The organism is Vibrio crassostreae 9ZC13 (assembly GCF_000272045.2).
In the GTDB taxonomy this organism is placed as follows: domain Bacteria; phylum Pseudomonadota; class Gammaproteobacteria; order Enterobacterales; family Vibrionaceae; genus Vibrio; species Vibrio crassostreae_C.
This window is the reverse complement of sequence record NZ_AJYZ02000019.1, coordinates 596943-650973: the sequence shown is the minus strand read 5'-3', so window position 1 is coordinate 650973 and position 54031 is coordinate 596943. Positions and strand designations below refer to the sequence as shown.

Annotated in this window: 43 protein-coding genes and 2 pseudogenes (1 of these 45 running past the window's edge); 21 read left to right on the top strand and 24 right to left on the bottom strand. The window is 43.2% G+C overall.

What is annotated here, in order from left to right:
• Window positions 1–1170 (bottom strand): annotated as a pseudogene (locus A136_RS04255) (VolA/Pla-1 family phospholipase); the annotation flags it as partial.
• A 13-nt stretch (window positions 1171–1183) separates the two neighbouring features.
• Entirely contained in the window at window positions 1184–2443 is a 1260-nt protein-coding gene (locus A136_RS04250) for an outer membrane protein transport protein (protein ID WP_017064607.1), read from the bottom strand.
• A 358-nt stretch (window positions 2444–2801) separates the two neighbouring features.
• Between A136_RS04250 and A136_RS04245 the strand changes: the two genes are divergently transcribed.
• Window positions 2802–3884, top strand: coding sequence for a site-2 protease family protein (locus tag A136_RS04245; RefSeq protein WP_017060065.1), 1083 nt, complete (start codon window positions 2802–2804; stop codon window positions 3882–3884).
• Window positions 3885–4020: 136 nt separating this feature from the next.
• Here the strand turns inward: A136_RS04245 and A136_RS04240 are convergent, their stop codons facing one another.
• A complete protein-coding gene (locus A136_RS04240; protein ID WP_017060066.1) occupies window positions 4021–4809 on the bottom strand; it encodes a M48 family metallopeptidase in 789 nt (262 codons plus the stop codon).
• A gap of 139 nt (window positions 4810–4948) precedes the next feature.
• Between A136_RS04240 and A136_RS04235 the strand changes: the two genes are divergently transcribed.
• From A136_RS04235 to A136_RS04215, 5 genes are all read left to right on the top strand, one after another.
• On the top strand, window positions 4949–5374 hold the full coding sequence (locus tag A136_RS04235) for a hotdog fold thioesterase (RefSeq protein ID WP_017060067.1): 426 nt from the start codon (window positions 4949–4951) through the stop codon (window positions 5372–5374).
• Between the two features lie 95 nt (window positions 5375–5469).
• Window positions 5470–5703, top strand: a complete 234-nt coding sequence (locus tag A136_RS04230) for a DUF3389 domain-containing protein (protein WP_017064605.1) — start codon at window positions 5470–5472, stop codon at window positions 5701–5703.
• Window positions 5704–5856: 153 nt separating this feature from the next.
• Window positions 5857–7548: an SgrR family transcriptional regulator gene (locus A136_RS04225; RefSeq protein ID WP_017064604.1), complete on the top strand. Its 1692-nt coding sequence runs from the start codon at window positions 5857–5859 to the stop codon at window positions 7546–7548.
• 48 nt (window positions 7549–7596) lie between these two features.
• Window positions 7597–8502, top strand: a complete 906-nt coding sequence (locus A136_RS04220; protein WP_017064603.1) for a DMT family transporter — start codon at window positions 7597–7599, stop codon at window positions 8500–8502.
• A gap of 21 nt (window positions 8503–8523) precedes the next feature.
• Window positions 8524–8775 (top strand): hypothetical protein, encoded by a 252-nt coding sequence (locus A136_RS04215; RefSeq protein WP_017060071.1) that lies wholly within the window; start codon window positions 8524–8526, stop codon window positions 8773–8775.
• Window positions 8776–8900: 125 nt separating this feature from the next.
• Here A136_RS04215 and A136_RS04210 read toward each other — a convergent pair whose 3' ends face one another.
• Window positions 8901–9509, bottom strand: a complete 609-nt coding sequence (locus tag A136_RS04210) for a DUF2238 domain-containing protein (protein WP_017064602.1) — start codon at window positions 9507–9509, stop codon at window positions 8901–8903.
• A gap of 201 nt (window positions 9510–9710) precedes the next feature.
• On the opposite strand from A136_RS04210, the gene A136_RS04205 reads away from it, so the two are divergent.
• Window positions 9711–10550, top strand: a complete 840-nt coding sequence (locus tag A136_RS04205) for an isopenicillin N synthase family dioxygenase (RefSeq protein ID WP_017060073.1) — start codon at window positions 9711–9713, stop codon at window positions 10548–10550.
• A gap of 309 nt (window positions 10551–10859) precedes the next feature.
• Window positions 10860–11480 (top strand): DNA-J related domain-containing protein, encoded by a 621-nt coding sequence (locus A136_RS04200; RefSeq protein ID WP_029235236.1) that lies wholly within the window; start codon window positions 10860–10862, stop codon window positions 11478–11480.
• Window positions 11481–11625: 145 nt separating this feature from the next.
• Here the strand turns inward: A136_RS04200 and mrdA are convergent, their stop codons facing one another.
• The 5 genes from mrdA to A136_RS04175 all read right to left on the bottom strand — a co-directional run bounded on the left by mrdA (window position 11626) and on the right by A136_RS04175 (window position 19661).
• Entirely contained in the window at window positions 11626–13524 is a 1899-nt protein-coding gene (gene mrdA / locus A136_RS04195) for a penicillin-binding protein 2 (RefSeq protein WP_017064600.1), read from the bottom strand.
• A 376-nt stretch (window positions 13525–13900) separates the two neighbouring features.
• Window positions 13901–15556: an ABC-ATPase domain-containing protein gene (locus tag A136_RS04190; RefSeq protein ID WP_017064599.1), complete on the bottom strand. Its 1656-nt coding sequence runs from the start codon at window positions 15554–15556 to the stop codon at window positions 13901–13903.
• Window positions 15557–15675: 119 nt separating this feature from the next.
• Complete coding sequence (locus A136_RS04185) at window positions 15676–17583, bottom strand: sensor domain-containing phosphodiesterase (RefSeq protein ID WP_017064598.1); 1908 nt, start codon at window positions 17581–17583, stop codon at window positions 15676–15678.
• A 179-nt stretch (window positions 17584–17762) separates the two neighbouring features.
• On the bottom strand, window positions 17763–18962 hold the full coding sequence (gene fabV, locus A136_RS04180) for an enoyl-ACP reductase FabV (protein WP_017064597.1): 1200 nt from the start codon (window positions 18960–18962) through the stop codon (window positions 17763–17765).
• A gap of 81 nt (window positions 18963–19043) precedes the next feature.
• Window positions 19044–19661, bottom strand: coding sequence for an arylesterase (locus A136_RS04175; RefSeq protein ID WP_017060079.1), 618 nt, complete (start codon window positions 19659–19661; stop codon window positions 19044–19046).
• On the opposite strand from A136_RS04175, the gene A136_RS04170 reads away from it, so the two are divergent.
• The 3 genes from A136_RS04170 (at window position 19660) to A136_RS04160 (ending at window position 24761) form a co-directional block, all read left to right on the top strand.
• Entirely contained in the window at window positions 19660–20334 is a 675-nt protein-coding gene (locus A136_RS04170) for an ABC transporter ATP-binding protein (protein WP_017064596.1), read from the top strand. The two genes, A136_RS04175 and A136_RS04170, sit on opposite strands and share 2 nt — an antisense overlap.
• A gap of 1 nt (window position 20335) precedes the next feature.
• Entirely contained in the window at window positions 20336–22774 is a 2439-nt protein-coding gene (locus A136_RS04165) for an ABC transporter permease (RefSeq protein ID WP_017064595.1), read from the top strand.
• Between the two features lie 532 nt (window positions 22775–23306).
• Window positions 23307–24761 (top strand): FAD-dependent oxidoreductase, encoded by a 1455-nt coding sequence (locus A136_RS04160; protein ID WP_017064594.1) that lies wholly within the window; start codon window positions 23307–23309, stop codon window positions 24759–24761.
• 180 nt (window positions 24762–24941) lie between these two features.
• Here A136_RS04160 and A136_RS04155 read toward each other — a convergent pair whose 3' ends face one another.
• The 3 genes from A136_RS04155 to A136_RS04145 all read right to left on the bottom strand — a co-directional run bounded on the left by A136_RS04155 (window position 24942) and on the right by A136_RS04145 (window position 27573).
• Window positions 24942–25892 carry a biotin-dependent carboxyltransferase family protein gene (locus A136_RS04155; protein WP_029235235.1) on the bottom strand — a complete coding sequence of 317 codons (951 nt, stop codon included), beginning with the start codon at window positions 25890–25892 and terminating at the stop codon, window positions 24942–24944.
• Window positions 25885–26652 carry a 5-oxoprolinase subunit B family protein gene (locus tag A136_RS04150; protein WP_017064592.1) on the bottom strand — a complete coding sequence of 256 codons (768 nt, stop codon included), beginning with the start codon at window positions 26650–26652 and terminating at the stop codon, window positions 25885–25887. The genes A136_RS04155 and A136_RS04150 overlap by 8 nt, the downstream gene beginning before the upstream one ends.
• 177 nt (window positions 26653–26829) lie before the next feature.
• Window positions 26830–27573, bottom strand: coding sequence for a 5-oxoprolinase subunit PxpA (locus tag A136_RS04145; protein WP_017064591.1), 744 nt, complete (start codon window positions 27571–27573; stop codon window positions 26830–26832).
• 375 nt (window positions 27574–27948) lie between these two features.
• Between A136_RS04145 and A136_RS04135 the strand changes: the two genes are divergently transcribed.
• The 3 genes from A136_RS04135 to galE all read left to right on the top strand — a co-directional run bounded on the left by A136_RS04135 (window position 27949) and on the right by galE (window position 31557).
• Complete coding sequence (locus A136_RS04135; protein WP_017064589.1) at window positions 27949–28485, top strand: YfiR family protein; 537 nt, start codon at window positions 27949–27951, stop codon at window positions 28483–28485.
• Complete coding sequence (locus tag A136_RS04130; RefSeq protein ID WP_017064588.1) at window positions 28485–30458, top strand: diguanylate cyclase domain-containing protein; 1974 nt, start codon at window positions 28485–28487, stop codon at window positions 30456–30458. The genes A136_RS04135 and A136_RS04130 overlap by 1 nt, the downstream gene beginning before the upstream one ends.
• Window positions 30459–30543: 85 nt before the next feature.
• On the top strand, window positions 30544–31557 hold the full coding sequence (galE, locus tag A136_RS04125) for a UDP-glucose 4-epimerase GalE (protein WP_017060088.1): 1014 nt from the start codon (window positions 30544–30546) through the stop codon (window positions 31555–31557).
• Window positions 31558–31897: 340 nt separating this feature from the next.
• Here the strand turns inward: galE and A136_RS04120 are convergent, their stop codons facing one another.
• Complete coding sequence (locus A136_RS04120; protein WP_017060089.1) at window positions 31898–34030, bottom strand: TonB-dependent hemoglobin/transferrin/lactoferrin family receptor; 2133 nt, start codon at window positions 34028–34030, stop codon at window positions 31898–31900.
• Between the two features lie 224 nt (window positions 34031–34254).
• Here A136_RS04120 and A136_RS04115 point away from each other — a divergent pair, with 224 nt between their 5' ends.
• Entirely contained in the window at window positions 34255–35142 is an 888-nt protein-coding gene (locus tag A136_RS04115; RefSeq protein WP_017064587.1) for a LysR family transcriptional regulator, read from the top strand.
• Here A136_RS04115 and A136_RS04110 read toward each other — a convergent pair.
• Entirely contained in the window at window positions 35134–37815 is a 2682-nt protein-coding gene (locus A136_RS04110; RefSeq protein WP_017064586.1) for a bifunctional acetate--CoA ligase family protein/GNAT family N-acetyltransferase, read from the bottom strand. The genes A136_RS04115 and A136_RS04110 overlap by 9 nt on opposite strands.
• 216 nt (window positions 37816–38031) lie before the next feature.
• On the opposite strand from A136_RS04110, the gene A136_RS04105 reads away from it, so the two are divergent.
• Both A136_RS04105 and A136_RS04100 read left to right on the top strand, forming a co-directional pair.
• Window positions 38032–38595 carry an SPOR domain-containing protein gene (locus A136_RS04105; protein ID WP_017064585.1) on the top strand — a complete coding sequence of 188 codons (564 nt, stop codon included), beginning with the start codon at window positions 38032–38034 and terminating at the stop codon, window positions 38593–38595.
• Window positions 38596–38774: 179 nt separating this feature from the next.
• Window positions 38775–39770 carry a D-alanine--D-alanine ligase gene (locus tag A136_RS04100; RefSeq protein WP_017064584.1) on the top strand — a complete coding sequence of 332 codons (996 nt, stop codon included), beginning with the start codon at window positions 38775–38777 and terminating at the stop codon, window positions 39768–39770.
• 155 nt (window positions 39771–39925) lie between these two features.
• On the opposite strand, the gene A136_RS04095 is transcribed toward A136_RS04100, so the two are convergent.
• Window positions 39926–40894 (bottom strand): tyrosine-type recombinase/integrase, encoded by a 969-nt coding sequence (locus tag A136_RS04095; protein WP_017060094.1) that lies wholly within the window; start codon window positions 40892–40894, stop codon window positions 39926–39928.
• A 100-nt stretch (window positions 40895–40994) separates the two neighbouring features.
• Here A136_RS04095 and A136_RS04090 point away from each other — a divergent pair, with 100 nt between their 5' ends.
• The 3 genes and pseudogenes from A136_RS04090 to A136_RS22960 form a co-directional block, all read left to right on the top strand.
• Window positions 40995–41363 (top strand): DUF3319 domain-containing protein, encoded by a 369-nt coding sequence (locus A136_RS04090; RefSeq protein ID WP_017060095.1) that lies wholly within the window; start codon window positions 40995–40997, stop codon window positions 41361–41363.
• Window positions 41364–41366: 3 nt separating this feature from the next.
• Window positions 41367–41678, top strand: a complete 312-nt coding sequence (gene yciH, locus A136_RS04085; protein WP_008221404.1) for a stress response translation initiation inhibitor YciH — start codon at window positions 41367–41369, stop codon at window positions 41676–41678.
• Window positions 41679–42709: 1031 nt separating this feature from the next.
• Window positions 42710–43195 (top strand): annotated as a pseudogene (locus A136_RS22960) (GGDEF domain-containing protein); the annotation flags it as partial.
• Window positions 43196–43749: 554 nt separating this feature from the next.
• Here A136_RS22960 and A136_RS22110 read toward each other — a convergent pair.
• The 9 genes from A136_RS22110 to A136_RS04045 all read right to left on the bottom strand — a co-directional run bounded on the left by A136_RS22110 (window position 43750) and on the right by A136_RS04045 (window position 52372).
• Window positions 43750–43902, bottom strand: coding sequence for a YoaH family protein (locus A136_RS22110; protein WP_004731009.1), 153 nt, complete (start codon window positions 43900–43902; stop codon window positions 43750–43752).
• A gap of 41 nt (window positions 43903–43943) precedes the next feature.
• The gene (locus A136_RS04080) at window positions 43944–45092 is read right to left on the bottom strand and encodes a conjugal transfer protein TraF (RefSeq protein WP_017064582.1); all 1149 of its coding nucleotides are present in this window, start codon (window positions 45090–45092) and stop codon (window positions 43944–43946) included.
• Between the two features lie 50 nt (window positions 45093–45142).
• On the bottom strand, window positions 45143–46030 hold the full coding sequence (locus A136_RS04075) for a DUF2861 family protein (RefSeq protein WP_029235234.1): 888 nt from the start codon (window positions 46028–46030) through the stop codon (window positions 45143–45145).
• On the bottom strand, window positions 46030–46689 hold the full coding sequence (gene vxrB, locus A136_RS04070; protein WP_017060099.1) for a response regulator transcription factor VxrB: 660 nt from the start codon (window positions 46687–46689) through the stop codon (window positions 46030–46032). The genes A136_RS04075 and vxrB overlap by 1 nt, the downstream gene beginning before the upstream one ends.
• Entirely contained in the window at window positions 46664–48136 is a 1473-nt protein-coding gene (gene vxrA, locus A136_RS04065) for a sensor histidine kinase VxrA (RefSeq protein ID WP_017064581.1), read from the bottom strand. The genes vxrB and vxrA overlap by 26 nt, the downstream gene beginning before the upstream one ends.
• Before the next feature lie 289 nt (window positions 48137–48425).
• Complete coding sequence (pntB, locus tag A136_RS04060; RefSeq protein ID WP_017064580.1) at window positions 48426–49823, bottom strand: Re/Si-specific NAD(P)(+) transhydrogenase subunit beta; 1398 nt, start codon at window positions 49821–49823, stop codon at window positions 48426–48428.
• 10 nt (window positions 49824–49833) lie between these two features.
• On the bottom strand, window positions 49834–51381 hold the full coding sequence (pntA, locus tag A136_RS04055; protein ID WP_017060103.1) for a Re/Si-specific NAD(P)(+) transhydrogenase subunit alpha: 1548 nt from the start codon (window positions 51379–51381) through the stop codon (window positions 49834–49836).
• A 300-nt stretch (window positions 51382–51681) separates the two neighbouring features.
• Window positions 51682–51963: an HlyU family transcriptional regulator gene (locus tag A136_RS04050; RefSeq protein WP_004731023.1), complete on the bottom strand. Its 282-nt coding sequence runs from the start codon at window positions 51961–51963 to the stop codon at window positions 51682–51684.
• A 40-nt stretch (window positions 51964–52003) separates the two neighbouring features.
• The gene (locus tag A136_RS04045; RefSeq protein ID WP_017060104.1) at window positions 52004–52372 is read right to left on the bottom strand and encodes a late competence development ComFB family protein; all 369 of its coding nucleotides are present in this window, start codon (window positions 52370–52372) and stop codon (window positions 52004–52006) included.
• A gap of 476 nt (window positions 52373–52848) precedes the next feature.
• Between A136_RS04045 and A136_RS04040 the strand changes: the two genes are divergently transcribed.
• Window positions 52849–54031, top strand: the 5' portion of a protein-coding gene (locus tag A136_RS04040) for a GGDEF domain-containing protein (RefSeq protein WP_032546850.1). It continues 59 nt past the right edge of the window; the window shows 1183 of its 1242 coding nt (coding positions 1–1183); it begins with the start codon at window positions 52849–52851; its stop codon lies off the right edge, out of view.

The following is a 54031-nucleotide window of genomic DNA, read 5'->3' as shown; positions in this document are numbered from 1 at the left end:
CCCAGCCATATTGGCTTGTTCTGCGCTATCGCTTAAAGCCTTTGAAACTTTGGCAAGGCTCGGCATGCCCGATTCAAAAGGTTGAGAGTTCCATTCATTACTGCCTTTCTCTAAGTAATGAGGAAGTTGAACGAACCCTTGGCTAACATTGACGTTAGCACCTGAAGCATCATACATCGTCTCGATGGCTACTTTTGCTTTTGTAATCTTAGTCGCGTCGCCACCACCAATATACTTATCAAAATCAGTGTCACCGCTAAGTGCATCTTTGAAAGGTTCTGACGTTCCAAACTGCATCGCATAAGCTGTCGACAAGTCAACAGAGTTAGGGTTTGCGCTACCTGCCCAAACGCTATTGAGGTTTGCTGCAGCCAACCCTGTAGCTGTTGCCGCTTTGGTAGCGAAAAGGGAATCACCTATAGACTCAGTCGTAAACCACGTCGAATAAATGATGTTTTCAGTATCAAGGTTAATAGCACCTGCAGCCGTCGCTCCAGCAAAGATCTTTTCAACACCTTGAGTGACTTGTTGTGCTTGAGCTAGGCTACCTTCGGTGTACGTTACCGCACTAGATTTCAGTGCAGCATAACTTGCCGACATGCCAACAGGATCACCATTAATATCCGTGAGTTCATTTGACAGCGCCAACACGTATTCACTTGAAGCATCTAAGGAATCATTGAACACAATTGTGAAGGTGTCAGTTGAGGCACTAGAAAGAACGTTGAAATCAACGCCTAAAGTCAATATTCCAGCGACACTAGGTGCAGTTTCAGATGTGAGTGAGCCGCTAAGTTTTAATAGGTAAACCCCACCAGTAGCTACACCGTCAGCTAAGCCAGTACCTTCAAAGTCCATGATAATTGGCATTGAAGTTGACCAGCCATCCATTGTATTCATTGCTGCGATAGGGTTGGTTAATGAGTCATCACCGCCAGTCGGCAAGCCAAGTGTACCGTCGCTAGCATCCATCAACGCGAAACTAGGAAGAGGAACTGCAATATCAGCACCCGTTAATTGAAACTTGATGCTCGTCGCTTGTCCGAGTGAATCTTGAATGTATTGCTCATATTGAATCGCTGTTGACGCACCTGAACTCGAAGAGTCATCACCACAACCAGCAAGAAACATTGCTGAAGCGAGCAGCGAAACATTAAATAACTTTTTCATGTTTTAATTCCGTTTAGTTGAAGGTGTAGTTCATTTGAATTGCAGATAGGTAAGCGACTGCATCACCAGAGAATTCAAGTTCTTGCCCTAGTTCATTGGTTTCTTTGAAGTCACCATCTTTACTTTGTACAAGGGCAAAACCAGCATCGAAGGAAAGGTTAGGGCTGTACTGGTAAGTTAAACCTGCGCTGTACCAGAAACGGTCGCTATCAGGAATACTCAACGTCGCTTCACCAGCTTGCTCGTCATAAGCTAAACCAGCTCTTAAGGTCCATTCTTGGTTTAACTGATAAGTTGCACCCAGTGAGTAACGGTTATTGTCGTCGTAGTCTTCGGTCTTTTTAAAACACTCGCCACTTACACAATCTGAACTTGTCGCTTTAAGCTCTTTGAAGCTACTCCACCCAGTTTGTTGCCACCCGTAGTGAATTGCCCATTGGTCGGTCAATTGGTGGAAAGCTGAAATTTCAATAATCGAAGGCAACGTGATTTTTAGACGTCCTGTTGTTGTCGTAGCACTGCCTTCCACGATGCTGCCCGTGTAATCAGTAAAGTCACCGTCATCAAAGTCGAGGTCTACCTCTGAACGATAAGCGATAGAGAATCGGTTGTTTTCATTCAGTTCATATAACGCGCCCACGTTCCAACCAAATGCAAATGTTTCACCTGTCATACTGATCAGTTTTGTTGAGGCAGGATCTCCAGTGATGTTCGAAATAGAGCCTTGATGACGATTTAGTTCAGCCTCGGCGTAAACAAGGTTCGCACCCGCACCAACACTAAACTGGTCGTTAACTCGATACGCCACATTGGGGTTTAAGTTCACTGACACTAGTGAAGTATCACCTGCAAGATCACCCGCATAAATATCGTCTGGGTAATCGGTAGCAACGCCGTAGTTAGAAAACATACCAATGCCCCAAGCCCATTTATCGTTAATAGGGCTGATGTAGTATGCGGCAGGGACGACTTGCAATGGCGCTACGTCTTTAGATACTTGGCTTTGTCCGCCAGAACCTGGAACATTGTTTTGAGTAATATCCACTTCTGGATCAACGATAGAAACCGCGCCTGAAAATTGGGCTGTATCAAATAGGGTCATTGCGGCGGGGTTTCTCGCTAGTACACTCGCGTTATCAGCTACTGCACCTTCACCTGAAAAGGCACGACCAAGACCTGAGGCAGAATGCTCAGCAACTTGGAAACCAGCCGCAAGTGAGTTACATGCAAATAGTACTGAAAGTGAAACGAGAGAGCGTTGTATTGTTTTCATCCTTGACCCTCCTAGGGCATCGAATTTCGTTATTATGGTTTGAAAACACACTGAGCATTTTTGGTGTTGAAGCTCCAATGTAAATGGCATGTTAAATTCATGTTTTATATAAAGTCAAAGAAAGAGTTGTTATTTTGTGAGGTTATGTTTTAAAGGGGCGGCACTTTAACATCGATAATATAAGTATAATCAATAATTTATTCGTGGTTGGAGGTGTGACCAGAGTGTTTATGCATCGTTGCGGTATAAATAGTGTTCAATAGCTCAATATGTAACAACTTTGTTTCTGTTTACCACCATTCGCTAAATCGGCATAATATCGACACTCGTTAGAAGTCATTAAATTGGAATTTTAAGTTTGGAATTACTCGCGATAGAGTTTCTTGGAAAACCGCTTCGTTTAGAAGGATCAATGGCAGGGTGGCAACAGTTGTATTGGGATAACACTTTGGTATCTCAATTAGATGCGACCACAGACCAAGAAGACGCCCGAAAACACGAATTTACACTACGCGCTGGCGAAGAAACGTTGCAGTGTCACGTTGAATCGACCGTTCAGTGGCAACCGTTTGAGATGACGTATAAAGCGTCGGTGAATGGGCAAACCATTACCGAAGGCAATCGAAACACCAAAGATATTGAACAACAAACTCCTGTTGTCGCTCCTAAACCAGAGAAGCGTTTTAGCTTAATTGGGTTGGTGTCGCTTGGTATGAAAGCGCTTAAAAGCGCCAAGCTAATCAAGGTCGTACTTGCTTCTGCGAGTTTAGCGGCCTATTCATGGTTGTTTTCAATTCAGTTCGCTTTGGCCTTAATCGCCTGTTTAATGTTCCATGAGTACGGTCATATTAGAGCGATGAAATACTTCGGCATGAAAACCAAAGGGATCTATTTGATACCATTTCTTGGTGGCTTGGCGTTATCCGATGAAAAGATTAATACGCGTTGGCAAGATGTGGTTATCTCAATCATGGGGCCATTGTTCGGCCTGATATTGTCGTTAGTATTTATGGTGCTGTATTGGGCGACTGGCGAAATGTTCTTTGCCGGCCTTGCAGTATTTAATGCTCTATTAAACCTGTTCAATCTATTGCCGATTTTGCCTCTCGATGGCGGACATGTTCTTAAAAGTATCAGTTTCTCGATGAACAGTGTGCTTGGCATTGTACTTTGTGTCGCGGCTGCCGTTGCTGGTGTGGTATTGAGTTATCAGTTGAATTTAACCCTGTTTGGTTTCTTATTGATCATGGGCAGTGTTGAAATACTGTTTGAATGGAAAGGACGTCATCACAGTCACTTGTTACCGTTAGACAAATACGGGCAAGTCGTGTCGTTCGTTTGGTATGTAGGTTTAGTGAGCAGTTTGATTGGTGTTATCTGGTATTTTGCATCTACTGGTGATCAGCTATTAAGCCTACCATTACAAATTCTTGGTACTTAACGAGTGAGTTTCTGTTGTTGGAATTATCCAGCTGCTTAGTGCACTTGAACTGTTAGCAAGCAAGAAACTGAAAATGCCCTAACCAATATGGATAGGGCATTTTGTATTTACACCAGCTAGGCGATTCTTACTTAGATTACGCTTTGCAATTTGGTCTTGGTGAACCTGATTGAGGAAGCGTTTTTATCGTTGCTTGTAGATCTTTAATACGCGTACTGTGGGAAGGGTGCGTAGAAAGCAACTCTGGCGGTTGATTACCCCCTGATGCTTTCGCCATGTTTTGCCACAAGTTGACACTTTGGTTTGGATCGAAACCTGCTTGAGCCATATACTCTAAACCAACAACATCGGCTTCAGACTCTTGAGTTCGCCCATACGGTAGAATAACGCCATATTGAACGCCTAACCCTAACGCGGCCATCGTCATACCTTGATACTGTTTGTATTCTGATGCACCTAACGCAACGTTAGTAATAGATAAGCCCGTATTAGCGATTTGAGACTGAGAAAGGCGCTCATTACTGTGGTCCGCTAAAACGTGTGCCACTTCGTGACCGATAACCGTCGCGAGTTGGTCTTGATTGACTGCAACCTTGAGTAACCCTGTGTATACACCGATTTTTCCGCCAGGTAGGGCGAATGCGTTCACTTGATCACTATCAAACACAACAACTTCCCATTCACTAAAACCTTGTTTAGGAATATATTGAGTGATGCTGTTCGCTACGCACTGTACATAAGCGTTAGTTTTGGCATCTTTGCTGATGGGTTGTTCTTTTTTCATTTGTTCAAAAGACTGTGCTCCAAGCTGAGACATGTCTTTATCTGAAAAAAGCAGCAATTGGTTTCTGCCTGTCGGAGAAGCGCTACACGCGGTTAGGCCTGCAAGTGTGAGAAGCGAGGCAAACTTCATCCATGACGTCATACAATATCCTCTGTGTATTCGGTTTTTATGCATGTTAACATCAACTTGCGTAATAGCTAAGGGCTGTAAGATAACTAACAGCGGTAATATAGAAAAAAGCTATGCACGCGATAACAAGATCAATAATTAGGGAACCTATATGAGTATTTGGAAAAAGCCCGTTGACCTAGATACCTTCAACGCGACCTCAAAAAATACCTTAATTGAACACCTCAACATTGTTTACACCGAAGTAAATGACAATTCTTTGGTAGCAACCATGCCGGTTTGTCACTTTACGCACCAACCACTGGGTATGCTTCATGGCGGCGCATCGGTTGTGCTAGCAGAAACGCTTGGCTCATTGGCTGCAAACTTCTGCGTACCAGAAGGCTATTATTGCGTTGGGCTCGATATCAATGCGAACCACGTAAGGTCAATGCGTGAAGGGCATGTCATTGGTACTGCTGAGCCTATTCACTTGGGCGTCTCTACTCAAGTATGGCAGATCAATATCACTGATGATCGTCAACGCTTAGTTTGTACCAGCCGTTTAACCATTGCCGTTAAGAAACATAAGCGATAACAGACTAGGCAGTCGTACGCTGGTTTTGTCTTTAGAAGAAGTAATCAGTACTTAGAACAAGCAATCAGTATTTAAAGAAGTAACCCGAGAAGCCCATGGTCATAACGTTTAAAAGTGGAAAAGTCATCGCAACCGCACATGAATTGGTTGTTCGTTTAGATGGGGAGCATAGAGTCACGCTGCAAGCCCAAGTTGATGCAATTCAATTGATCGGAAAAGGGGCAAATGTTATTTCAGCTAACGGTTCTGAGTGTAAATGGTCGATAAAATTAGACGATGAACAGCAGCTCCGTGAAATCGCTAATGAAATTGGCTGCGATGTAATGTAATCCTTTACGGTAAAGGCACTTAACCCTTAAGATTGAATAACATCTTAGGATGTCGTACTCATAATTCACAATAAAATTGTGTCAGTAATATTGATTTTACGCCATAAAATAGGGAAACTGAATTCAATGTCCTTTGAATAAGTTTTCCTCTTTATGAGCAGCCCAAGACTTCGCGTTCAATTTGAAACCCTGTTTGAATACTTCGATGGTAAAGATTCTGATGTTCAACTCGACGACATCACGGATGTGCTTTGTTGTACCCGTCGTAATGCCCGAATGGTACTCAACAAGCTTGAAGAAGAAGGGTGGGTAGAATGGTTACCTGCAGCAGGTCGAGGAAAGTTATCTCAACTTATCTTTAAACAGAATCGTTGTGATGTCAGCGAGAACTTAGCAAGACGCTACTTGCAGGAAGGAAAAATTGGACAGGCGCTGTCAGTGCTTGATCACAATGCTGCCAAACTCACGCAAGTTATTCAAAACTACTTGGGCGTACAGTATCAAGAAGGCGAACAAGTTATTCGTTTGCCTTATTACCGTCCGCTATCCATGCTTAATCCGACAAAGTCTATGCGTCGTTCAGAGCAACACATCGCCTGCCAAGTCTTCAGTGGTCTAACGCGTTTGGATGAAAACGATCAGCTCCAGCCTGATCTTGCGCACTCGTGGCAGCAGATTAGCGATTACCAATGGCGATTCTTCTTGAGACCCGGTGTTCGTTTCCATAACGGGGAACCTCTGTTAACCAATCATGTTGTGGATACACTGCTTGCACTCGAACCTCTCAACATGTTTTCGCATATCAAAGATGTCTCTTCACCTGCAAATTGTGTAGTAGATGTTTTTCTCACACGTCCAGACAAGTATTTTCCCCTCGCACTAACGGAATCGGTCGCTAAAGTCACATTACCGATCACTTTACGTGGTGAAGACTACGATATTCGACCGATTGGAACGGGACCTTATCGCATTGAAAAGAACGACGAGAAACAACTCGTGTTAACCGCTTTTAATGGGTACTTTGGTTTTAGACCGTTAATTGATCGCGTTGAAGTTTGGGTGGTGGATGAGGCTTATTCTTCAATGGTTTACCCAAGCCTATCTAAGCCTGTTATGGCCGACCGTGGCGATAGCGATGAAGTAGAACTCGATCCTGGCTGCACGTATTTACTGCTCAATAGAAAGAAAGGTATTGCACAAGATCCCGCATGGGCACAGTTTTTATCTAACGCGTTGAATGCGGCGGATCTGTTTGTTCATATTCCAAAAGAGACTGTTATCGATTTGGGCGTGTTACACGCTTATGGGATAAAACCCGGTTGGTATGACATAAAGTTAAAAGTGCCCGTTTGTCCACCAGCAAATTCCAAACCAACGATAAGATTGGCGTATCAATGCCAACACCCAATGTTCCCAACGCTTGCAAAGGCGATTGTCACGGTGCTGAAGCAATACAACGTCGATGTTGATCTTTACGGTTACGAAACCGATCCTCCGCACGCCGATGATGTTGATGTTTGGATTAACCCTATGGGCATCGCCAATAACAGAGACGACGCCTTGGCTGGCTGGTTAATGGACTACAGTTTTCTTGATGAATCTAGCCCGGCAGAAGACTTCGACCAATGGTGTCACATGATTGACCGTTGGCGTTCTGGTGAATTCGAGCAATTCCCAGCAAGACAGTTAGGTAAACAACTAGTCCAAAGCAATCAATTGATCCCGATGTTCCATTGCTGGTTAGGCGTCAATAAAGATCAATGTGGTACGTTGCAAAACGCGAAATGTAATGCATTAGGTTGGTTCGACTTTAGCCAAGTTTGGGTGAAGCCTGACGTTGATTGAAATCCAAGAAAACTCAATTAGGACCAAATAACTCATTTAGGAAAAACGATGCAAACTCTGATGGTTACATTTATTACGCTGGTGGCATTTGCTGCTAATTCAGTTCTGTGTCGCTGGGCCTTAATGGATCAAACGATCGATCCTTTGAGCTTTTCGATCGTTCGCATCTTATCTGGTGCGCTTACGCTTTTGATTTTATTAGCTTTATCTTCCCAATCTAAAGCTAAAAGTGAGTTAGCAAGTAACACATCGCTATACACAAAGCTCAAATCACAGTTTCAACTCACATCAATATTGTCACTGCTCGTGTATATGTTTGGTTTTTCGTTTGCTTACTTAGAGCTTGGCGCAGGTCTTGGTGCTCTGGTGTTGTTTGTCGCGGTGCAATTTACGATGATTGCCGCGCACTTGTTTTCTGGCAACAGAATGTCATTGATTGAATGGGGCGGATGTTTGTTATCGGTAGCAGGGCTTGTTTATTTATTAATGCCAACGGAATCGACACAGGCACCTGATTTAGTTTCTATTATCTTGATGTCTCTGGCCGGAGTTGGGTGGGGCATTTACACATTGGCAGGAAAGACATCGTCAAACGCACTGCAATCGACCACCGCTAACTTTGGATTCAGTTCGCTAGTTATCCTTTTGGCATTAAGCTTGTTAGTTTTGATTCCTAATGCGTTAACGCAAGTGTCTATCACTGAACAAGGTTTGATTTACGCGGTTATATCGGGCTCTGTGGCTTCTGGTGTGGGTTATAGTTTGTGGTATTACGTGGTGAAAAAGCTGAATACCGTGGTGGCGTCTATTGCACAGCTTTCTGTTCCAGTTATCGCGACACTTGGTGGTGTATTACTTTTATCTGAACCTGTCACCATGCAATTTATAGTCTCATCAACCGTTATACTTCTAGGGATAAGCTTGGTTCTTGTCGCCCCTAAACTTAAGAAATAAAGAGTTCAATCATTAACTTCTATGGCTAAACCAAACAAGAAACAACCGACCAAGACGGTTCAGATTTTCTGTGCCAAATGTAAAACGCAGCTTTTTAAGTATCGGAAAGGTGGCAAAGGTGCACTCGTGAAATGTTTTAAGGAGCGTATCGTTGAAGATTTCACGACAAAACCATGTGTGTGCCCTGAATGCGGGATTGAATTTGCGCGAGACACTTTGGTTCGAGGTACGCCAGCCTACAAGTTTGTTGGTGGCAAGGTAACGATGAAATAACCTGTCACGATGAAACGACCAGTCATATTAAAACGAGCAAACAATGCTGAAACTAAAAATGCCACAGCACGGTTTGTGTGTGGCATTTCAACGTTGCTTTTGATACTCAGTGTAAATAATTGAGCTTAGTAAGCATTGACACGCCCTTGAAGCTTAAGAAGTAATAGCGAGACAATTGCGCCCGTGGTGTCACACAGCATATCTTTCTGTGCATCCCAAATATCGCCTTGTGAACCAAGGAATGCGATACCTTCATCACCACCTGCGATCTCCGCGTACCACCACTCGATAATTTCATAACCTGCAGCAACACTCATAATCGCAAATAGCGCAAAGAAACATGCCAGCACCGGTTGAGCCAGTTTTTTACGAATCAAGTACTCAGCGAGTGGGTAAGCATAAAGGCCAATAGAGAAATGCGCGACACGGTCAAAGTTATTCCGTTCTGAACCTATCATGTTATTGAACCAATCAAATGGCACTTCCGCGAAGGTATATTTTGCGCCTATCGTATGCAAAATCAGCCAGATAAACATCAAAACGTAAGCTGTCTTAGTGAAGGTGAGCTTTGTTGATAACCACCAAATACCGACCAATATCGCGAGCGCTGGGACAATTTCGGCAATCCATACCGCTCTTGAAGAGGGAGCAAACGCTGAAAATAGAAACACAATCAGATACAGCGTCGTCAATGACAGTAATGGTCTATTTTGAGCAAGTGGCGTGATTGTCATATCAAGATCTCTCGTCGAAGTTTTTAATAGTGTTACACAATAATGAACAGTGTTCAATTGGCTCTTAATCACCAGATTTGTTGAAAAGTGGTGTTATCGCCCAGTATCTAGACAAACGGTTGCTAGAGTTTCACAAAAGTTTGATTTACAACAAAGCGATCCTTAAAATCGCTCTATTACTACATAACAAGAAAGAAAGTCATGAAACTGGAAACTGTCGATTACCTTGCTGACGACGCAGCAGAACAATTTGTTCGCTCTCTACGTGAAACTGGTTTTGGTGTTCTTAAGAACCACCCAATCCCGAAAGAGCTTGTTGAGTCAATTTACGAAAACTGGTACCAATTCTTCATCTCTGAAGAGAAAGAGAACTTCCACTTTAATGTTGAAACACAAGATGGATATTTTCCACCTTCAGTGTCTGAAGTTGCTAAAGGCCACACTGTAAAAGACATCAAAGAGTACTTTCACGTATACCCTTGGGGCCAAATCCCTGAACAGCTGAAAGAACAGATTCTAGATTACTACCAACGTGCGAATGCTTTTGCTCAAGAGCTGCTAGGTTGGGTTGAAGCTCATGCTCCTAAAGAAGTACAAGAGAAATTCTCTATTGCGTTATCAGAAATGATCAACGGCAGTGAACAGACTCTGCTTCGTGTTCTTCACTACCCACCAATGCAAGGTGATGAAGAGCCAGGTGCAATCCGCGCTGCGGCACACGAAGACATCAACTTACTGACGGTTCTTCCTGCTGCAAGCGAGCCGGGCCTTCAAGTTAAAGCTCAAAATGACGAGTGGCTAGATGTTCCATGTGACTTCGGTAACATGATCATCAACATCGGTGACATGCTTCAAGAAGCATCTGGTGGTTACTTCCCATCGACAACTCACCGTGTAATCAACCCATCAGGTGAACGCCAAGAGAAGTCTCGTATCTCTTTGCCTCTATTCCTTCACCCGAAACCAGAAGTAGTGCTATCTGAAAAGTACACAGCAAACGAATACCTAATGGAACGTCTAAGAGAGCTTGGCGTTATCTAGTCAGTTCAATGCTTCGTCCCTAAAATTGGGATAGATGTGAAAGGTCAGCTAAGTCGCTGACCTTTTTTGTATCCGTACCAAAGAATTGCGGCTTTATTACTAACGGTTATATTCAACGAAATGGTACTCAGTTTTGACGATAAAAGGTGCCTTTAAGCCAAACGTTAGAAAGTTGTTTGTCCTTAAGCTCGACAAATCTTAGAAAATCGCTTTCAATTAAAGAAGATACGCAACGGATGCGAAACAGGTTACTTATAGTATCCACAGTTCTAGAAATCCATTAATTCAGAGAAGCTAACTGAGTCAACTATGTCGAATTATCAAGATGTGAGAGCAAACTTTCATTGCCATATGGAAAACCCATTGCTTTGGCCGATAATGGAAGTGCTTAAGCAAAAGCCAAGCGGATGGAAAGTACACACATTGGCAGCTCATCTGAACGATCTTGGGTTTGTGCCAGTGTTGGATGCTGTGCCTGAGAAAGAGTTGTTTAAAAAGAACTTCCTTATCATGAATGCGCTTTATCAGCTTCAAGAAACCTTACACCCAGATGGTTGGCTCCAAGTCCAAGCGATGGACATCGAATTGATGAATGGTCGTTATCACGGAAGCAGTCACAGCATCGATCATCAAGACCCACTTCGAGAATACTACATTAATTGGGTTAACTATGAAGCGGATGAAGGTGAAGTCAAAAGGCTGTTGAACGAATTTTGGACTCGGTATAGAAAGTATGTGGGTGGTGATGAACTCGATATGGATCGAAGTCGAGCATTGAACCTGTTTGAGTTACCTTTAGGCGCGACACACCATGAAATTAGAAAACGTTGGCGACAACTGGCATTGAGATGGCATCCGGACAGAGACGAAGGCAACACCGCAAAATTTCAGACGCTCTGTGAAGCATGGCATGTATTAAGAAGCTCATAATCGAGAGGCATTTCTAGCTGTCTAATTGCTCAGAACCCTAAAACGGAAAGCCCCACATTGTGAGTGATACAAGTGGGGCTTTGTCGAAATTACGTTATGTTTTGGGTAAATACGTTATGTGTTGTAGCGACTTAAGTTGTTGGTGCTAGGAGTGATCTTTGCTCTCACCACTTTTATGCTCAAAGGCATAGTCGAGTACTTTACGGATATAAGGTGCGCCGACTTTCGAGCCGCCGTTACCGTGTTCAATGACCACAGTCGCGACATATTCAGGGTGTTCATAAGGTGCGAAAGCTGTGTAAAGCGCGTGGTCAAGTAGATGCCTAGCGAGTTTCTTCGAGTTGTAGACCTGATCTTTCGCAAGATCAAACACTTGTGCAGTTCCTGATTTACCGCCGCTCGTGTATTTAGTTCCCTTAAATGCACGCCTGCCGCTGCCTCGACTTCCGTGGTTCACGAGTCGCATCGCGTTGATGGGCACATCCCAAATTCTATCCGGTACTTCAGTGATTGAGGGCATTGGCTCCGGTTCGACAAGTTTTTGGGTACTGAAATCTTCACCGTGGTCTAAGGTAGCTCGTAAGATATGCGGTGGCATCACCTTACCATGATTAACCAATACTGAAGTTGCTTTAGCAAGTTGCATCGGTGTCGAAGTCCAATAACCTTGGCCAATACCAATCGGTACTGTGTCGCCCTGATACCAAGGGGTGCGATAACGCATCATTTTCCATTCTCGAGTCGGCATGTTGGCGGTACTTTCTTCATAGATGTCGATACCTGTCGGTTCACCAAATCCAAATCGGTTCATCCAACTTGAGATTCGGTCAATACCCAAATCAAAAGCGGTTTGATAAAAGAATGAATCCACTGACTCTTCAATCGCTTGGGTGACATCAACAGGCCCGTGCCCCCAACGTTTCCAGTCACGCCACGATTTGGAGTTTCGTTTTGAACCGGGAATTCTCCATACCCCATGGTCGTTACGAATTGTATCTTCAGAGATAACATGCTCTTGCAGTCCTGCCACAGCCATAAATGGTTTAACAGTTGATGCAGGAGGATAAACACCTAGAGTCGTACGGTTTACCAACGGGTGAGCAGGGTCATTCAATAAGCGTTGATAGTTCTTACTCGAAATGCCGTCGACAAAAAGGTTAGGGTCGTAACTCGGGCTTGATGCCATCGCTAACACGCTGTTGTCTTTTGGATCGAGAATAACTGCGCTGCCAGTTCTATGGTCAAGTTGCTCAAAAACGTATTTTTGCAGTTCAAGGTCGATATTTAGCACGATATCTTTGCCGGCTACTGGAGGCACGTATTCAATCGTTCGAACAACTCGTCCGCGGCTATTTACTTCTACTTCCTGATAGCCCTTGGTTCCATGTAGGATATCTTCGTAATAACGCTCAACGCCGAGTTTACCTATAATTGTTGTAGCTTGATAATTCGCATCTATCCCTTGTTCTTCAAGTTTTCTTAGATCGCTATCGTTGATATGCGCCACGTAACCAAGAACGTGGGTAAGAACCTCACCATTCGGGTAAAAACGCTTTAAGCTGGTATCTATAGATAAGCCGGGGAACTGGTACTGGTGCACGGAGAACTTGGCGATCTCTTCCTCCGTTAAGTTCTCTAGAATAGTCACAGATTTAAAACGGCGGGTGTTGTGATAGCGTTTTTTGAAACGAGCGATCTGCTCTGCATCACGGGGGACATATTTGTCTAGCTTGGTGAGCATTGCATCGACATCATCGGTTTGCTCAGGAATCATGGTTAGATCAAAGACAAGCTTGTTCTCTGCAAGCAACACGCCGTTACGGTCGTAAATAAGTCCACGAGTAGGGGCGATAGGTAATACTTTGATTCTGTTGCCATCGGCACGAGTTTGATAGCTTTTAAAATTTTCAACTTGAAGTCGGTATAAATTGCCGACTAAGACAAGAGTGAACATCAAGATCCCACAAAACGCGACGATTACGCGGTTTTTGAATAGGTTCACTTCGATTTTATGGTCACGCATCTTAACGCGTTTATGATTCATTGAAGCCTCAAGGGTCTGTTACATTTGGTTACACTTGTCGAATCGGGACTTTATCTGAATATCACTAGGGTTTTGTAAAAGCTGTGTCATGTTTTGAGGGATCGACAGCATTAGATGGCGGTAAACAGTGCCTTTAATTTTCTCATTACAAAAGATGATAAGTAATTGATGTAAAGATTGGTTTTATGAATTTATAAAGTTCAAGAGTTTTGACGACACTAGAGGTTAGGTCAAAAGAGGTTAGATAAATTTACGGCCCTCAGAATGAGAGCCGTAGAAGGTTAATTTGCTTATTTAGTGGCTTAGAAGCTTTAGTAAATTAGAAGATTAAAACTTCAAAAACCTAGAAGCACAATAAATCCGATATTTAACGAAATCAGTTCGAAGGCTTGAACTGAGATTTACGCATACGGTTCAGAGCAGCCATCACATCTAACGTTCTTGGTTTCGCTAGGTCACCGTAGTTAGGCATGTTAGCGTGCCATTCGTTTTCTAAAATAGCGTTAAACTCTTTAGCAGGGTTGTTTGACCAACCTGGAGTTTGTGCGAATTGGAACCAAGCCCAACCGATCGCATTCACTTCAGACGGTGATTCTAATTGCTCAAGCGCAGAAAGGTCTGCAAACTCTTTACCAAAACGCAGTGACTCTTTGCCTTTAGCATTAACACGGAATTTACCGTCAGTCAGAATGTTCATCAGTGAAGCACGGTTCAATGAACGCGGTACAAACGTTTCTAAAGCAGTTTCACATTCGTTAGTACGCTGAGTAGGGTGCTGAGCAATCACGTCTTTTGCTTTTTCAGTCACATCTACCGCTTGGTAGTCGTGCATTTGAATCACAGTGTTCGCGACATCTAGGTAATCACCAGAGCCACCCATTACAACAATGGTAGAGATATCCATCTCTTCACGAAGCTGACCAATGCGGTCGACAAGTGGTGTGATTGGCTCATCGCCTTTTGACACTAGCGCTTGCATACGCTCGTCACGAATCATGAAGTTAGTCGCTGACGTATCTTCATCGATAAGTAGAGTTTGAACGCCGGCTTCAATCGATTCTTGTAACCAAGCCGCTTGAGACGTAGAACCTGACGCATCTTGTGTGCTGAAGTCAGATGTGTCTTTCTGCATTGGTAAATGGTTGATGTAGTTTGACAGGTTCAAGCTGTGCACACATCGACCATCTTCAGCGCGGATCTTCATCGTATCAATCGCAGTTACAATGCCTTCGCGACCGTCACCAGGAATATGGTTGTAGATAGAACGTTCAACGGCGTTCAACAGTGTCGATTTACCATGGAAACCACCACCAACGATCAGCGTAATGCCTTTTGGAATGCCTAGGCCGGTCACGTCACCTTGGTTTGGAGTATTTAACGTAACACTCAATGATTCTGGAGCCGCGAAAGGTACCGCGTCTTTCATTGGAAGGTCGCAGTTACCCGCGATACGAGGTAACACACTGCCGTTTGCAACGAAAGCGGCTAGGTTGTTTTCATCCAATTGAGCACGCAGCGCTTCTTGGTCTTCAACGGCTTCACAATGTTTGATCATTGCATCGATGTTTAACTCACGCTCAAGCGTCGCGCGACGAATAAACTTCGGTAAGTAGAAAGTGATGATGTTGTTCGCTTTCTTAGCAAGAATGCTACGACCATCAGCTGGTAAATTAATACGGAAACGAATTTCGATGCCGTGGTCTGTGAATACAACAGCTGTGTTGTCTAATACGGTTTGACCCGTCAGCGCGATAGAAACGGTCGACTCTTGTTTCGCGAACTCAGAGAAGCTACGTGCGATAAAGTCACGAGCGGCTACTTGGTATTCGTAAGATTTTTCTTTCAGCCAATCTAACCCGGTCAAAGACCACGCGCGCGTTGCACGAAAACGAGAAGCTGACGCGTATGGGTCACCTTGGATGTGGTCGATGTGTAATTCAAAATCAGCAAAGTCGTATTGACCTTTAATTTGTTGATATGCACGGTAGTTTTGTTTTTCGAGCTTTTTAAGCTTTGCAGTCAACTGATCCATAACGAGGAATGCCTATATAAGGGGAAAGATAAAAACGAAAGGCGGCGATTATAAAAATCACCACCTTTAGAGTAAAGAGAAAGTAGGCCTAAATCCAAAACTAACTGCTCTTTTTCGCTTTAAGCGTAACGAGTTGTCCCCAAATAGTTTTGATTGATTAAGCTGTGTTCGAATTCTTGGCTCGGCATTGGTCTTCCGTAAAGGTAACCTTGGCCCACATCGCAGCCTTCGTTAATAATAAATTGCTCCTGAACCTCCGTTTCTATGCCTTCAATCGTCACTTTTAAGTCGAGCTTTTTGGCAATTTGGACAATAGAACGAACAATTTCCGAGTCTTCGTGTGAGTTGAGCATTTGGTCGATAAAGCTCTTATCAATCTTAATGGTGTCGAATGGGAACTTCTTCAGATAACTGAAGGAGGCGTAGCCCGTACCGAAGTCATCTAGTGACAATGTAACGCCAATATCGTGCAAAGATCCCAAGGTATTCTTGGCAACCACTTCATCTGCTATCAGTCCACTCTCCGTAACTTCAAGTTCTAAGAAACGAGGCTCTAAATGATAGGTTTCGAGTAGGTGAACCACTTGTTCCGCAAAGTGTACGTTCTTGAGTTGAATTGCAGACACATTCACAGCCATCTTGAAATCTTCAACGTATTCGGACCACTCTTTGGCTTTTTCAATCGCATTGCGTAAAACAAAGCTGCCCACTTCGAAAATCAAACCGTTTTGTTCAGCCATGTGGATCAGGGTTTCGTTAGAGATATCACCCAAAACAGGATGTCGCCAACGAAGCAAAGCTTCAGCACCGATCCAGCGATGCGTCAACGGGCTAACTTTGGGTTGAAAGTAGAGCATAAGGTCATCATTACGAACGGCTTGAAGCAAATAGCCTTCGATCTTATTAATGTGAGTTTGTTCTTCGGTATGGGATTGAGAGTAGTAAGCGAACTTTTGTCCTGAATCTTTGCAGGCTAACATCGCTTCAGAAGATTTCTGCAGAATGCTTTCCGCGTCATCTTCGTCGTTCGTAATTGCAATCCCAATAAACGCGTGCAAATGCACTTTGTCACTTTCGATGTCGAATTCTGAATGACCAACTTTAACGAGCGTCTGGCAAAGTTCTTCAAGGCGATGGTGTAAATCTTTAACGCTAAATGCCAATACGAGGTCAACCGAAGTAGGGCGTGCAGTTAATACATCGATATCAGAAATACAGTCGATGCGTTTTCGGTATTCAACAAGCACTTGGTCTAACGCGTTATAGCCGTAGCGTGCTTGTATGCGTCTACCGTTGGTAAAACCAATATGAACGACTGCAAATGAGCTGTCTGTCAGCCTTCTCTGTGACAGTAGCTTGTGGTTTAAGCGAGATTCAAATGCGTTTCGGTTTAAAAAGCCGGTGCCGAGGTCGTGATTCTTTTGGAAGTTAATCTTCTGTTCAGCCGCTTTTCGTTTATCAATTTCTTGATTCAACGAGTAATTAAGGCTCGCGAGATCTTTAGTGCGATTGTAAACACGGTTTTTTAGGTCGCGATTCATTTGGGTAAGCTTGGCGTGTTGGAATAGGGTTTTAAGCTGAGATTCAATCGAAGTCCGAAAGCTCTCTAACAGTTTGATATAAGTAGGGGTGTAGTGATTCTCTTTCGAGTCCAAGATACAAATGGTGCCAAACAGTTCACCGTTAGGCCAAAGTAATGGAATACCACAATAGGAGACTAAGCCGAGTTTGATGTCTGGGTTGTTGTCCCACTTAGGATCGGCAAGCGCGTTAGGCACAAGAAGCTGTCGTTGAGTTTCCATCACTGTTTCGCAGTACAGCCCATTCCCCAGCGTTTCAGAATCACCTTTGTTGTATGGGTTGTTCTCGCTACGACTGGTTGAAAAAACTTCAATGTAATTGGCGTGAACGCGCATGATTAGTGCTGCGGGCACTTGAGTAATTTGAGCTAAGAGGTCGACAATATTCTGCCAACCGTGCTCCATATCGTCTGGGATATCTAAATCGAGAGTTTTTATTTTCTTCATATGACTCCGAGTCAATTATGCTAAATGCATCAACACATCCTGTGTTAATTATGATGAACCAAAGAAAACTGTGAATCTTACGTTAACTAAGTATAAGAAATGTTGCACGAAAAAACCTCGGCAATTATGCAGAGGTTTTCAAATGTGAATCCGGGTCTCAGTAATGAGATAATTTTAGATTAAGGCTTTAACTTTATAAAATCTTCTGTATTAAGTTTCTGGCTATAATCTACCGATGGTTGAGCAAACCCATTTAATTGTAGAAATTCTTCTTTAAACCCTTGGTAATCCCCTAAGGTTTGGAAGTTATTTTCGTCCATCTTTTCTAGCAGTTCAGTTACGTGCGCTTGGGTTTCTGGGTCTAATTCCCAATCATCCATACGGATCAATCGCTCACCATCAAGTGGTACTTTGGCTTGACCATAAAGTTTACTGCCAAACAGACGCTGCATTTGTTGGATACAACCTTCGTGGGTCTCTTTCTCTTTCATCACCTTATACAAAGCAAGTAAGTAAGGGCTTAATCCAGGGATGAAAACGCTCGCTTTAGTGACTAGGGCTTTACATACCGCCGCGTAAGCGTTGCCGTCGAAGTTAGCTAGTTCGAGGTTTAATGCATGACTGGTTTGATGAAGGTCGATCTTAGCGCGACCTAAAGTACCGTCTAAGTAGATAGGGTGCGTCACTTCAGGGCCAACATAGGAGAAGGCGATCGTCTTACAACCCGGAGCAATAGACTCAGCGTTGATCAGTTCATCTATCCATTGTTCCCAATCTTCGCCTCCCATCACTTTGAGTGTGCTTTCGGCTTCTTCTTCCGTCGCGGCTTCAAGCGTGTTGGTGACCCAGTTGTCGTGTTCCAGAGAAATGGTTGCACCAGTTACGCTTTCACCAATAGGTTTGATGGCAGAGCGCCAAAACTCATCGGAATCTGGTTTAGGACGAACGCCTGCAGCTAAGCTATAGATAATCAGATCCACTTCACCTTCGAAGTAGGTTTCAATGGCTTCGACAACTTGTGAGCGTGTTTCTTGCGAAAATGCGTCGCCAACGATGTTGATAGCAGTGCGTTGCTCTCGTTCGGCTTCTTTTTTGAAGTAGATGTTGTTGTACCAACCAGCACTACCTAGGGATTTTTCGTTTGGACCGCGCTCGAATGAGACGCCGATAGTGTCAGCTTTTGCGCCGCCAAAGGTAAGGGCAATACGAGCGGCAAGGCCAAAGCCTGAGGAAGCGCCGATAATCAGTACTCGTTTAGAGCCATCTTTGATTTGCGGCGCACTCTTAACAAACTTGATTTGTTGCTTTACGGCTTCTTGACAGCCAAGAGGGTGAGCGCTTTTGGCTACCACATCCTTGATAACAGGTTCGATCAGCATAAATAACCTTACAGTTAACGGTGATATGCACTCAGGCTAACGTAAAGCTGTGTAAAATTTATTGAGCTAGACCATTAAAACTTAAAGATACTGATATAATTCTTCGGCGACGAATTCAGCAATCCAAGGTTGAGCTTCTGGTTTTGGATGCAGTCCATCGTTCATCATCCACTCAGGTTTGAGGATGATATGCTCTAGGAAAAACGGCAAAAGTGGCACGTTTTGTTGATCAGCAAGCGCTGCAAAAACGTATTCAAACTGCTGGTTGTAACGCTTTCCGTAATTTGGTGGGATTTTAATCTGCATCATTATAGGTTTGGCGCCCGCAGCTTTTATCTGCTCAATGATCTGCTCAAGATTTGCAGACATCAGCTTAGGTGGGAAACCACGAAGTCCATCATTCGCACCAAGTTCGATAAGAACGGTGTCTGGAGCATGTTCTTCAAGCAATTGTGGTAGGCGGGCTAAACCATTGCCCGTTGTATCACCAGAAATACTCCCGTTAACCACGGTTACCGTTTTGTCATGCTTTGCTAACGCGTCTGGTAACAGGCTTGGCCAACTCTGTTTGATGTCCATGTTGTAACCAGCACTCAGGCTATCACCAAGGACCAGTAACTTAGAATCTAAGCGGGTATCTTGAGCCAAAGAAGCGGTTGAAAATAAAATAAAGAATAAAAAGGAAATTAGTCGAGTCATGCATACATCCATCATTAAAGCAGAAGCTGTTTCGAAGACAGTGTCTACTAATCAAGAACATTTAACAATCCTAGAGCACGTCGATATCGATATTCGTGAAGGCGAAACTGTCGCGATTGTCGGCACGTCTGGCGCGGGTAAATCGACCTTAATGACGCTGCTTGCTGGTCTTGATGTACCAACGAAAGGCGAAATCAGTTTATTAGGACAGCCACTTTCACAGCTTGATGACGAGGCAAGAGCGAAGATCCGCAGTGAATCGGTAGGGTTTGTATTTCAAAGCTTCTTGTTAATTCCAAGTCTTTCAGCGCTACAAAATGTCACGTTACCTTGTTTGTTAAAGGGAGAAGACGAAGACATCGAACGCGCGACTGCTCTGCTTGAATCAGTAGGCTTGAAAGACAGGCTTGATCACTTACCGTCGCAGCTATCGGGTGGTGAACAACAAAGGGTCGCGTTGGCGCGCGCATTTATGATTAAGCCAAAAATTCTTTTTGCCGATGAACCCACAGGCAACCTAGACCAACAAACTGCTGCCAAAATTGTCGAGTTGTTGTTTGAATTGAACTCATCCCACGGCACAACGTTAGTGTTGGTGACACACGATCCTAAGCTTGCACAACGTTGCCAAAGAACACTCAAGATGCATGTCGGTCAGATAAAGGAAGTCTAAATTGAATTCATCAAACGGACTGAATAAACGCCTGTTTTCATGGAGTATCGAAGAGATTCGACACGGTCAGCTTTGGCCAGTTTCAATCGCTTTAACGCTTATTATTGCTTGTGTATTTGCATTGTCGGCGTTGGCCGAACGTATGGAGCAGGTAATTGTTAAGCAGGGCAAAGATGCGCTTACTGCCGATATCGTGTTTATCTCAGCAAACCCAATTCCGCAATCCTTGTTAGACCTCACTCAAGTTGAACAATTAGAAAGATCTCAGTTGACTCGTTTTTCAACCATGGCATTCAGTGATAACTCAATGCAGTTAGTGACGGTAAAAGCAGTTGAAAGTAATTACCCATTACGCGGTGAAATGATCTTAGAGGGCGCTGATAAAGCATCAAGTAACCATGTTGAGCCGGGTGAACTTTGGCTAGACGAGCGTATATTTGCACAGTTAGAGGTTGAAATTGGTGACAATGTCACTATTGGTGATGCCGATTTAGCGATAACTGGACGAATCACTCAAGAACCAGGCTTAAGCTTTAACCCATTCCAACAAATGCCAGCTGTGCTGATTCATACAAGTGATATCGATGCCACGGGAGCGATTCAACCGGGCAGTCGCGTTAGCTTTAGATTGTTTTTAAATGGTGATGAATCGAAACTCAAAGCCGCACAAGACAGTATCGAACTGACACCAAGTGACCGCTGGCGTACACAAGACTCAGCCAGTCGTACCAACGACATGTTCGAAAGCACCACTCAATACTTATCACTAACGGTAGCTATCGTAGTGATCATGGCTGCGACCACTTTGGTACTCACTTGCCAACATTATGTTGCGAGTCGTCGTAAAACCATCGCGATGCTTAAGAGTTTAGGTGCAAGCAAGCAGTGGATCGTTAAATGGTTGTCTGTACAGGTATCTTTGTTAGTGGTTATCGGTGCAGTACTGGGAATAACCATCGGTATCGGCTTGGAGTTTTTGCTTCGTATACCTCTGGGCGACTTATTACCAACGCCACTTCCTAGCTATGGTATTGAACCTGCAATCTTGGCGATTTTATCAAGCATCCTAATTGGTGTTCCTGCTCTTGGTATCCCGTTAATTGGCTTGGTCAACACCTCGGCAATCAGCGTTATCCAATCAAGTCACCAGTCCAATGAAAGCTACAAGAAATATTTGTTGTTACTGGTACCGATTATTCCAATGATGCTGATGTATGGCGACAATCTATTGGTATGGATAGTTTTAGCGGGTATCGCTTGCCTGTTCTTAGTGCTTGCGGTCGTCAGTACGCTTGTTCTGCGTTTAGTTAGTAAGTTGCCGACATCGACATCGATGCGTTTGGCATTGAGTCGAATTAATCGCACACCTTTAGCAACTGGGATTCAATTTGGCTCTTTAGCGCTTTCACTGATGTTGCTGTCTATCATCTGGTTGGTAAGAAGTGATTTACTGTCAGATTGGCAACAAACCTTACCCGAGAACGCACCAAATGCGTTTGCACTTAACATTGCAAGCTATGAAAAAGACAGTTATCTCGAGACGATTGATGCAAACGAAGTAGAGCGTACTCAAGCGTTTCCAATTATCCGAGGACGACTGACGACGATAAACGGTGTCGAAGCATCGGAATACAGTGATACCTCTGGAGAAACAGACGCACTAAGCCGTGAGATCAACTTCACTTGGGGAGATAGCTTACCTAAGTACAATGAAGTATTAGAAGGCAGCTGGACACAAGAGCATGGCGTATCTGTGGAATCGGATGTCGCGGAGCAACTGGATCTAAAGATTGGCGATGAGCTGTCATTCACAATCAACAGCCAGAATGTTTCTGCCAAGGTGAATAGCATCCGCAAAGTCGAGTGGCGAGAAATGAAGCCGAACTTCTACTTCATTTTTACTCCAGATGTCTTGAGTTCAATCCCTTCTACTTGGCTAGTGAGCTTCAGATTAGAAGAACAACACAATCAGATGCTCAACGAACTCTCTCGAAATCATCCAACCGTGAGTTTGATGGATATTCGTAAGATGGGTAGCAAGATCCAAGAGTTGCTTAAGCAGATTGTTTGGTCGATTACCGTACTTGCGGCGATAGGTGTGGTGGCGGGGCTGTTGCTTATCTTCACTCTATTGCGATTGAGCTTATCTCAAAGACAACAAGAGATACGCTTGTATCGAACATTAGGCGCGAGTAAGAAGCGAATTCTCAATACTATTTGGTGTGAGTACGGTTTAATGGCGTTAGTCGCAGGCTCAATTGCAGCCCTTGGTTCTGAGCTCAGCGTGGCAGGAGTGATGAACTTTGGTTTTGAGTTACAACCTTCACTTCACCCGATGTTGTGGATAGCGCTACCGGTGCTAACGTTCATCACATTAGCCGCGGTAGTGAATAGCTTAATCAAACGTTTGTTGGCACCAGTAAACAAGGATTTTGGCTAGTCGTTAGCGAGATCTAGCCAAGCGCTTAAAACGGTCTAAAAGTGAGATTATTTATACTTAGTCATGCACTATTTATAATACGTCGCTTTAGACCGTTTTTTATTTAACCAACCGGTAGCATAAGTAAAAAATATCGCACCTTAGATTCCACTGTTTTTAGCATTTTTTAAAACTAATTACCCAATAATGCCGATTTAATGAACAGCGGTTAGTCCCTGTAAACAAAGGGTTTGCGCAACTTAGCAAGAACGTTATCAACAGTTATCCACAAAAACGGTGGATAACTTTAGGGATAAGTTAACCGCTATGTTTTAAGAGTACTGAGGCAGCCTTTATGTGGCGTCACTTAGGACAAATTTGACTGTTAGAATAACCTTTAAAACCCTATCTGGAGTTATTGAGTCAAGAGATTATTTATGTTTTTTACATAGATATTAAATCCCGCCTATCTAAGACCTTGATAAAAATGTGTTTTAATTCATCGCAGAACAAAAGTAGAATAGAGGCAGTTAATCTTATTCTACAGAACACGATGAACCACAACAAAACGGATACAAATCAACCTTCTATTGCCATTGTTGGTGGTGGTATTGCCGGAACAACGAGCGCGATTCACTTTAGTGAGTTGGGTTTTAAGGTCACTATCTTAGAAAAAGGGCCGAGTTTGGTTAATGGTCCACCAATTTGCCACCTGCACGCTGGCGGCAATTTGTATCGAGATATTTCTGTAGAGCAGTGTCTTCAGTTGCTCACGCAGTCAATTGATACCGTCCGCTTATTTCCTCATACGATCAATATTCGTCCGACAATCATCGCCGTTCCGCACAGTGATGGTGGAGAGCCGTTGGATCTGCTTCCTCGTCTCAAGATAATCAAAAGCGCTTATGCCGATCTTGTTAAACAAGATAAAAGCAACCAAGTGCTCGGTGATCCGGAAGAGTATTATAAGCTGTACAGCAAAGAAGATTTATTAGCACTTTCTGCGAAAACACAGCCTCTGAAACCAACATCGCTTGATGATTGGTGTATTCCTTTCGCCAAGCATACGGATTTAGAGACCCTAAAGTATCCTGTTGCGATGGTCCAAGAGTATGGCTGGAGCGTATTCCGACTTTCTGCGACCGCTCAACTCTCTTTGGGGCAACAAGCTAACTGTACTGTGTTAACCAACAGCCGATTACAATCTGTTGAGTCGACAGGTCAAGGTTGGTCTTTGACTTATACCGATGCCGAAAACCAAAGCTGCCAACTAACGACCGATTACTTGATTAATGCGAGTGGGTTTGAAACGGGTATCGTAGATGACTTTGTTGGCTCTAAGCAGCAAAGACTTGTTGAGTTTAAAGCTGCATACGTTACAGAGTGGCCATATTCGCAAGAATGTAAGGAAGAGTGGCCAGAAGTTATCTTCCATGGCCCGAGAGGCACACCGCAAGGCATGGCGCAATTAACGCCGTATGCTGATGGTGTGTTCCAACTTCACGGCATGACAGAAGGGATTACTCTGTTTGAGGGTGGGCTTGTTTCATCGTCAACAGACTCGTCACAGCCACAGTTGCCTTCGAAGCTGCTTAAGAAAATCGTATCGGGTTGGAGTGAAGATCAGCTTGAATTAAGAACTCGCGCGGCAATAACGCATATGTCTCAGTTCATCCCAAGTTTCAGTTCTGCATTGGTCGGTGGTAAACCTTTGTTTGGTGCACAACAGATTCCGGGAACCGATCCAAGCTTAAGAGCTTCAGACGTTTCATTCTGTGGGGATCGCTATGCTCGACTTGAAGTAGTAAAAGCTTCTTCAACATTAGAAGCGGCACAAAAGGTCGCTGAGCAATGGTTTGATGTATCAGAGGCGGCATCTATTGAAGACACACACTCAGTGACAATGTCACTTAGTCTAAATGATATTGAAAACAGAGCGATAGATTTGACACAAGAACGTGGATACCCAGAAGCGCTTGCCAAGGTGTCAGGTCAAGATCACGCTTAATAGCCTATAATTAGTCTATCATCATCGACTGCGTTTAATTTCTTCAATTCGGCTTACTGTAATAGGTAAGCCGAATCTTCATTTCAACATCTGCTTAGATACCGAACCTCATCTAAATGACATCTTCCTAGTTGATTATTCTCAGCTACATAGCATTTAGCACATAACACATCGCAAAAACTAATAGCCGAAAAACTGAGCCCATTGGCACCAAACATCTTGTAAGCCCAAGCGATCGCCCTTGCTGAACGATATCGCATGTCCAGGTTTTGCTTGCGCCAAGCGTGGTAAATCGATTCTGGCGACACATCCTATCTTCGGATAACCACCTATGGTCTGTCTATCATTAAGCAGCACGATAGGCTGTCCATCTTGTGGAATTTGAATCGCACCTAGGGCAATGCCTTCTGACAATAGCGAAATGTCAGGCGAGTCTAAGGGCTCGCCACTGAGTCGATAACCCATCCGATTTGAGTTTTGGTCAACGTGATACTGCGCGTTATACAAAGTCTCTTTTGCTGACTCGGAGAATAGCTCGCTTTGATAGCCTTCAATCACTCGTAGGTTCACGGGTAGATTGTAATCAGGCGTGTATCGGAAGGTAACACTTACCGCTTTAAATGAATGTGATAGTTGGTGCTGGGTAAAAGCTATTTGTTGCCCTTGTTGGCATGGCTCTCCATCTTGCGTTAATCCACCAATCTTTTCACGAGTCACCGTAGAACAGCTATCAAGAGTTGATGGGACATCGAAGCCACCCTTAACGGCTAAATACGCCCTTAGACCATTTTTAGGTAAACCAAATGAGAGAACTTGCCCTGCGAAAGCTTGAAAAGTACGCCAGTTCGACTGTGGTTTGCCATCGAGCTTCGCTTGTAAATCGCCACCACATAACGCCATTTCGCAATCAAAATCGATTCGTAACGCACATTGCCCAAGCGTGATTTCCAACGCCGCTTGGTTGACTGGGTTTCCGAGCAGGTGATTGGCCCAGCTATACGAGTAATCATCAACAGGACCACCTTGTGTCAACCCGAGATGAGCAACACCAAATCGTCCGAAATCTTGAATCAAACTCAACGGGCCGGGTTTAATCACTGTTAGTGTTGGTTTAGCGATGGTATTAACCATTAGCGACATCTCCACTAATCTCCATAAGCCTAAGCTCTACAAATTCTTGTTTTGAAATCGCGATGAAACGGACTGTGTCACCAACATTAAGTAGAGACAGCGGCGTTTGTGTGGTACCAGCGTTCTTTAATTGGCTGTGATCAAACAGTGCGAGTGGGCAATTGCCAATAATATTCCAACCGCCCGGTGAGTCCGAAGGATACACCGCCGTTTTCGTATCCGCGATGGCGATGCTGCCTTTCGGCACACTTAAGCGTGGGGTTGAATGACGAGGCAAAGCAAGCTCGTTGACCACATCAGACATAAAGGCAAAGCCAGGCGTAAACCCAATGGCACTGACGCTGTAAGTCTGTGAGGTGTGATGTTGAATGATCTCATCCAGCGACAGGCCTTTGGCTTGATATCGGTCTAAATCGAGTGCTTTTTCTGGTGAGTAATAAGCGGGAAGCTCGATAGTGTTACTCGTGTTAATAACACTAGAGAAGGGCGAAATAGCATGACTCAACAAGGCGTTGAGTTGTTCCATGAGCTGATGTTCTGAAATTCTATAAGGTAAGTAGTCAACCAGAATGGTGTGATAAGCAGGTGTCACATTCATCAACACCGACGCTAAATTTTGGCGAATGGCATCGGAAAAGTGAGCCATGTACTGCGCATATTGAGTGCTAGATTGATTATTTGAAGGCGATAGCGTCAAGGTCACCAAAACGCTGCATTCTGCGACTGGCGCTATATTGAACTCAATTTGATTCGTCGTCATTTCGTTTCCATACGTTTGTTTGCCTTTGATTTACTTACTGCCTTTTATTTGCGTATTTGGCGTTTTTAACATCCGTGTCTAAACCAATACAAAGCGATTAGACCTTACGAGCAATTGGTTCGATGCTCGGTTAGGCGAGTGATAAGTCCATGCGCCATACCAATCACACGCTTCATATTAGTTAAAAGCGTTGAGGTCTTGTCTGATTTTTCTAATTAATGCGATGGATTGGGGGTTATCACCATGAACACAGATGGTATCGGCTTCAATAGGCAGCCTTTCACCTTCAATGGTCGTGACCGAACCGTAGTTAATGATTTGCATGACTTGGTTGTAGATGTCGTCTTGATTGACGTAAACCGAGCCTTTTTGAGTTCGCGGCGATAACTGGCCATTATTCAAGTATGCACGGTCGGCAAACGCTTCAAACAAGAGGGGTAAGTCATGATCGTCAGCAATATCTAAATATTGCTGATTGTCTGACGAAGAGAGGATCATTAAGGGGATGTTAAATTCAGCGACGGCTTGGGCTACCGCATTAAACACATCGATGTTTGCCATCATATCGTTGTAAAGAGCGCCATGAGGTTTCACATAGCCAACAGATGCATGGTGATATCGGCAAAGGGCTTGTAGTGCACCGACTTGATAACAAACCAGCTCACTGATTTCGTCCATGGTGTGTGGAATAGAACGGCGACCAAAACCAACGAGATCTTGATAACCGGGATGAGCACCAATTTGGGTGTGATAGTGCTGCGCCAGTTTTATCGTCTTGGACATAACGTGCGGATCAGACGCGTGGAAGCCACAAGCGATGTTTGCCATATCGACCCATTCCATGACCGACTCGTCATCGCCCATCTTCCAATTGCCGAAACTTTCTCCCATGTCGCAATTAAGCAAAATCTTCGTTGTCACGTGGTGCTAATCCTTTACGTTGAGGTAAGTAATGACGGTCTTATAAATACCATAAATAAACAGTGACCTAACTCAAACTTTCGACACCGTAGATTTACCAGTATGGCATTTCATATATAGTTGAACTATTGATTAAAGGATTAATATCTATCTGTATATTAGGTGAGCACATGATATCCCGCCAGGTTTGCTTAGGACTAGCATTAACGATACCTGTTTTTGTCTCTGCTCAAGAAAACTCTCTAGACCAGCTCATGTCGATGAGCCTTGAAGAGTTGTCTATGTTAGATGTCGAAATGGAAACGGCTTCGAAAGTGACACAAAAACTTACCGAGATTTGTGTCAACCAAGAGTCCGTATATGTGAGGGTCTCTCATGAATTCTAAGTGGCTCAAGTACCGTATTAAGCTCGGTTTTACTAAACTCAGCCTTGCCACTTTAGCTATGTTTATTGTGCCTTTGAATACATCGGCGGCTAGCTTCAAGCCTTATGAAGTGAAAGCGGTGTACCTTTTTAGAATTGCCAACTTTATTCGTTGGAACGACGAGAGCACCATGAATACGGTTAACTTCTGTGTGATTGGAGATGAGAAGGTAAGCAAAGCACTGACGTCGATTACACAAGGAAAATCTATTCGTTCTCTCGCTATTCAAGTACATCAATTGGTGACTCCTAAGTGTGATATCACTTACCTATCTGATCTTGATAATGATGAATTTAGCCGTAAAGCCCACTCACCACATACTGTGACGATTAGCGATATCCCAAACTTTACGGACATGGGAGGAGTCATTGAGCTAACGCACATCGATAATAAGCTAAAGCCTAAGATCAACTTAGTGAATGCAAGGCGCGGTGAATACGTCATCGGCTCAAACCTGTTACGAATCGCTATAGTGGAGGGCCAATAATGTTGTCTTTCATTAATAATTTATCGATTAAAAACAAGCTAATATTACCGATTGTCATCTTCATCGCGGTTACTTTTGTAACGATTCAATCAGTTAATTACACTGTCACTTTTGAGCGAGAGAAAGAGAGTCTTATTCAGCGAGTTAAAGTGTTGGCACAAGGTGTTGCCTATAACCTACAAGCCGCGATTCTATTTGAGGATAAATCTTCGGCTCAGGAGATTTTGTCAGCCTTTGTTGCGGATAAAGATATAGTCAGGGTGAAGCTCTATGACATTAACGAACAGCTTTTTGCGAGTTATCAAGTGAGTAATACGCTGGTTCCAAGGCCGAATACCGATGAATTAAATGACATCGCGGATCACCAATTTGCCATCTCCGAGAATTTCATCTTTTTGCTTGTTCCGGTGACGCTGGATGACGCTGTGATCGCTAACTTGAGAGTGACAATATCAAAAGGAACGTTTAATACGATCTTAACGAATATTTTCAAGGTTGCGGCCGTCTACTTGCTGTTTCTGGTGATGTTAGGCGGGGTACTGGTCAAATTGGTTCAACGCTTGATTATCGATCCGATGTTTGACCTTAATGAGGCGATGCAAGCCTTTGTTGAACGTCGTTCAGAACAACCAAAATTAGTCGCAACGAACCACGATGAGATAGGGGATCTGGTTCGAGCTTTTAATACGATGCTCGAAAGACTTCAACATCGTGACAACCAAATCAATTTTACGCTAGATAAACTACAAGAAGAAAAGTCGTTTGCGAATGAGGTAATTGAAACTGTTCAGCACTCGTTGTTGGTAGCCGATGAAAAAGGGTTCATCGTTCATGCGAACGCTGCCACTCGTGACATTTTTAAGTGTACCGAAGCGTTTCTTGAAAATTTATTGATCCAAGAGTTGATCGCAACAAAGCAAACTGGGTTCTTACAAGAGGTTATCGACGCTAATATTGAGCTGAATGACGAACTACTCGAAACCACCGATCTCTTTAACTCAAAACGCTGGCTTCGTGTGAGCAGCCGTTCGTTGTCAAAGCGCGGTCGTATTCTTTATGCAATCCAAGATGTCACGGGGATAGAAACGGCCATGAGTCGCCAGCGTATAGCCGCGGGTGTTTTTGAGAACAGTAAAGACGGCTTAATCGTACTGAATTCATCCAATGTAATTGCCATGGTAAACCCAGCGGTCACCCAACTTCTTGGTTATCACGCTGATCTGCTGGTGGGCAAAACACCATTTGACGTTTTTTCTTGGCAACAGTTTTCATCCCTAATGCCGACAATTCGCAGTTCATTGGAAAATTATGGGCAGTGGCAAGGCGAGGTATGGGAGAAGAGTGCATCCGGCACTTTGGTTCCAATGTTTGTAAAAGTGAATCGAGTTTCGTCAGACAACGAGAAAGACGAGTTTGATATGGTACTCACACTGTCTGATTTATCTAATGTCAAAGAGATGGAAAGGCTTGAACACTTGGCTCATCACGACGCATTAACGGGTTTGGCCAACAGAGCTCAGCTGTATAAGGTGATGGATGATGTCGTCACGTCTAGCCATTATTCTAATCAGCATTTTGCGGTTATCTACTTGGATCTCGATGGCTTTAAACACGTTAACGATAACTATGGACACGATGCGGGCGACGAAATCCTCAAAGAAGTATCGAGCCGGTTGCTATCTCAAGTTCGTGCAGGAGATTTGGTAGCACGTTTGTCGGGGGATGAATTTGTTCTTATTATTAAACAGACCAACAAAGTCTTGTTAGCAAAGTTAGCGGAGCGACTGTTGGATCTGATCGGGCAAGAAGTGACCCATAAACAGCGTTCGCTTCATGTTGGAGCGAGCTTGGGCATACACTTAGTTGATGGTTCAGAGCGTGATATAGACGTGATTCTAAAGGTTGCCGATGAGGCGATGTACCAAGCAAAACGCAAAGGAAAAGGTCAATTTGTGTTCTCTCGTGATAGTTAATAGCCGTAGGTGTTTGTGACCTCTGCCTAAGTTGTTGTATCATAAGTGATAGGTTGAATATTTTTAATTAAAAGGTCCGCTAAACATGAATGTTTTAGTTACAGGTGGCATGGGTTACATCGGTAGCCATACAAGTATCCAGATGATCAACGCAGGAATGACACCTGTACTTTTTGATAGCTTGTACAACAGTAAACCAAGCGTTCTAGAGCGTATCGAAAAAGTATCCGGTGTTCGCCCTAATTTCATTGAAGGTGACGTTCGTGATAAAGCGCTTTTGACTGAAACCATGAAGCAACACAACATTGAAGCCGTTATTCATTTCGCTGGCCTAAAGGCGGTTGGTGAATCTGTGGAAAAGCCTCTTGAATACTACGACAACAACGTAAACGGCACTTTAGTTCTTGTTGATGCAATGCGTGATGCGGGTGTAAAAACCTTGGTATTTAGCTCTTCAGCAACGGTATACGGTGATCCTGCAAGTGTGCCAATTACTGAAGACTTCCCAACAAGCGCTACCAACCCATATGGTCGTAGTAAACTAATGGTTGAAGAGTGTTTAACCGATTTCCAAAAAGCCAATCCTGATTGGAGCATTACACTGCTGCGTTACTTTAACCCTGTAGGTTCACATCCAAGTGGTGAGCTAGGTGAAGACCCGCAAGGTATCCCAAATAACCTAATGCCATTTGTCTCTCAAGTAGCAGTGGGCCGCCGTGAATTCCTATCTGTATTTGGTAGCGATTATCCAACAAAAGACGGGACTGGCGTTCGCGATTACATCCACGTAATGGATCTGTCTGATGGCCACATCGCAGCGCTTGAGAAAGTAGGGTGCAAAGACGGTCTTCATATCTACAACCTTGGTACGGGTAACGGTTCAAGTGTGTTAGACATGGTTAAAGCATTCGAACAAGCAAGCGGTAAAGAGATCCCTTACAAGCTAGTTGAACGCCGTCCTGGTGACATCGCAGAGTGTTGGGCAGATCCAGCTAAAGCTCAGAAAGAACTGGGCTGGAATGCAAGCCGCACATTGGCTGAAATGACCGAAGATACATGGCGCTGGCAGTCAACAAACCCGAATGGATTCCCTGGTTAACCTAGTGGTTTCGTGAATGATTCAAAAATTAAAAGATGCTTTCGGGCATCTTTTTTGATCTTAATCGAATAAAAAGTAAATTAGTGGTTAAAAAGTATCATTCTGTATCCGCTGTGTTATTATGCTCGCGAATTATATGTTTAATGTTAATTTTCTTTGGAGTTAATCATGGAACTAGGCCTAATCATCACTTTCATCGTTGCTGCTGCAGTAATGGTTAAAAAAGAGATGGCAGAGAAGTAATTTCACTTATTACCTTTTTTATACAATTTTTTAGTGAAATAATAAAAGCCAGCATTTAGCTGGCTTTTTAGTATCTGCAATTCAGTTTTTTAACGAATTAGAATTCGTATTTAGCTGTAATTGACCAGTTACGACCTGCTTGCGTGTAATCTTTATCTTCTTGTGAGAATCCACGAACGTCATTCCACGAGTAGTACTCTTCATCCGTAACGTTGAAGAGACCTGCTCTAAGCGTAAGATCCTTCATCGGCAAGTAGTATGCTGTTAGGTCAACTACAGTTGCTGAATCAATTGGTAGAATTTCATCATTCAAACCATCGCTGTTGATATCACTAGACTTCTTACCTGCTGTGTAGCTTATGTTAAGTGATGTACCCCATAGTGCTGAAGGAGCATCATAGTTAAAACCAACGACAGCGTTCCAAGGGTTTACACTGTTAAGAGGATTACCTTCGCCATCTTCACCTTCAGTATACGTTGCAGAAACACGAGTACTAACACCTTTCACTGGCATGAAGCTATTCCAAGACTGTGTATTTGACGCTTCGATACCTTTAATTACGGCTTCATCAATGTTTACATTCTGATATATTGTTGGATCGGCCGGAGTGGCTGAGCCACTAACTGCTACGTTATCAATAAAGTTATCATAATCGCTGTAGAAGATAGCGATTTCGCTTGATGAATAATTTGTGTTATGACGCCAACCTAACTCGTATGAAATACTTTCTTCAGCTTCTAAGTCAGGGTTAGGGGCATTCAAATAACCGTGAGCAGGATTACCAAATGAGTAGTAAAGCTCTTGGAAATCAGGAGCTCTAAAGCCTTGGCTGATTTGACCGAAGATCTTATTTTCATCATTAAGCGTGTAAGTTGTACCCAAACGTCCGGTAACAGCTGAGTCTGAATATTTTGCATAAGACTCTTCTGGGTTACCACTTGGGTTTTGACTTGTATCACCTGGATCAGTTTCAAAACCATCAAAACGAACACCCGGAGTAATCATCCAATTTCCGATCGTCATTTCATTTTGAGCAAAGAATCCATATTTTCTTTCAGATGCGGCAGGGATGTAGAAAATAACTTGGTCTGCGCTGATGGAGTTATATTCGTTATTAACGTTTTTAATGTCTTTGTCCGAATATGAAGCGCCATAGATAAAGTAGTTTTCTACATTACCCGTCATGAAGAACTTATCGAATTGCACATCAAATTGATAACCTTCATCCTCGTAGATATAGTCCTTTTTCTGAACATTACCTGCCGGAGGTAGGAACATACCGCCATTAGAAGTACGATTAGTTACGCCATTCTCTTCTTTGCTCAGCCAGTCAGCTTGCCAAGTAATAGTATCTGCAAACGCTAGGTCAGCATCCCAAATATGTTTGATACCGATTTGCTGTTGGCTAGTTGTGTCTTCGCCAGTGTAGTCGGTGTAACTTGCACTATTTAAATCGGTATCACCAGAATTCTCAATGAAGTTACCAGAAAACTCTAAACGGTGTTGTTCGTTTAATTGGTACTGAAGCTTAACCAACAAGTTGTTGTTCTGAGTATCTTGCTCATCAGGTGTACCAAAGTTATCAGTTTGCTCACCGTCTCTGCGAGTATAAGCAACTAACGTTTCTAGGTCGCCAATACGATTTGCTAAAGCAACCGATTCGCTAAAGGTATTATCAGATGAAGAGTAGTTGAACTTCGCGTGGCCACCGAAGTCTTTGTCTTTTAAAAAGTCACTCGGGTCTTTTGTTTCGAACGCAGCAATACCACCAATCGCGTCAGAACCATACAGAGAAGAAGCCGCACCTTTAACAATCTCGACAGACTTCAACATATCCGTATCGACATCAATGCGTGAAGAGTTAATGAAGTTATATGACTGAGTACCACTTGGAGTAAATTGGCTAGTTTGTGATACTCCATCAACGATAACCTTTACTCGGTTACCTTCCATACCACGAATGTTAATACCTTGAATCCCTTGGCGAGAATTCGTCGTCACCGTGACACCTGGTGTGTACTTAAATAAGTCTTCTACATCCGTAACCATGTTTTTTTCGATATCTTTATCGTTAATCACAGTTACCGACGCAGCAACATCTTCAAGTTGTTGATTAGTACGAGTCGAAGATACAACAACCTCGTCAAATAGGGCATAATCTTCAGCAAAGGCTGATGTTGATGAAAGCGCTAAAACGATTGAAGCAGAGAGCAGGGATTGCTTATACATCTGATAGTTACCTTAGTTCCATAGTATTATCTTGATTTGCGAAATATAATATTGGATCTAAATGATAATTACTATTATTTGCATTTAAATAATTTTCAATTTTATCAACTAACTCATAATTAATACTCTTAAATATCTGTATTAAAAAGACTTTTACAGTTCCATTCACAGTCTGAATGCTTCTGTTTTTGTGATTCAAGTCTCATTTATAAAGTAGGAAAGCTATGCATAGTCCAATAACACTTGAAGCGTTACACATCCTAGACGCCATCGACCGACGTGGAAGTTTCGCCGCCGCGGCCAATGAAATGGACAGAGCGCCTTCATCACTCAGCTATCAAATACAGAAGCTTGAACAAGATCTAGACATCATGATTTTTGACCGCTCAGGCCACCGTGCAAATTTCACGGAAGCGGGTCAGTTGATACTTGAGCAAGGTAGAATCATTCTTGGAGCTACAGAACGTCTTGTTAACGAGGCAAGCATTCTAGCCAATGGTTGGGAGCTCGATTTGACCATCGCCTTTGATGGCATTATCCCGATTGCTAACTTTTTCCCACTGGTAGATGAACTAGGAAAAATCAGTAAAACACGCGTTCGTTTGCAAGAGGAAATCTTAGCGGGTTGTTGGGAATCTCTGGCCGATGGCCGAGCTGACTTACTTGTGTGCCCAAAGCTTGATACGATTCCAAACGACATTAAAAGTGACGTAATAGGTAAAATAGAAATGGTTTGGGTGGCAGCATCAAACCATTATGTTCACAAGCGTTCTGGTGAATTCGATCAGAAGGCGAGAGAAAGTTACAGGGTTATTGCCATTGCAGACACCGCACGCGATCAGCCAGCACTAAGCATCAATATTCTAGAGAAACAGCCTCGTTTAACCGTGACAAGCTTTCCTGCGAAAGTAGAGGCTTTGACATCAGGACTAGGGATTGGCACCTTACCGAATAGTGTCGCTAAACCTTTGATTGAATCTGGCGTACTACAGCAGATCTCCGGTACAGAACCACAACCGATCGATATTGTTATGGCTTGGCGACGCAACAAAATGGGCGACGCCAAGTCTTGGTGTATCCAACATCTTAAAAAGACATGGGCGTTAAAGTAACGGTAACACCATATCTGCAGTACCATCTTCAAAACTGATATCTAGCTTAAAACCGAGCTTTTGAGCTAGTGTCAGCATCCCTCTATTGGTTGGCATCGTCATACCCGACATCTGCTTGGTCTGCTTCGCACGGCAGTAATCGATAACCTTGGTCATAAGAATGCGACCTAGACCAACACCTTTAAGGTCAGAACGAATCAATATTGCGAATTCGGCGTCTGTGTTCTCAGGGTTAATCAGCGCACGGGACACGCCGATGATCGCTGGAACGCCTTGTTCCTCGCGAACGACCACAAAGGCGATTTCTCTATCGAAATCAATTTGAGTGAAATTCGCCAACGCCTCATGATTGAATTCACCGACATCACTAAAGAAACGCTTATACAGATCCTCTTTAGACACACGGTTAATGAAGTCAGCATGAAGCGGTTCATCTTCGGGAAGAATAGGGCGTAACAACACTTCGGTTCCATCTTTTAGCTGGATACGTTCTTCAAGCTCGACCGGATAAGGGCGAATCGCAAGACGTTCCTGTGGATCGCCTTCGTACGCTTTCAAGATGATATCGGCATCTAATATCGTGAACTTGTCACCATTGGCCAGTACTGGATGGATATCCAAATCATGTATTTCAGGGCAATCCACTACCATTTGCGATATACGTACCAATAACTCAGACAAACCTTCTATATCGATGGGGTTAGGGAGTTTTTGTAGACGAATCTTGCCGCTTTTTATCGCTCGAATAATCAAGTAACGCGCCAGTGTTATGTTGAGCGGTGGAAAAGCAGCTGCGGCATCAATCGACTCATCCCACTCCGAACCACCTTGTCCAAGTAATATGATTGGGCCGAAGGTTTCGTCTGTTGTAACCTTAATACGCAACTCTTGGCCGCCCGCGAGCTTAGCCATACCTTGAATTAACAAGCCGTGGATGTTTGCTGTAGGGAAGGATAATTGAGAACGATCGAGAATTGCCTGAGCCGCATTGGCAACTTCACTGCTGTTTCGCAAATTGAGCATCACGCCTTGTACGTCTGACTTATGTGCAATATCCGGCGAACGTAATTTTACTGCGACGGGATAACCGATCGTTTCAGCGATGTGTACCGCTTCACTTGGGTCAGAAGCGATCCAAGTTGGTAACACATCGAGGTTGAAGCTCTTGAAAAACTGACTGTTTTGGTGAGTATCAAGGCTAACTGTATCTTTATCCAGTAGTTTTCTTTCTATCCAACCTTTCGCATCTGCTAGATCTTCAATGTGTACTTTTTCTGCAGTGGTCGGCGTTTCCATTAACTGACGTTGGTTACGTCTGTACTCGACTAAGTGCATGAATGCGACCACAGAGCTTTCAGGGGTCCGATAAGTTGGGAAACCCGCTTCGGTAAACAGCTTTCGTGCGGGCCTTGCTGTTAGCTCACCAGACCAATTCGTCAGGATGTTAAAGCGCTTGTGGCGAGGGTGCTTCTTAATCGCTTCAATAATTCGTTCTGCCGTTTTAGCGGAATGTGCGACCGCTGAAGGGCTGTGCATGATAAGAATCGCGTCTGCTTCATCGCCATCGAGTAAGATGTTTATAGTGTCGATATAACGTTGATCACCAGCGTCGCCGACAATATCGATAGGATTGCTATGAGACCAACTCGATGGCAAAACCTTGTTCAACTTATCAAGTGTCTCTTCTGAAAACTCTGCGAGCTTACCACCGCGGTCAAATAGGGTGTCCACAGCCATAATCGCAGGGCCGCCACCATTAGTAACAATAGCCAAGCGCTCGCCTCGCAATGGTACTGAATGAGTCAGTGTTTCTACCGCAGCAAACAGTTCATGTAAGTTCTTAACTCGTAGCATGCCGCTGCGTCGGATTGCGGAATCATAAATAATATCTAATGTGTCGGCACCGCCAGTGTGAGCCATTGCTGCGGCTCTGCCTTTCGCCGTTCGACCGCCTTTCAACACCAAAATTCGTCGGTTACGCGAAGCCGCACGCGCTGCAGAAATAAAGCGCCTCGCATCAGTAATGCTGTCTACATAAAGCAATATCGCTTCGGTGTGAGAGTCGGTACTGAGATAATCCAATAACTCCGAGAATTCGATATCGCTACCATTGCCTATAGAGATAAACGCCGAAAAACCGATCTCTTTGTCATTAGCCCAATCGAGAATAGTGGTACACACAGCTGCCGACTGAGAAACAAAGGCGATCTTACCGGGTAATGCTGTCACTGGAGAGAATGAGGCGTTCAAATTTAACCAAGGGACAATCACCCCCAAACTATTGGAACCCAACACTCGAATGTTGTGCTTTTTGGCAATCGCTAGGCATCGTTCATCATACGTCTCACCATTATCGCTTTCTTGCTGCATGTCTGAAGAAAGCACAATGACAGAGGCTATACCTTTCTCAGCCAGTTCTTCAAAAATAGCGACATTATGGGTCGCATTGGTACACAAGATTGCGAGGTCAGGAACAATCGGTAACGACAAAATGTTCTTGTAAGAAAGCACACCGGCCACTGAATCATATTTCGGCGTAACCGGCATCACCGCACCTTTAAAATCCCCATGCAACAAATTGTTCATAACAATATATCCTGCGCGTGTTTCTCGTTGAGAAGCACCAACAACAGCGATTGAACGGGGTTTAAGTAGGGGATCAAGATGATTCATAGACATATCCTAGCAATGCACGTAAGTTCATCGTAACTTACTTTGCACTCACAGGTTGATGGCAAATTCACCGAATTCAGATTAATAAGTAAACACTGCATAAAGTTTGTGAAATAGGTCACCCACTAATGGTGTATAATCCCAAAGTTAACTTGATTCTAAACCGACGTATCGGCATGATTTATAGTAATTATTATTAAGGATATAGAGCTTTCCATGAAAAAATTTGCAATTGTGACTTTGCCACTGCTCTTGGCTGCGTGTGTATCTGACGACTACGTTACCAATGTCACTTCAGATAGTTATCAAGAAGAGTACAAGACGGCCAAAGTTGAAGCTCCAGTTGTATCTCAATCTGAGCAAACAGGCGTTGTTGAAGAAAACGTTGTCAACGTGATCAGAACTGAACCTGTTGAACAGAAAGTCACTCAAACGACTAAAGCTAAGCCAGTTGCAGTAGTGACAGGACCAACGAAGAAACAACAAGACATGAACCAGCGTTTTGGTTACACAGTTCAAGTTGTTGCTGTTGGCAGCCAAAGTAAAGTCGATTCTTTCGTGAAAATGCTACCTACGACTTCTCAGCCAGTTTGGGAAAACTACAAAATGGTTAACGGCACTAAGTGGTTCACGGTACTTTATGGTGACTACGCAACACGCTTAGAAGCTAAAAAGGCAATCTCAACACTGCCGAACACTTTCCAAAACTTGAAGCCGTTCGTTAAGAGCATTGATGACATCAAGAACTCTGAATACCCAACGCTTAACAAGTTGAACTAAGTTTTGATTCATAAAGAAGGGGCAAATGCTCCTTCTTTTGTTTTAAGACTCGCTGTTTTGTTTAATAGTTAATCGCTCGATCTTTCGAACGCAATTTTAACAATCAAAACACTGTACCTATCTCGACTTTTGTTTATCATTGAAGTCAGTACTCCTAGTTTCAAGGACCGAATTTACCCATGAACACCACAAACATCCTTCTACTTTGCGGCGGTGGATCTTCAGAGCATGAAGTATCTTTAGTTTCAGCCAATTACCTTTTTGAACAACTTAATAGCGTTGCAGATTTTAACGTTGTAAGAGTTGAAATTAAGAACGAAGGCTGGTGTCTTGATTCAGGTGAATTGGTTTATCTTGATATTAACGACCAAACCTTACGCGGTGACAATTTAGCATCTAAAGTCGATTTCATTGTGCCTTGCATACACGGTTTCCCAGGTGAAACAGGTGACATTCAATCACTGTTTGAAATGGCTAAAATTCCATACCTAGGTTGTGGTCCAGAAGCAAGCAACAACAGCTTTAACAAAATCACGTCAAAGCTTTGGTACGACGCACTTGGTATTCCAAACACGCCGTACCTGTTCTTATCAGACAACAATGATCAAGCTCACTCACAAGCAACTCAAGCATTTGAAAAGTGGGGTAAAGTGTTTGTGAAAGCGGCTCGTCAAGGTTCTTCTGTAGGTTGTTACCAAGTTAACCAAGTAGAAGATTTAAGCGAGGCTATCAACAAGGCGTTCACTTTCTCGGACCAAGTATTGGTTGAGAAATCAGTGGTGCCTAGAGAGCTAGAAATTGCTGCTTATGAAATCGATGGCGAGCTACACATCAGCAAGCCGGGTGAGGTGATTGCACCGAATGGCGCATTTTACTCTTACGAAGAGAAGTACAGTGCAGACAGCCACTCGATCACTGAAGTTGAAGCAAGTAATTTAACTGACGAACAGCGTGAATTGATTGCAGACAGCGCACGAAAAGTCTTCACCCAGATGAAGCTTCGTCACTTGTCTCGTATCGACTTCTTTTTAACGCAAGACAACGAGATCTACCTGAACGAAGTCAACACCTTCCCAGGTATGACGCCAATCTCCATGTTCCCTAAAATGGTTGAGCATGACGGCCACAAATTCAGCCAGTTCTTAGAAAACTGCGTGAGAACAAGCCTTTCTTAGGTTTCTAACTCGTTTTCGTTCACTTAGAGCTGAACCAACAAGTGCCTTGAGCTTTCGCCAAGGCGCTTTTTGTTTTTAACGCTAACCGTTTTTACAAATATCGTTTTAACCATAACTTATATCAAAATAGTAATATCCAAGTAATCTGCGACCCGTCATTGCCAAGGTATTAACGCCTTAAACTTCATCTTCTCACTATCAGCCGTTCCCGTGAAACCGACATATTGAGCTGGCATTGCCGGGCTAAGCCAACGACCAAAGTCCTGAATCTCTCTCACCTTAAGACCTTGTTTCGACAACTCTTGTGCAGCACCAACACGAATCGAATTTCCAGAGAAATGGTGATTTTCTGGCAGTTGAAGTAAGTCGCTAGCTCTTCTCAATATCCTATAGATGGACGAATCATCTAAAGGCTGCAAACCAATATTCTCATGCTTGTCTATCGCACGAAATACTGGCAAGTCATCTTGTATACCAGTAAACGAAAGCCAACGTTGAAGTGCAACACTGGCTATTTGTGACAACTGATAAGCCGAATCTTTGACTGTTACTTGGTAATGATCTTCAACGTACTCAACATCACTCATCGATAACAACTTAAGCTCTGAGCGCTTTAAAGCACACTCGAACATCACGTTATAAATAGCAATGTCTCTGATCTCTTTCAGGTTTGCTTTCTCATGGGAGAGTAACGTATTCAAATCAGTGAGATGCACAGATGTCATAGCATTGGTTTGTTTAGCGTCACCGGCCATTTGAGATTGTAAGTGGAGTAGGGTAAAGCGAACTTGCCTGTGCTTGATCGGGTTAGCAAAGCTCAACACAGTATGTAACATGCTAAGCGTTGCAGTGTAACGTTTTAGCGATGCGTATTTTCTATCGTTAGACTCCGTTTCAAGAAAACGACGAACAGCGGTTATAGATGCGGGAAGTGTGTTAATACGATGTTTGGTACAGAACGCATGATAGCGATTCCAATCACTGTAAATGCCCAACAGTGAATTGCGAGAGTATTGAAATCCTGTCAACTCATCTATAATTTCTATTGTCGCGTTGCTGTTTAATTTTTCAACAAATGAATTAATTATCACAGAGTCAGTTAAAATAGGGACTTTTTTTCTCAAATTACCATACCTCTACAGGTGTTTTTACCATATTATGCTTGATATCATTATTAGTATACTTATGATTAATGCAGTGAAAACAAAAAGATGATTAATAGATATGGCTAATTCAATTTACCGAAGCGTCCATCTTCAATCGATAGATGCTAACAACACAGTTTGGCGTGCTAAGTTAAAAAACAACGTTATTCAGGGCAACCTAGCTGCCGTGAAAAAGAGTATTGATTGGTGGATTGATACCGCATCTATTATTGATCCAAAAGAATTCATGTCATTAAATAAGTCGAGAGGAACTGGTGGCTCGACTGAAAACTTCAACGGCTACCAAATCAAGAATGACACCGGTGAGCCTAATGCGTGGTATTGCATGTTTAACGGTCGCTTAATCAAAGGCGGTAAGGTTGCAATCCAACGCCATATAGAAGCTTACTTACTCGCAAAACAAAAAGCAGAGCAACAAAAGAAGTAAATTATGAGCCTAGTATATTCAACAGAAACAGGTCGCATTAAGCCTGAAGAAGAGAAAGTCCAACGTCCTAAAGGCGATGGTATCGTTCGAATCCAAAAAGAAACCAAAGGCCGTAAAGGCAAAGGCGTTTCTGTCGTAACTGGCTTAGACCTAGATGACGCACCATTAAAACTAATGGCAGCAGAACTCAAGAAAGTTTGCGGCTGCGGTGGCTCAGTAAAAGATGGCAACATCGAAATTCAAGGTGACGCGCGCGACAAGATCAAAGCGCACCTTGAAAAGAAAGGCTACAAAGTTAAATTTGCTGGCGGTTAATCTCTAACTAATACCAGGGTTAAAATCGAAGATTATTATCACTGGTTATTAGGTATTTTATGGTAAATAGCCAGTATGGTTAAATACACAGTATAAATTAGAGAATATCGGCACAATACAAAGGCAGGGCATCGCACAAAGATACCTGCCTTATAAACATCAAAATCCATTTAACATAACGTACATAATACGCAGTTAATAATACGTGTAGTTAATTCTAAAGGTAGTATTCTCATCTTTTGTCCTTAAAATCCTTGTTCCAACTGACTCTCACGCTTCTTGCGCCGTTCAGGGTTTTCTTAGCGCATTTGAAATCAAATAATTATATGTGCGGCCAACATCTACACAATCCAACCTTCATTCAGCAAATCTAATTGACGAGAAACTTTGTCCATCTGATTTAACTTATCTTGCCACTTCTCTGTTTGCACTAACGAACCGCCGCGTTGTGTGTGATTCTTGTGAGCATTGCTGTTGTTTCTTTTTCAGATTTCACACACGCGACCAATGTTTTTTATCAACTGCACATGCTGAGCTTTCGTTCAAATCCATCAGCTAATAAAGTTCGTCTGTCTTACGTAGATTCGCACACACATTTTTCAAACCTTCTTAACGATTCTCTCTAGAGTTAGTACTTTGTGTTCAGTTTGCATAGATTCATTACACTTATTGCTGGTACACAACACCGATACTTGGCAGATCCATAATCACGGTTTGCCCTGAAATTACGTTCAATTGGACTTAGGTAGCTTTGGTAATAAACCTAAGAGTTACTTTAAACCCATTGCGCTTAGTTTTTCTTTACTTGTTTTCTCTAACTGATATGCCTGCTTTGAAGTCGCAATGGTGTTACCGCCTGAGATTAGAAAGCTTATAATGTTTATCGACACATGTAATCAATAAGTAAAGTGACACTGTAGCTAGCTGTACAGGTAAAGCTTGGTCCTATGGAACACAAAATAAAGAACCCAAATAATAACTGTATATTTACACAGTTAAATTATTATCCCCTTAAAAACGTTACCTTTCGTATAAATACCGAACAAAAACAACGCTATTTAGGCATATATCTGTCGCTGGGCGCGTATTTTTGCCTAGCAATCACGCTAGTGTCGTTGATCTCTTTTAATACGCTCATGGATAAGAACTACATCATCACACCTGACAGATAGCCTACGCGCGTAAATACGGACAGAGACCACGATGGTGGCACCGTAGGCTCATTACATAAGTCAGAAGATGGAATTAAGTTACAGCGTGACTTTGAACAAACCTATAGCTTACCCTTCTGTGAAATTGAGTACGTTAAGAGATCGACCCAAAATGAAGGGCTCGATCTCTCAACGTTCGATTCGGTCACCATCAATATAGAATATGAAGGTCAAGAGGAGCCAAGGTTTCGATTCTACATACGTAACCACGACGACAACTACAGCGCTCAAAGCGACCCTATTTCTAACAAGTTCTATCGCTTAGACTTATCATTCCCCAATAGAAAACACATCGATTTAGCATTCTCAGGTTGATACGTATCGTTCCTGAATCGCTCTATATAAACAGCTCTTCCTTACGTCTCTAAGCTTCCTTAGCACTTGTTCTGCAGTCACGTATTGGCGAGTAAAGCTTGCTCTAACCAGTGCTCAGTCACTCGCGGTATCGGTTTTGAATATTACCGTCGCTACTTATCTCGCACTGTTTTTAGATGAAATCCTCATTTGTCTGCTTGTGAACATTCATACACTCGTATCCGCTAAAAACATAAGTCACAACGTCACTATCCTTAAAAAACGCCATATATTGAACCACTTAAACACGGTGACATAAATACTGACACCAAAATTGGCAATTGTTTCACTTTCAGATCTTGTTGTAATTTAATTACAAATAGAAACCGAGAAAAGCCTATAAAGTGGATTACTCTGCTGTAACTTACTGAATAAGCTAAATTTAAGGGTTTTGGTTAGGTCGGAATTTAGGGTAACTAAAGATTGGGTATGTACGAGATAATATACTAGAGGGTAATATATTTAGTTATAGTGCATTAAGGTGTTAAAAAAGAAGGGCTGATGCCCTACTCTTCTTTATTACTCATTTCTTCACGAATTTGCTCAGCAACGATTTTGATAGCTTGTGCTGTGCTGATGCCCTGAGTCATCATTTCTTGAATTCGTTCAACAGCTTTCTGTTGTTCTTCGTGAGAAAGGGTTGGTAAGTCGTTTAGCATGCTCTGCTCCTTTATTTAGGAGCAGAACTATATAAGGACTGTTAGTAACTAGCAAGGAAATTGATGGATGCACCCATTGCATTTTCATTCGTGTAGTTAGCACTTAGATCTAGCTGAAACAAGTTCAATGGCGAGATACCAACACCAGCTGTCACTGTTCCTTCTGAATCAGAGTAAGCCAGGTTCTTGTAATACCCTCCCCTTAGCTTAAGTTGACGTAACAGGTCGACTTCAGTACCAACACGAATCATCTGTTCGTTGTCTTCGAACGAAGTAAACTTCTCTGCTTCATTCAAATCATAATCAACACTCAACGTAAAGTAATCAGAAACGATACCTGCACCCACTGTGTATACCGGCTCTAGTTGGTAAGTGTATTTACCACCAACTTGGTGTGTCGCACTACTTGTGCTGCTGGTAAGTGTTCTTGTTGTATCTTTTGTTTCGATATCTCTAGAGATCAAGTTAGTTGCTGCAACACCTACTCGGAACGGGCCGAAGAACCAAAGTGCACCGGCATCCATGTTGAATGCAGTGTCGCCATCGCTGTTTTCTCTAACGTCGGACAAATCGTAATCATTAACCGACGCAACATAGTTATACGTATAAATGCGTTGGATCTTTGGTGTGATACCAAATGAGATGTGTTGACCCATAAAGGTTTGGTATTTTGCTAAAGAAAGGCCAACTTCTGCTACGCCTATTGAAACCGCTTCAACAGTAGACAATTCTACTTTGTCTTCATCTGAACCTGTCGTGTAAACGTTAGGAGTCGCAAATGATTCTGTATAGGCTTTAGCGAAAAGGTTTGCCGCGACAAACTGGTTCGGAAGAGCAAACGCGACAACACCACCAAGTTCTACATTAGCTTGGTTGCCATCAAGTTTATTGAGCGCTGCATCTAAGTCTGCGGTGTTTGACGCATCAACGACCCTATCGACATTCGATTTCATGTCGTTAGGGTCATTATAATTACCGCCGAAACTTGGCGTGATCATTCCCATGTCATCATTACGACGATAAATGGCAACAAGTGCTGGGTTATAGAATGGAGCAGTTAGGAAGTTTGCTGAAACAACACCAACACCACCCATCGCATCACCACGCGCTTCAATGGCGTAGTTTGCTGCTGAAAGAGGAAGACTGGCGAATGCAATTGACGCTGCGAGTAGTTTTGTAGTTTTTTTCATGCCGTTTATCTTTGTTAGATCCCTTACATAGTTAACGGCACAATTTTAAATTACTTTAACTCTTCTTCGCTAGAAATATCATAAGTTTTACTGATAGTTTGTGCTTGTTCTATCGCTATGTCGCCTTGCCAGCGTGAATGCACCATTGAAACCGCTAAAACATAGCGATCATTAGGAAGTTCTTCACCAGTAAGGTTCATTGGATAATCAGATTCGTAGCTCTTGCCCCAGACCTGTTCATAGTGTTCATCAACGTAATCGTACAAACCAATTTCGAGCTTAGGGAGCGGACAATAAGGATTGAGTAGTTCTTTTTTATCGATTCGCCACGTGTCTTTTGATGCCCAGCGAACTTGTTGACGCATGGCAACTTCACCCAAAACAACCCAAGTGCTCCAAGACTTTCCGCCATCACCTTTAACGCTTAAACGGTATAAACCGGATTCAAGTTGAGAGGCTAAATTGTAACGCTTGCGGTATAGACTCACCGATGCGTTGTTAACCACTTCACTGTCTTTGGTTAACTCACTGTCCGAAGAAACGATCTTATCGACCCACTTCTCGAAGGTAATGTCTTGAATGTTGTTTTCGGATTCAACATTAATCGATACACGAAAGGTATCTCGGCCAGGGCTTTGAATGATGTGTCTTTTAACGACGACTGAACTAATCCAATCTGGGAGTGTTTTTCTGGTGAGAGTTTTACCACAATCTTTGTTCAATGCTTGATCGAACAGTTCATTGAGGTGATCTTCTCGTGATTGAGACGAGTTGATTTGCCAAACTTCCACTAATGAGTCAAACATCTGAGGTAAATCATTATCTAGCAGATGTTTATGAACTTGAGTCAGAGCATCGCTGCTCTTAAACCAATCCGTTGCTTGCGCGGTATTCGCTACGCAAGAAAACATTAATAGTGGAAGTAAGGCTATTCTCATTACGCTTTCATCTTGTAACCAACGCCACGCAGCGTTTCAATTTCTAGACCCGGCAGTTTCTGTCTTAGTTGCAGAACGTGCGTGTCTACCGTACGTGTTGTTGGGAAATGGTTGTAACCCCATACATGGTCAAGCAGTTCATCACGTGTAAACACACGTCCAAGGTTACTTGCCAAGAACAGTAGAAGGTCAAATTCAGTGCGCGTTAACGTTACTTCCTGTTCATTGAAAAACACTTCACGTGTCGCTTTATCGATAACAAGATTCTGAGCGATAACTTTTGATGCATCTTGTTCTTCAGAATCTGGCAGGCGAAGTTGAGCACGAATTCGAGCAAATAGCTCAGCCTCTGCGAATGGCTTTGTTAAGTAGTCGTTTGCACCTGAATCTAGGCCCGCTACTTTGTCTTTTACTGTCACGAGAGCCGTCAGCAAAATAACTGGGATATCTTTCTTTTTCTTCCAACCTGGAAGTGAATCTACTGAGTCGCCATCAGGAAGTTGACGGTCTAGAATCACTAGATCCGCTTGTTCCCAGTAGCCTTCAACTTCAGAGATCAGTTCTGCATGCAAACATTCATATCCAGCTTGCTCAAGGCTAACTAATAAACCGTCAGCTAAATTTTTATCATCTTCAACGAGAAGCAATGTCTGTTTCACAAGGTATCTCCAAAATAAATGTTGTTGGGGGGCCGATAAGCGTCATGTGACCGCCCATTTTTCCAACCATAGATTCCACTATCGTCAGACCTAAACCGAGTCCACTCTTACTTACGAATGGCTTTCTTAGTTGCCCCCAATCTTTGCGAGACAAGTCTCCATTATCTATAACTTTGAATGTCAGCTTCTTGTCAGAAGTATTCAGTTCTAGAATTACTGGAGCCACACCGTATTTCACGGCATTTCTGATTAGGTTATCGATGCACGTTCCCAACCAATATACGTTCACTTTTGCAGCTATATCTTTGTTTACACGGAGTTCAATCCCCTGCGCAAAGTCTTCTTCAACTTTGTATTGGAGCCACTCTTCAACACTTGGCACCCACTCTGTTGCGAGCGGTTGATTATCTGATTGCAGGTAATCTTTACTTGCTTCCGCCAACTGTCTTAAACGGCGTGTATCTTCACACAGCCTACGGAACTCATCATATACCGATTCTGGTAAGTGTTCGAACTCACGCCTGAACCCTTCCACCGTCAATGACAAACTCGCAATCGGCGTTCTTAATTCGTGCGTTAGGATTTGAAGAACCAGCATGCGACTCTTCATCTCTTGTTTCTTGCTGTTCCAGCGGTAAATCGCCCAACCTAAGACAAGCATGATGTTGGCAATAACCAAGATAAACATGGCGACTTGCAGAAGCTCTGAATGATCTTCTATTTCCCAACACACATTACCACGCTGGACAAAACAGCTTTTACCTTCTGAAGACAAGCTAAACGATAACCCAGCAAGCGTGGCATTTTCGTTCCAGACTGATTTTTTATACAGGTAATATCTGTCGCCGCGTTTTACCCACATCTCATCAAGCTCAACAAACATACTGGCACCCGCTAACAGCGCGGTGATTGCTTCGCTATCCATTTGTTGCAAGCGAGACAGTAGTTCATCGTGTTCGGTGTTTGGTCGCTCTTGAATATGCATAAAGCGCTTCAGAGAGTCGAATTTTTCTGGGTACTTCTCAACGTATCGTGCCGCATAAGAACCGCCGCCAGGGTGAATCAAACCACTACGGCTAAACCAACGGTCAGAAAGCTTGGTGCCTTTACACATTGCACGAGTAAAAACTAAAGGCTCAGTAATCAAAGGGCTTAACGGCAGTTTACCACTACAGGTTTTTGATAACTGGTACAAGCGCTGAATGTCTTTTAACGGGTACTCTGCTGTTTGTGGCAGCATAGAAGACGGCATGATCAAACGTGTTGGATAATCAGCCTGTAGCACTCGAATATCGTAAGATTCGATTGCCGTTTCATGATCAAAGAGTTTGGTGAAATTATCGATACGCTCAGGTAAAGAGTCAGCAAATGCGTTTGCAGACACAGACAACGTAGCGATAAGAAGAGTAAATGTTCTTTTGATGATCACAAACCAACGCAAATTCATATAGATCAACCAAATATATACCATTCGCTATCAAAGATAAATTTTTAACCGCATGAAAAACTTTGAGAATGGCGAGCTACAGAGATAAAGGCCAATATATTACGGCCACATTGTACATACGTACTAGTAGGCTGATTGGCAAGCCAAACCTCAATTGCGACAAGTTTTGCATCAGGCTTCGTCAACTTCGTATCAACTGAGATCACACATAGAGTCGCTTTCGTAAGATAAAAAAAGGAGCTCAAATGAGCTCCTTATCGAGTTGTTACATATTGTTTAGAGGTGATCTCTATAGATGTTCTAAGATACTTAGACAACTCTTTTTAGCATCGCCAAACAGCATCTGCGTGTTCTCTTTGAAGAACAGTGGGTTTTGCACACCGGCGTAACCTGTGTTCATCGAACGCTTGAATACGATAACATTCTGAGCGTTCCAAACTTCAAGTACTGGCATACCAGCAATTGGGCTGTTTGGATCTTCAAGTGCTGCAGGGTTTACGGTGTCATTCGCACCAATTACCAATACAGTATCTGTCTCATCGAAGTCATCGTTGATTTCGTCCATTTCTAGAACGATATCGTAAGGCACTTTCGCTTCAGCAAGCAGTACGTTCATGTGACCCGGTAACCTACCAGCAACTGGGTGGATACCAAATCGAACATTAATGCCCTGCGCTCGTAGCTTCTCAGTGATTTCATGCACTGGGTATTGTGCTTGAGCTACTGCCATGCCGTATCCAGGAGTGATGATTACTGACTTAGAGTTTTTCAGCATATCAGCCACATCTTCAGCTGATGTTTCGCGGTGTTCACCTTGCTCTTCATCGCCATCAGACACAACCACTTCTTGGCCGAATCCACCAGCAATAACACTGATGAAAGAGCGGTTCATCGCCTTACACATAATGTAAGACAGAATCGCACCCGACGAACCAACCAATGCACCAGTTACGATAAGCAGATCGTTTGCAAGCATGAAACCTGCCGCTGCTGCTGCCCAACCAGAGTACGAGTTAAGCATAGAGACAACTACTGGCATATCTGCACCGCCAATCGATGCCACTAGGTGGTAACCGAATGCGAATGCGATAAGTGTCATCACCATTAGTGCGAACATGCTGCCGTCTGCTTTAACGAACATGATCATCAGCAGTGTAGAAACTACGATAGCCGCTAGATTCCACTTGTGCTTATGAGGGATGTTCAATGCAGACGAAGAGATAACGCCACGAAGCTTACCAAACGCAACAATAGAACCCGTGAACGTCACCGCACCGATAAACACGCCAAGGAACACTTCCACTAGATGGATAACGTGCTCTGCATGAATATCTGCAGGGTTGATAGAAACAGCAGCAGGTGGATCGATGTAGCTGTTGTAACCTACAAGTACTGCAGCCATACCTACGAAGCTGTGCAGAATTGCAACCAGCTCTGGCATTTCGGTCATTTCTACTTTTCTTGCGTAGTGGATACCAATACCACCACCGATCACCATAGCAATGATGATCCACACAATACCAGCAGAGTGAGGGCCAAAGATCGTTGCGATCAACGCGATTGCCATACCCGTGATACCGTAATAGTTACCTGCACGCGCAGATTCCTGTTTCGATAACCCAGCCAAGCTCATAATAAAAAATACAGCAGCAACAATATAAGCTGCTTGTACTAATCCTTCAGACATCTGTTACTCCTTAGTCTTTACGGAACATTTCAAGCATACGTTTGGTCACGGTAAAGCCACCAAAGATATTGATACTTGCAATTAATACGGCAATAAATGATAAGAACGTGACGACGCCACTTCCTTGCCCGATCTGTAACAGTGCACCTACTACAATGATGCCTGAAATAGCGTTAGTCACGGACATCAAAGGCGTATGCAGAGAATGGCTTACATTCCAAACTACGTAATAACCCACCACACAAGCGAGAACAAAAACGGTAAAGTGAGATAAGAACGCTGCTGGAGCAACCGAAGCTACCCAAGCGAATGCACCAACAGCTACCGCCATACCCGCCGCTTTCTTAATCGGAGAAACAGGTTCTTCAACTTTAGGCTCTGGTTTGGCCGCTTTTGGCTTAGTTTGTTGTGGTTGAGCTGAAACTTGAATTGGTGGAGCTGGCCAAGTGACCTCGCCCTCTTTAACGACAGTAACACCACGCAGAACAACATCTTCAAAGTCGATATTGATGTTGCCATCTTTCTCTTTGCAAAGCAGTTTCAAAAGGTTAACTAGGTTCGTTGCATACAGTTGAGATGATTGAGTCGGCAGTCGACCAACCATATCAGTGTAACCAACCACCTTCACGCCATTAGCCGTTGTAATGACTTGATCCGCAACCGTGTATTCACAGTTACCGCCATTGGCCGCCGCAAGGTCTACAATCACACTACCTGCACTCATGCTGTCTACCATCTCTTTGGTAATCAGCTTCGGAGCCGGGCGACCTGGAATCAGCGCCGTAGTAATGATGATATCAACGTCTTTTGCTTGAGCTGCATAAAGCTCTTCCGCTTTCTTATTGAATGCTTCAGACATCTCTTTTGCGTAGCCGTCACCAGCACTGGTGTCTTCCTTGAAATCCACTTCCAAGAATTCAGCGCCCATCGACTCAACTTGTTCTTTAACTTCAGGACGAACATCGAATGAACGAACGATCGCACCTAAGCTACCCGCAGCGCCGATTGCCGCTAGTCCAGCAACACCAGCACCTGCAACCAGTACTTTTGCTGGTGGAACTTTACCCGCAGCCGTAATCTGGCCCGTGAAGAATCGACCAAACTCATGCGCCGCTTCAACAACAGCACGATAACCCGCGATGTTTGCCATAGAACTCAATGCATCTAACGCCTGAGCTCTTGAAATTCGTGGTACAGAATCCATCGCCATCACGTTGATGTTACGACTGGACAATTGTTCCATTAACTCTGGATTTTGAGCAGGCCAAATAAAGCTGACCAATGTTGCGCCATCTTTAAGAAGATCGATTTCATTTTTAGACTCGTCAACGATCGGAGCGTTAACTTTAAAGATAATATCGGATTTCCAAGCTTCATCTGCGGTGACAACTTTTGCTCCAGCTTGTTCATAAGCTGCATCTTCAAAACTTGCTAACGCACCTGCTTGTGATTCAACACAAACTTCAAATCCTAATTTTAGAAGCTGTTCTACCGATTTCGGCGAAGCAGCGACTCGCGTTTCACCTGCGAGCGTTTCTCTTGGTACACCAATTTGCATAGCTATTCCTTGACTATTGGCACGAATGACTTATTCGTTTGTATCTAACGACAACTAATACTTCAAGCGTTTTGTTCAAAGAACAGGAAAAGTTATTACTTATAACGATTTGGACGGAATTTGAGCGCTTCATTCGGATAAATGACGACCGTCTCGAACCAAGAGGTCAAACCACTTGCAAATAATCCTTTTAATAACAACTCACTAGCTGTTCTTTATCCATAAAACTAAAAAGAGCTTTCAGCATATACACTGAAAGCTCTCTAAATTATGACCAACATCAATTCTAACCCTAATTGGTTAGCTAAATATATTGTCGCCCATTTGGTCGATGAACATCTGCGATTTTTTGAGCATCAATTCATCGGCATCTTGTTTGTTTGAAACAACATCTGAACGAATAAAACGGTGAGTTTTGATTTCACCATCGAATTCTTTCTCGATTCGCCCAGCAACACGGTATTGACCAGATTCTGCAATGGCATCTTGATAGATATTGAAACCCTTATATTCGACTGGCTCAATCTCTACTTTTTGTTCGGTTTTTTCTTTGCCACCAAATAATCTAGAAAAGAATCCCACGTTTTTTTACTCCTTAAATGACCGTATTCACCCTAAACTATCATGACTGTTTACGGTTCAACAACGGCTTTTCATACCATTGCAATTCTACGTCATCGTCAAAATTGTGTTGACTAAATATAACAGGCACATTGTCGTCACGTTCACGTCTTCGATCGTCAATAATCATACTTTCTGCATTTTTGACCGCGATCTCACTATTGCGTTTATAGAGCACCAATTTGTCTTCTGGCAATGCTGACAGAAAATCGATATCAAAACGAATATAGATAGGTTTTAGCTGGCCCAAAGCCAAGCACGCGAGATCGGCCAACTGTTCGTTGGTATAACTAGACACATATTCCTCGGTAGCCAATACATGACCGACCAGAGTTTCCATATAGTTATGTACATCAACACTAATTTGCATACCACACCTCCATTTGTAGCGGTTTTTCTAGTCGCAGTCGTTTCTAAAGTCACTTGAAACCATGCAATTCCTAATAGCTTTCTATAACTCAGTTATAGGTTTTACTGTCCATAGTTGAAACTTAGGCATTATTTAATCTTACTCTGACTTCATTACAGATCTTCGTCGCTTAATGAAAAGGTCACTCAATGATAACTGATCATCAAGCCCTTTAAGTGACAGCGCCAACGTAAGAGCAGCAGAGCAGATTTTGTTAAGTATCTATAACGACTAATTAATTTCTCATATATACTGTGTAGTTCGTTCTAAGGTTAATAGCAACTCAAAATACATATAAAAATGATTGCACCAATAGCGACCTATGACTATGTTTTTGCTCTAATTTAGGCAAAAAGCTTGGCAATCGCTTGTTTAACCGTATCCTACGCATAGTATTAAATAATAAGATCATCAATATAGTTAGGCTCACCACATAAATGGCATCATCTTTTGTAACGTCGAGCATGTTTCGATTTTGCTTCCCTTTAGTCCTGTTAACAATTTTGCTCGTTGGTATGGACAACGTCATTCTCGTGACGGACTCAAATTTAGGGTTTGCTAGCAACCTCCCTTACATTTTATTGAGCGTTGCGGTTCTGCTATGCCATACGTTCAGACAAGGTCGAATGGCGATGGTATCGGTGACCATGCTTGTCGCTTATCTGATCATCCAAGTTCGCTTACAAACGCCTCTCAATACTGGCACAACGCTATTAGAGCTCTCGTTACTTGCGGCATTAGTACCTGTCACTTGCTTACTTGTTTATGCCTTCCCTGATAACGGCGTAAACTCAAAGTCGATGCTGCTCTACGCCATCGTTCTTGTTCTGTTTATGGTGTGGGCACAATTGATCGTCTCTCACTTCCATGCCGGCGGTTTTGAATCATGGAGTGATGGTCTTCTATTTATTGTCAGAGACTTCTCCAAACTGCCTTTTGTTTTAGTGCTGTATAGCCTTTGCTTGCTTGGCCTTACTGCCATTCTCGTGTTGGTGTATAACCGCTCTATCGATGTTGTGGTTTATAGCGCTATCCTGCTTTCTTCTTGTACGTTCATCTTCTTCGATATTCAGTACATCTCGAGCACCATGTTCTCGCTGTCAGGCACACTGATCATCGTCTATGTGATGTCTGCTAGTCATGATATGGCCTTTAACGACCAACTGACTAACATTCCCGGTCGACACGCCTTAGAAGTCGATATGAAGCACTTGGGGCGTAAGTATTCGATGGCGATGGTCGATATTGATCACTTTAAACAATTCAACGATACCTACGGACATGACATTGGCGACGATGTGTTAAAACTGGTGGCACGCATTCTGAGGGAAACCACAGGCGGCGCTAAAGCTTATCGCTTTGGTGGAGAAGAGTTCACGATTATCTTCAAAGGAAAACATTCGGAACAAGTTAAAGAGCACCTTCAAGCTCTGATTTCCGAGGTTCAAAACTACGACATGACGATTCGTAATAGTCATGAACGCCCCGACGATCATGAAGTGGGTATGAAAAAGCGTGGCAAGAAAGGCAAACCATCGGAAGTGGTGAATGTGACGGTGAGTATTGGATTGTCTGATAGTACAACCACCAGACATCCTGAAGAGGTGTTGAAGCTTGCTG

Coding starts and splice junctions, on each gene's coding strand:
- A136_RS04090 (WP_017060095.1), top strand. CDS start 40,995: ATGGCTAATTCAATTTACCGAAGCGTCCATCTTCAATCGATAGATGCT.
- mrdA (WP_017064600.1), bottom strand. CDS start 13,524: ATGAATCATAAACGCGTTAAGATGCGTGACCATAAAATCGAAGTGAAC.
- A136_RS04130 (WP_017064588.1), top strand. CDS start 28,485: ATGTTGTCTTTCATTAATAATTTATCGATTAAAAACAAGCTAATATTA.
- A136_RS04045 (WP_017060104.1), bottom strand. CDS start 52,372: ATGCAAATTAGTGTTGATGTACATAACTATATGGAAACTCTGGTCGGT.
- A136_RS04170 (WP_017064596.1), top strand. CDS start 19,660: ATGCATACATCCATCATTAAAGCAGAAGCTGTTTCGAAGACAGTGTCT.
- A136_RS04105 (WP_017064585.1), top strand. CDS start 38,032: ATGAAAAAATTTGCAATTGTGACTTTGCCACTGCTCTTGGCTGCGTGT.
- A136_RS04150 (WP_017064592.1), bottom strand. CDS start 26,652: ATGACGACGAATCAAATTGAGTTCAATATAGCGCCAGTCGCAGAATGC.
- fabV (WP_017064597.1), bottom strand. CDS start 18,962: ATGCTGATCGAACCTGTTATCAAGGATGTGGTAGCCAAAAGCGCTCAC.
- A136_RS04240 (WP_017060066.1), bottom strand. CDS start 4,809: ATGACGTCATGGATGAAGTTTGCCTCGCTTCTCACACTTGCAGGCCTA.
- A136_RS04215 (WP_017060071.1), top strand. CDS start 8,524: ATGGCTAAACCAAACAAGAAACAACCGACCAAGACGGTTCAGATTTTC.
- A136_RS04100 (WP_017064584.1), top strand. CDS start 38,775: ATGAACACCACAAACATCCTTCTACTTTGCGGCGGTGGATCTTCAGAG.
- A136_RS04225 (WP_017064604.1), top strand. CDS start 5,857: ATGAGCAGCCCAAGACTTCGCGTTCAATTTGAAACCCTGTTTGAATAC.
- A136_RS04205 (WP_017060073.1), top strand. CDS start 9,711: ATGAAACTGGAAACTGTCGATTACCTTGCTGACGACGCAGCAGAACAA.
- pntB (WP_017064580.1), bottom strand. CDS start 49,823: ATGTCTGAAGGATTAGTACAAGCAGCTTATATTGTTGCTGCTGTATTT.
- A136_RS04155 (WP_029235235.1), bottom strand. CDS start 25,892: ATGGTTAATACCATCGCTAAACCAACACTAACAGTGATTAAACCCGGC.
- galE (WP_017060088.1), top strand. CDS start 30,544: ATGAATGTTTTAGTTACAGGTGGCATGGGTTACATCGGTAGCCATACA.
- A136_RS04135 (WP_017064589.1), top strand. CDS start 27,949: ATGAATTCTAAGTGGCTCAAGTACCGTATTAAGCTCGGTTTTACTAAA.
- A136_RS22110 (WP_004731009.1), bottom strand. CDS start 43,902: ATGCTAAACGACTTACCAACCCTTTCTCACGAAGAACAACAGAAAGCT.
- A136_RS04110 (WP_017064586.1), bottom strand. CDS start 37,815: ATGAATCATCTTGATCCCCTACTTAAACCCCGTTCAATCGCTGTTGTT.
- pntA (WP_017060103.1), bottom strand. CDS start 51,381: ATGCAAATTGGTGTACCAAGAGAAACGCTCGCAGGTGAAACGCGAGTC.
- A136_RS04190 (WP_017064599.1), bottom strand. CDS start 15,556: ATGGATCAGTTGACTGCAAAGCTTAAAAAGCTCGAAAAACAAAACTAC.
- A136_RS04080 (WP_017064582.1), bottom strand. CDS start 45,092: ATGAAAAAAACTACAAAACTACTCGCAGCGTCAATTGCATTCGCCAGT.
- A136_RS04160 (WP_017064594.1), top strand. CDS start 23,307: ATGAACCACAACAAAACGGATACAAATCAACCTTCTATTGCCATTGTT.
- A136_RS04120 (WP_017060089.1), bottom strand. CDS start 34,030: ATGTATAAGCAATCCCTGCTCTCTGCTTCAATCGTTTTAGCGCTTTCA.
- A136_RS04115 (WP_017064587.1), top strand. CDS start 34,255: ATGCATAGTCCAATAACACTTGAAGCGTTACACATCCTAGACGCCATC.
- yciH (WP_008221404.1), top strand. CDS start 41,367: ATGAGCCTAGTATATTCAACAGAAACAGGTCGCATTAAGCCTGAAGAA.
- A136_RS04175 (WP_017060079.1), bottom strand. CDS start 19,661: ATGACTCGACTAATTTCCTTTTTATTCTTTATTTTATTTTCAACCGCT.
- A136_RS04220 (WP_017064603.1), top strand. CDS start 7,597: ATGCAAACTCTGATGGTTACATTTATTACGCTGGTGGCATTTGCTGCT.
- A136_RS04210 (WP_017064602.1), bottom strand. CDS start 9,509: ATGACAATCACGCCACTTGCTCAAAATAGACCATTACTGTCATTGACG.
- A136_RS04250 (WP_017064607.1), bottom strand. CDS start 2,443: ATGAAAACAATACAACGCTCTCTCGTTTCACTTTCAGTACTATTTGCA.
- A136_RS04185 (WP_017064598.1), bottom strand. CDS start 17,583: ATGAAGAAAATAAAAACTCTCGATTTAGATATCCCAGACGATATGGAG.
- A136_RS04075 (WP_029235234.1), bottom strand. CDS start 46,030: ATGAGAATAGCCTTACTTCCACTATTAATGTTTTCTTGCGTAGCGAAT.
- A136_RS04230 (WP_017064605.1), top strand. CDS start 5,470: ATGGTCATAACGTTTAAAAGTGGAAAAGTCATCGCAACCGCACATGAA.
- A136_RS04200 (WP_029235236.1), top strand. CDS start 10,860: ATGTCGAATTATCAAGATGTGAGAGCAAACTTTCATTGCCATATGGAA.
- A136_RS04235 (WP_017060067.1), top strand. CDS start 4,949: ATGAGTATTTGGAAAAAGCCCGTTGACCTAGATACCTTCAACGCGACC.
- vxrA (WP_017064581.1), bottom strand. CDS start 48,136: ATGAATTTGCGTTGGTTTGTGATCATCAAAAGAACATTTACTCTTCTT.